The sequence below is a fragment of the Acinetobacter chinensis genome, assembly GCF_002165375.2.
GTDB lineage: Bacteria > Pseudomonadota > Gammaproteobacteria > Pseudomonadales > Moraxellaceae > Acinetobacter > Acinetobacter chinensis.
This window is the reverse complement of record NZ_CP032134.1, coordinates 1,787,817-1,845,487: the sequence shown is the minus strand read 5'-3', so window position 1 is coordinate 1,845,487 and position 57,671 is coordinate 1,787,817. Positions and strand designations below refer to the sequence as shown.

General features: G+C 40.3%; 58 protein-coding genes and 3 pseudogenes (1 of these 61 only partly in view). 46 read left to right on the top strand and 15 right to left on the bottom strand.

Annotated features, from left to right (window positions below):
* The 11 genes from CDG60_RS09640 to CDG60_RS09590 all read left to right on the top strand — a co-directional run.
* Nucleotides 1-2,046, top strand: partial view of a tape measure protein gene (locus CDG60_RS09640; RefSeq protein ID WP_087514124.1) — the 3' portion only. It extends 2,034 nt beyond the left edge of the window; 2,046 of the gene's 4,080 nt are visible here — the last part of the coding sequence; its start codon lies off the left edge, out of view; its stop codon occupies nucleotides 2,044-2,046.
* A 32-nt stretch (nucleotides 2,047-2,078) separates the two neighbouring features.
* Entirely contained in the window at nucleotides 2,079-2,567 is a 489-nt protein-coding gene (locus CDG60_RS09635; RefSeq protein ID WP_227542862.1) for a hypothetical protein, read from the top strand.
* Entirely contained in the window at nucleotides 2,555-3,052 is a 498-nt protein-coding gene (locus tag CDG60_RS09630; RefSeq protein WP_087514122.1) for a DUF1833 family protein, read from the top strand. The genes CDG60_RS09635 and CDG60_RS09630 overlap by 13 nt, the downstream gene beginning before the upstream one ends.
* A complete protein-coding gene (locus CDG60_RS09625; RefSeq protein ID WP_087514121.1) occupies nucleotides 3,052-3,444 on the top strand; it encodes a hypothetical protein in 393 nt (130 codons plus the stop codon). The genes CDG60_RS09630 and CDG60_RS09625 overlap by 1 nt, the downstream gene beginning before the upstream one ends.
* Nucleotides 3,401-7,123, top strand: a complete 3,723-nt coding sequence (locus CDG60_RS09620) for a host specificity factor TipJ family phage tail protein (protein WP_087514120.1) — start codon at nucleotides 3,401-3,403, stop codon at nucleotides 7,121-7,123. The genes CDG60_RS09625 and CDG60_RS09620 overlap by 44 nt, the downstream gene beginning before the upstream one ends.
* A 22-nt stretch (nucleotides 7,124-7,145) precedes the next feature.
* Nucleotides 7,146-8,882: an SGNH/GDSL hydrolase family protein gene (locus CDG60_RS09615; protein ID WP_119023828.1), complete on the top strand. Its 1,737-nt coding sequence runs from the start codon at nucleotides 7,146-7,148 to the stop codon at nucleotides 8,880-8,882.
* Nucleotides 8,883-9,626: a hypothetical protein gene (locus CDG60_RS09610; protein WP_087550114.1), complete on the top strand. Its 744-nt coding sequence runs from the start codon at nucleotides 8,883-8,885 to the stop codon at nucleotides 9,624-9,626.
* Nucleotides 9,627-9,697: 71 nt separating this feature from the next.
* Nucleotides 9,698-10,084 carry a hypothetical protein gene (locus CDG60_RS09605; RefSeq protein ID WP_087514243.1) on the top strand — a complete coding sequence of 129 codons (387 nt, stop codon included), beginning with the start codon at nucleotides 9,698-9,700 and terminating at the stop codon, nucleotides 10,082-10,084.
* A 224-nt stretch (nucleotides 10,085-10,308) separates the two neighbouring features.
* Complete coding sequence (locus CDG60_RS09600) at nucleotides 10,309-10,506, top strand: hypothetical protein (protein ID WP_087514242.1); 198 nt, start codon at nucleotides 10,309-10,311, stop codon at nucleotides 10,504-10,506.
* Nucleotides 10,507-10,583: 77 nt separating this feature from the next.
* Nucleotides 10,584-11,171 (top strand): N-acetylmuramidase family protein, encoded by a 588-nt coding sequence (locus tag CDG60_RS09595; protein ID WP_087514241.1) that lies wholly within the window; start codon nucleotides 10,584-10,586, stop codon nucleotides 11,169-11,171.
* 575 nt (nucleotides 11,172-11,746) lie between these two features.
* Entirely contained in the window at nucleotides 11,747-12,262 is a 516-nt protein-coding gene (locus tag CDG60_RS09590) for a hypothetical protein (protein WP_087514240.1), read from the top strand.
* Between the two features lie 103 nt (nucleotides 12,263-12,365).
* Here CDG60_RS09590 and CDG60_RS09585 read toward each other — a convergent pair.
* Nucleotides 12,366-12,701, bottom strand: a pseudogene (locus CDG60_RS09585) (winged helix-turn-helix transcriptional regulator); the annotation flags it as partial.
* 218 nt (nucleotides 12,702-12,919) lie between these two features.
* Between CDG60_RS09585 and CDG60_RS09580 the strand changes: the two are divergent.
* Both CDG60_RS09580 and CDG60_RS18615 read left to right on the top strand, forming a co-directional pair.
* Nucleotides 12,920-14,296: a phytoene desaturase family protein gene (locus CDG60_RS09580; RefSeq protein WP_087514238.1), complete on the top strand. Its 1,377-nt coding sequence runs from the start codon at nucleotides 12,920-12,922 to the stop codon at nucleotides 14,294-14,296.
* Nucleotides 14,297-14,362: 66 nt separating this feature from the next.
* Nucleotides 14,363-14,650: pseudogene (locus tag CDG60_RS18615) on the top strand (FAD-dependent oxidoreductase); the annotation flags it as partial.
* Between the two features lie 61 nt (nucleotides 14,651-14,711).
* Here CDG60_RS18615 and CDG60_RS09570 read toward each other — a convergent pair.
* Both CDG60_RS09570 and CDG60_RS09565 read right to left on the bottom strand, forming a co-directional pair.
* On the bottom strand, nucleotides 14,712-15,659 hold the full coding sequence (locus CDG60_RS09570) for a metal-dependent hydrolase (RefSeq protein ID WP_087514237.1): 948 nt from the start codon (nucleotides 15,657-15,659) through the stop codon (nucleotides 14,712-14,714).
* A 326-nt stretch (nucleotides 15,660-15,985) separates the two neighbouring features.
* On the bottom strand, nucleotides 15,986-16,219 hold the full coding sequence (locus CDG60_RS09565) for a DUF2171 domain-containing protein (protein WP_087514236.1): 234 nt from the start codon (nucleotides 16,217-16,219) through the stop codon (nucleotides 15,986-15,988).
* Between the two features lie 291 nt (nucleotides 16,220-16,510).
* Between CDG60_RS09565 and CDG60_RS09560 the strand changes: the two genes are divergently transcribed.
* Nucleotides 16,511-17,179: an epoxyqueuosine reductase QueH gene (locus tag CDG60_RS09560; protein ID WP_087514235.1), complete on the top strand. Its 669-nt coding sequence runs from the start codon at nucleotides 16,511-16,513 to the stop codon at nucleotides 17,177-17,179.
* On the opposite strand, the gene CDG60_RS09555 is transcribed toward CDG60_RS09560, so the two are convergent.
* Nucleotides 17,176-18,567, bottom strand: coding sequence for a methylenetetrahydrofolate reductase C-terminal domain-containing protein (locus CDG60_RS09555; RefSeq protein ID WP_087514234.1), 1,392 nt, complete (start codon nucleotides 18,565-18,567; stop codon nucleotides 17,176-17,178). The genes CDG60_RS09560 and CDG60_RS09555 overlap by 4 nt on opposite strands.
* Nucleotides 18,568-18,644: 77 nt before the next feature.
* Nucleotides 18,645-18,869, bottom strand: coding sequence for an excalibur calcium-binding domain-containing protein (locus CDG60_RS09550; protein WP_087514245.1), 225 nt, complete (start codon nucleotides 18,867-18,869; stop codon nucleotides 18,645-18,647).
* 109 nt (nucleotides 18,870-18,978) lie between these two features.
* Between CDG60_RS09550 and CDG60_RS09545 the strand changes: the two genes are divergently transcribed.
* Nucleotides 18,979-19,857 carry a DUF4747 family protein gene (locus CDG60_RS09545; RefSeq protein ID WP_087514233.1) on the top strand — a complete coding sequence of 293 codons (879 nt, stop codon included), beginning with the start codon at nucleotides 18,979-18,981 and terminating at the stop codon, nucleotides 19,855-19,857.
* A 7-nt stretch (nucleotides 19,858-19,864) separates the two neighbouring features.
* Complete coding sequence (locus tag CDG60_RS09540; protein WP_160117021.1) at nucleotides 19,865-20,545, top strand: hypothetical protein; 681 nt, start codon at nucleotides 19,865-19,867, stop codon at nucleotides 20,543-20,545.
* A 182-nt stretch (nucleotides 20,546-20,727) separates the two neighbouring features.
* Here CDG60_RS09540 and CDG60_RS09535 read toward each other — a convergent pair.
* Nucleotides 20,728-21,228, bottom strand: a pseudogene (locus CDG60_RS09535) (GNAT family N-acetyltransferase).
* Between the two features lie 28 nt (nucleotides 21,229-21,256).
* Nucleotides 21,257-21,574 (bottom strand): Arc family DNA-binding protein, encoded by a 318-nt coding sequence (locus tag CDG60_RS09530; protein WP_087514231.1) that lies wholly within the window; start codon nucleotides 21,572-21,574, stop codon nucleotides 21,257-21,259.
* Between the two features lie 167 nt (nucleotides 21,575-21,741).
* On the opposite strand from CDG60_RS09530, the gene CDG60_RS09525 reads away from it, so the two are divergent.
* The 5 genes from CDG60_RS09525 to CDG60_RS09500 all read left to right on the top strand — a co-directional run bounded on the left by CDG60_RS09525 (nucleotide 21,742) and on the right by CDG60_RS09500 (nucleotide 26,912).
* Nucleotides 21,742-22,542, top strand: coding sequence for a BRO-N domain-containing protein (locus CDG60_RS09525; RefSeq protein WP_087514230.1), 801 nt, complete (start codon nucleotides 21,742-21,744; stop codon nucleotides 22,540-22,542).
* Nucleotides 22,543-22,784: 242 nt separating this feature from the next.
* Nucleotides 22,785-23,792, top strand: a complete 1,008-nt coding sequence (locus CDG60_RS09520) for an NAD-dependent epimerase/dehydratase family protein (RefSeq protein WP_087514229.1) — start codon at nucleotides 22,785-22,787, stop codon at nucleotides 23,790-23,792.
* 121 nt (nucleotides 23,793-23,913) lie between these two features.
* Nucleotides 23,914-25,308, top strand: coding sequence for a class II fumarate hydratase (gene fumC / locus CDG60_RS09515; RefSeq protein ID WP_087514228.1), 1,395 nt, complete (start codon nucleotides 23,914-23,916; stop codon nucleotides 25,306-25,308).
* Nucleotides 25,309-25,573: 265 nt separating this feature from the next.
* Nucleotides 25,574-26,065: a hypothetical protein gene (locus CDG60_RS09505; protein ID WP_087514226.1), complete on the top strand. Its 492-nt coding sequence runs from the start codon at nucleotides 25,574-25,576 to the stop codon at nucleotides 26,063-26,065.
* Between the two features lie 244 nt (nucleotides 26,066-26,309).
* Complete coding sequence (locus CDG60_RS09500; protein ID WP_087514225.1) at nucleotides 26,310-26,912, top strand: nitroreductase family protein; 603 nt, start codon at nucleotides 26,310-26,312, stop codon at nucleotides 26,910-26,912.
* A gap of 116 nt (nucleotides 26,913-27,028) precedes the next feature.
* Here the strand turns inward: CDG60_RS09500 and CDG60_RS09495 are convergent, their stop codons facing one another.
* Both CDG60_RS09495 and CDG60_RS09490 read right to left on the bottom strand, forming a co-directional pair.
* Entirely contained in the window at nucleotides 27,029-28,237 is a 1,209-nt protein-coding gene (locus CDG60_RS09495) for an MFS transporter (RefSeq protein WP_087514224.1), read from the bottom strand.
* Nucleotides 28,227-28,673 carry a MarR family winged helix-turn-helix transcriptional regulator gene (locus CDG60_RS09490; protein WP_087514223.1) on the bottom strand — a complete coding sequence of 149 codons (447 nt, stop codon included), beginning with the start codon at nucleotides 28,671-28,673 and terminating at the stop codon, nucleotides 28,227-28,229. The genes CDG60_RS09495 and CDG60_RS09490 overlap by 11 nt, the downstream gene beginning before the upstream one ends.
* A 260-nt stretch (nucleotides 28,674-28,933) precedes the next feature.
* Between CDG60_RS09490 and CDG60_RS09485 the strand changes: the two genes are divergently transcribed.
* From CDG60_RS09485 to CDG60_RS09450, 7 genes are all read left to right on the top strand, one after another.
* Complete coding sequence (locus CDG60_RS09485; protein ID WP_087514222.1) at nucleotides 28,934-29,380, top strand: DUF2946 domain-containing protein; 447 nt, start codon at nucleotides 28,934-28,936, stop codon at nucleotides 29,378-29,380.
* 267 nt (nucleotides 29,381-29,647) lie between these two features.
* Nucleotides 29,648-31,120 carry a cytochrome ubiquinol oxidase subunit I gene (locus tag CDG60_RS09475; RefSeq protein ID WP_087514220.1) on the top strand — a complete coding sequence of 491 codons (1,473 nt, stop codon included), beginning with the start codon at nucleotides 29,648-29,650 and terminating at the stop codon, nucleotides 31,118-31,120.
* Entirely contained in the window at nucleotides 31,120-32,124 is a 1,005-nt protein-coding gene (cydB, locus tag CDG60_RS09470) for a cytochrome d ubiquinol oxidase subunit II (RefSeq protein WP_087514219.1), read from the top strand. Before CDG60_RS09475 ends, cydB begins: the two co-directional genes overlap by 1 nt.
* 52 nt (nucleotides 32,125-32,176) lie before the next feature.
* Nucleotides 32,177-32,296 (top strand): DUF2474 family protein, encoded by a 120-nt coding sequence (locus tag CDG60_RS09465; RefSeq protein WP_087514218.1) that lies wholly within the window; start codon nucleotides 32,177-32,179, stop codon nucleotides 32,294-32,296.
* 144 nt (nucleotides 32,297-32,440) lie between these two features.
* Entirely contained in the window at nucleotides 32,441-33,247 is an 807-nt protein-coding gene (locus CDG60_RS09460) for a hypothetical protein (RefSeq protein ID WP_087514217.1), read from the top strand.
* A gap of 114 nt (nucleotides 33,248-33,361) precedes the next feature.
* Nucleotides 33,362-34,834, top strand: a complete 1,473-nt coding sequence (pdxR, locus tag CDG60_RS09455) for a MocR-like pyridoxine biosynthesis transcription factor PdxR (RefSeq protein ID WP_227542861.1) — start codon at nucleotides 33,362-33,364, stop codon at nucleotides 34,832-34,834.
* A gap of 129 nt (nucleotides 34,835-34,963) precedes the next feature.
* The gene (locus tag CDG60_RS09450) at nucleotides 34,964-35,269 is read left to right on the top strand and encodes a DUF7710 domain-containing protein (RefSeq protein ID WP_087514216.1); all 306 of its coding nucleotides are present in this window, start codon (nucleotides 34,964-34,966) and stop codon (nucleotides 35,267-35,269) included.
* A 6-nt stretch (nucleotides 35,270-35,275) separates the two neighbouring features.
* Here CDG60_RS09450 and CDG60_RS09445 read toward each other — a convergent pair whose 3' ends face one another.
* Nucleotides 35,276-36,193: a LysR family transcriptional regulator gene (locus CDG60_RS09445; RefSeq protein WP_087514215.1), complete on the bottom strand. Its 918-nt coding sequence runs from the start codon at nucleotides 36,191-36,193 to the stop codon at nucleotides 35,276-35,278.
* Between the two features lie 128 nt (nucleotides 36,194-36,321).
* Between CDG60_RS09445 and CDG60_RS09440 the strand changes: the two genes are divergently transcribed.
* The 15 genes from CDG60_RS09440 to CDG60_RS09375 all read left to right on the top strand — a co-directional run bounded on the left by CDG60_RS09440 (nucleotide 36,322) and on the right by CDG60_RS09375 (nucleotide 47,607).
* Complete coding sequence (locus CDG60_RS09440) at nucleotides 36,322-37,560, top strand: acyl-CoA dehydrogenase family protein (protein ID WP_087514214.1); 1,239 nt, start codon at nucleotides 36,322-36,324, stop codon at nucleotides 37,558-37,560.
* Between the two features lie 109 nt (nucleotides 37,561-37,669).
* Entirely contained in the window at nucleotides 37,670-38,791 is a 1,122-nt protein-coding gene (locus CDG60_RS09435) for a phosphotransferase family protein (protein ID WP_087514213.1), read from the top strand.
* Nucleotides 38,788-39,486 carry a histidine phosphatase family protein gene (locus CDG60_RS09430; RefSeq protein ID WP_087514212.1) on the top strand — a complete coding sequence of 233 codons (699 nt, stop codon included), beginning with the start codon at nucleotides 38,788-38,790 and terminating at the stop codon, nucleotides 39,484-39,486. The genes CDG60_RS09435 and CDG60_RS09430 overlap by 4 nt, the downstream gene beginning before the upstream one ends.
* Before the next feature lie 13 nt (nucleotides 39,487-39,499).
* A complete protein-coding gene (locus CDG60_RS09425; RefSeq protein WP_087514211.1) occupies nucleotides 39,500-40,243 on the top strand; it encodes an SDR family oxidoreductase in 744 nt (247 codons plus the stop codon).
* A gap of 212 nt (nucleotides 40,244-40,455) precedes the next feature.
* Nucleotides 40,456-40,827 (top strand): MbcA/ParS/Xre antitoxin family protein, encoded by a 372-nt coding sequence (locus CDG60_RS09420; RefSeq protein WP_087514210.1) that lies wholly within the window; start codon nucleotides 40,456-40,458, stop codon nucleotides 40,825-40,827.
* Nucleotides 40,824-41,585 carry an RES family NAD+ phosphorylase gene (locus CDG60_RS09415; RefSeq protein WP_087514209.1) on the top strand — a complete coding sequence of 254 codons (762 nt, stop codon included), beginning with the start codon at nucleotides 40,824-40,826 and terminating at the stop codon, nucleotides 41,583-41,585. Before CDG60_RS09420 ends, CDG60_RS09415 begins: the two co-directional genes overlap by 4 nt.
* 17 nt (nucleotides 41,586-41,602) lie before the next feature.
* Nucleotides 41,603-42,319: an SGNH/GDSL hydrolase family protein gene (locus CDG60_RS09410; protein WP_087514208.1), complete on the top strand. Its 717-nt coding sequence runs from the start codon at nucleotides 41,603-41,605 to the stop codon at nucleotides 42,317-42,319.
* 332 nt (nucleotides 42,320-42,651) lie between these two features.
* Nucleotides 42,652-43,110: a DUF4265 domain-containing protein gene (locus tag CDG60_RS09405; RefSeq protein WP_087514207.1), complete on the top strand. Its 459-nt coding sequence runs from the start codon at nucleotides 42,652-42,654 to the stop codon at nucleotides 43,108-43,110.
* A 68-nt stretch (nucleotides 43,111-43,178) separates the two neighbouring features.
* Nucleotides 43,179-43,640: a hypothetical protein gene (locus CDG60_RS09400; RefSeq protein WP_087514206.1), complete on the top strand. Its 462-nt coding sequence runs from the start codon at nucleotides 43,179-43,181 to the stop codon at nucleotides 43,638-43,640.
* Nucleotides 43,641-43,800: 160 nt separating this feature from the next.
* On the top strand, nucleotides 43,801-44,091 hold the full coding sequence (locus CDG60_RS18300; RefSeq protein WP_087514205.1) for a hypothetical protein: 291 nt from the start codon (nucleotides 43,801-43,803) through the stop codon (nucleotides 44,089-44,091).
* A 49-nt stretch (nucleotides 44,092-44,140) separates the two neighbouring features.
* Nucleotides 44,141-45,273 (top strand): IS3-like element ISAba14 family transposase gene (locus CDG60_RS09395; protein ID WP_223155595.1). Its coding sequence is split into 2 segments (ribosomal slippage): nucleotides 44,141-44,393 and nucleotides 44,393-45,273, totalling 1,134 coding nucleotides; the frame shifts between segments, so codons are not numbered across the junction.
* 73 nt (nucleotides 45,274-45,346) lie between these two features.
* Complete coding sequence (locus CDG60_RS09390; protein WP_193853177.1) at nucleotides 45,347-45,622, top strand: hypothetical protein; 276 nt, start codon at nucleotides 45,347-45,349, stop codon at nucleotides 45,620-45,622.
* A gap of 157 nt (nucleotides 45,623-45,779) precedes the next feature.
* Nucleotides 45,780-46,316 (top strand): hypothetical protein, encoded by a 537-nt coding sequence (locus CDG60_RS09385; RefSeq protein WP_087514075.1) that lies wholly within the window; start codon nucleotides 45,780-45,782, stop codon nucleotides 46,314-46,316.
* A gap of 76 nt (nucleotides 46,317-46,392) precedes the next feature.
* The gene (locus CDG60_RS09380) at nucleotides 46,393-46,914 is read left to right on the top strand and encodes a hypothetical protein (RefSeq protein WP_087514074.1); all 522 of its coding nucleotides are present in this window, start codon (nucleotides 46,393-46,395) and stop codon (nucleotides 46,912-46,914) included.
* Between the two features lie 102 nt (nucleotides 46,915-47,016).
* Nucleotides 47,017-47,607 carry a uracil-DNA glycosylase family protein gene (locus CDG60_RS09375; protein WP_087514073.1) on the top strand — a complete coding sequence of 197 codons (591 nt, stop codon included), beginning with the start codon at nucleotides 47,017-47,019 and terminating at the stop codon, nucleotides 47,605-47,607.
* A gap of 68 nt (nucleotides 47,608-47,675) precedes the next feature.
* On the opposite strand, the gene CDG60_RS09370 is transcribed toward CDG60_RS09375, so the two are convergent.
* Nucleotides 47,676-48,539, bottom strand: coding sequence for a DMT family transporter (locus CDG60_RS09370; protein WP_087514079.1), 864 nt, complete (start codon nucleotides 48,537-48,539; stop codon nucleotides 47,676-47,678).
* A gap of 203 nt (nucleotides 48,540-48,742) precedes the next feature.
* Between CDG60_RS09370 and CDG60_RS09365 the strand changes: the two genes are divergently transcribed.
* The gene (locus CDG60_RS09365; protein WP_087514078.1) at nucleotides 48,743-50,131 is read left to right on the top strand and encodes an aminotransferase-like domain-containing protein; all 1,389 of its coding nucleotides are present in this window, start codon (nucleotides 48,743-48,745) and stop codon (nucleotides 50,129-50,131) included.
* Nucleotides 50,132-50,192: 61 nt separating this feature from the next.
* On the opposite strand, the gene CDG60_RS09360 is transcribed toward CDG60_RS09365, so the two are convergent.
* Nucleotides 50,193-50,627, bottom strand: a complete 435-nt coding sequence (locus CDG60_RS09360; RefSeq protein ID WP_087514072.1) for a hypothetical protein — start codon at nucleotides 50,625-50,627, stop codon at nucleotides 50,193-50,195.
* Nucleotides 50,628-50,788: 161 nt separating this feature from the next.
* On the opposite strand from CDG60_RS09360, the gene CDG60_RS09355 reads away from it, so the two are divergent.
* The gene (locus CDG60_RS09355; RefSeq protein WP_087514071.1) at nucleotides 50,789-51,430 is read left to right on the top strand and encodes a class I SAM-dependent methyltransferase; all 642 of its coding nucleotides are present in this window, start codon (nucleotides 50,789-50,791) and stop codon (nucleotides 51,428-51,430) included.
* A 38-nt stretch (nucleotides 51,431-51,468) separates the two neighbouring features.
* On the opposite strand, the gene CDG60_RS09350 is transcribed toward CDG60_RS09355, so the two are convergent.
* A complete protein-coding gene (locus tag CDG60_RS09350) occupies nucleotides 51,469-52,947 on the bottom strand; it encodes a phospholipase D family protein (protein WP_087514070.1) in 1,479 nt (492 codons plus the stop codon).
* Between the two features lie 191 nt (nucleotides 52,948-53,138).
* On the opposite strand from CDG60_RS09350, the gene CDG60_RS09345 reads away from it, so the two are divergent.
* A complete protein-coding gene (locus CDG60_RS09345; protein ID WP_087514069.1) occupies nucleotides 53,139-54,248 on the top strand; it encodes an S-(hydroxymethyl)glutathione dehydrogenase/class III alcohol dehydrogenase in 1,110 nt (369 codons plus the stop codon).
* A gap of 96 nt (nucleotides 54,249-54,344) precedes the next feature.
* On the opposite strand, the gene CDG60_RS09340 is transcribed toward CDG60_RS09345, so the two are convergent.
* Both CDG60_RS09340 and CDG60_RS09335 read right to left on the bottom strand, forming a co-directional pair.
* Nucleotides 54,345-55,940, bottom strand: a complete 1,596-nt coding sequence (locus CDG60_RS09340) for an ATP-binding cassette domain-containing protein (RefSeq protein WP_087514068.1) — start codon at nucleotides 55,938-55,940, stop codon at nucleotides 54,345-54,347.
* Between the two features lie 294 nt (nucleotides 55,941-56,234).
* Nucleotides 56,235-57,440 (bottom strand): amino acid aminotransferase, encoded by a 1,206-nt coding sequence (locus CDG60_RS09335; RefSeq protein ID WP_087514067.1) that lies wholly within the window; start codon nucleotides 57,438-57,440, stop codon nucleotides 56,235-56,237.
* Nucleotides 57,441-57,671: the final 231 nt, after the last annotated feature.

The window sequence follows — 57,671 nt, the reverse complement described above, 5'->3', positions numbered from 1 at the left end:
ACAAAGGAGGCAGAGAAAAAGTACCAGTACACTCAAGCAGAACTCAAAATGCTGCAAAAGGTGGCAACCTTGTCAGCAAAACACGACTTGGATGGTATAGGGGCTAAATACGGTATTCCTAAGAACTATCTTGCTGGGTTAATGGCACAAGAATCTAAGGGCAATCCAGACGCGGTAAGTCCGACTGGCGCAATTGGTTATTACCAAACTACCAGTGCTTATCGCAAGGATAACGGATTAAGCATTGCAGACTCCAAAAACCTTCCGGTTATAGCTGAAGTTGTGGCGAAAAATCTGGCTAAAGCATACAAGGAACTGGGAGATTGGGAGGCTGCGATTCGCTCACACAATGCCGGCCTTGCCGGATCTGCACAGTTTGCAAAAAGCGGAAAAGTTAATGGAGGTGCTGAGCGCAACAAAGAGGTGACTAACTTCGCTCCTGCAGTCAATAAGTGGATAGTTGGTTTGGGTGGCTCGGCTCTAAAAAACAAGGGTGTAGATGATGCGATTAATGATCTTAAGCAGTATTCTGAATTTTTAAAGGAGCAAGCTGACCTACAAAAATCTCTTGAACTTGATGTTGCAAATGAAGTAACCAAAATCCGCGAGAATCTTAAAGATAAACTTAAAGAGATTGATAAGGCAGGGTTTTCTGCAGATGAAAAAAACCGCCTTGTTGCTGAATATCAAAGCCGTGCTGACAGTGAAATATCAATTGCTGAATATGCTCTGAAGACAAAACTGAATGACTATACTTCTTTTAAAAAATCAGAAGTACAGTTATTAAAAGACAGTTTCGATCAAAAGAAATTTTATGCAGCTCATGATATTGAACTGTCCAGGAGCCAGCGTGATCAGGCAGTGGAATTCCTGAATGAGCAGTACGCACATGAGCTTGGTTTAATCCAACTGGCCAAAGAGCAGCGTATTTTTCAGATGAAAGAGCAGTTTCTTGATGAAACAGTTGCTTTTGAAATGAAATACGATCTTGAAAAGAGAAAGCTCATTGAAATAAATGATCTGCAGGAAAGAGCATTTAAGGCTGAAATGCTCAGACTTCAAAAAATGACTGAGTTACAGCAACGGTTAAATGATGCCTCTAAAAACTGGGCTTATGCACAGGCCGATATGCTGGGAACTGGTGATTTTCTGCAGATTCAGGATGATCGGGATTCCAGGGAGAAACAAAGTTCTGAACTTGCAGATGCTCAGGTTGCCTCACTCGCTCAGAGTGCAGCAGATCCTGATGCTGATCTTGAAGCGATTGCTGCAGCACGGGAACTGATCTGGCAGGAACACCATGACCGTATGAAGATGATTGAGTTTGATTACCAGATGAACTCATTACAACTTCAGATGTCATATGGGCAAAGTATCACTGGTGCAGTAGTTTCAATGCTGAAGGATATCGGAGAAGAGAAATCAACTTCATACAAAGTGGCATTTGCAATAGATAAAGCCTTTACTGCAGCTCAGGCATCTTTAGCGATGGGGCAGAACATTGCTCAGGCATCCAAAGTTGGTTTTCCACAAAATCTTCCGTTGATTGCAGGTGCCTTTGCTCAGGGTGCTCAGATTGCTTCAATTATCAGTTCAGTTAAAGCACAGGGGTTCGCAACCGGTGGTCGTATTCGTGGTTCAGGTTCGGGTACAAGTGACTCTATACCGATCATGGCTTCCAATGGTGAATTTATGATCCGTGCTGCTTCAGCTCAAAAAATTGGTACAGAAAATCTTGATTACATGAACCGGTTTGGTGAGCTGCCACAGAACACTCGCCGTGTTGGCATGGGTACTGTTGACGCAATTCGCCAGAACTCATTATCTGAGGCAAAAGTGATTGTACAGCCACAGATCAATATCAACGTCCCTCAGGGATATACCGCAGAACAGACGAAAGGCAGTGATGGGTCAGTGACGATTGATATCATGAAGCAAGCTGTTCGTGATGAAGTGGATCGTTATCTGCCTGCACAGATGGGAAATCCTAACTCCAGGGTTCACAAATCTATAGTTTCGAATACTACGGCAAACACCAAACGCTAACCACCTTAGGGTGGTTTTTTAATGGGAAAAATATGGACACATTTATGCTTTGCCCGTTGCAGTCGGGATACGGCTTCACACCTGGTCAGAACCTGATAGAGCAGCCACTGCGTGGTGGCATGCCGAGGCAACGATTGGCATTTATCGGGTCGGTTCATCAGGTTACAGCATCGGTCATGTGTGCAAGCAGGGCAGAGCGTGAATATTTCTGGGCGTTCTGGCGTAAAAAACAGAGATCGCCTGAAAACTGGCTTTGGGCATTACAGACTGATGCTTATGATCTGGAAGAACATGAATGTCGTTTTGCTGTGAACTCGCAGCCCAGTGAGCAGCTGCGGAATGGACGGATTGTTCAGTACAGTTTTCAGGTCTGGGTGAAGCCATTGCACAGATCTGCAGATATTGATGATGTGATTATTGATTACTGGAATTCAGGTATGAACCCTCAGGCTAAACTCCTGCTGGAGAAACTGGCGAACGAGTCTGTACCTGGAACAATGAGGGGTTTATGGCAGAACTGAATGAGTTTTATCTTGATGCTTCCCCATCGGCTGCAATGCTGGAATGTATAGAAATCAGTCATAGTCTATGGCCTCAATCATTGCGCTATGTGCTTAATCATACAGATGGTGTGACAGTAACCCATGAAGATGGCCTGGTAGTGGTTTATGAGTTTATGCCTTTGCAGATCCGTCGAGGTGGAGCATTTAATGATCTGGATCAGACCCTGGATATTACAGTTAATGATCTTGGACAAATTGTTCCCAGACTGCTGAAAATCATTAGAAATGCAGACACTGAAGAAAGTCCAGCTGTTGTGTACCGTGCTTACTCATCTGTAAATCTGGACAGTCCATTGCGTGTAATAGATGGGTTTTTTGTTGAAGAACGCAGTACAAATGAAGAAGCGACCACGTTCAAAGCAGCAACAAAAAGGGCAAACAGTAATGGTACAGGGTTGATGTATACACTTGATGAATTTCCAAGTCTACGGAGTCTGTTCTGATGAAAAGTATAGATCCATTGCTGAACCGGAAATATGACCCTGAACATTATCACTGTGTTCATTTTCTGATTGAATCTGCGCAGTATCTGCTGAGCGTCGATTACAGTCAGAACTTCATCGGGCTGACATCCTCACTGAATGAAACGCTGAAAACATCACGGCATACAGTCGTCAGAAACAGACAGATCAAAGCCCCACGGGACGGAACTATTGTTCTGATGACCAACGATAAAGGCAATTCACACGTCGGGTTGTATTACTGTGAACGTGTCCTGCATCTGACAGAGCTGGGGGTTCATTTCCTGCCTGTGATTTCACTGTACAAATTTTTTAAACGGATTCGATACTATGAGCCGAGTACGCATTTATCAGAACCCGCTGGATTCGAGTGACAGCGTTCTGCACATCAGAACAGATAATGTGCTGAATGTATTCAAAGAAGTTAAAATGAAATGTCCGCAAGCGCGGATTTTTTTACGCCCAGCCTGTCTGCAGAATGATGTTACCCCGACAAATCATGTCGATGCTGCTGCTTTGCAGATACTGGCAAAAAATCAGGAATTTGACATTGTCTGTCATGCAGGTGACCCGATGACAATAGTCGCGGTAGCATCTGCAGTCCTGTCAGTCGGGATGGCTGTCTGGACCTACCTAAACATGCCCGAAACGCCAGAGGGCATAAACGGATCTGCAAACAATGAGCTTTCAAAACGTGCAAACCGTGAACGGTATAAGGGTCGTGTACCGGATATCTTTGGGAAAGTGAAGTCCATACCTGATCTGATCGCTGCACCGGTACTGTATTACCGCGCTGACGGCATTGAAATTGAAGAATGTCTGATGTGTGTTGGCCGAGGTGAATATGAGATTTCAGACATCAAGGATGGCGACACTTTTGGTGCAACAATAGACGGCTTTGCGTCATCTGTGTATGCCCCTGGCCAAAGTCTGACAGGCACACCACAGGTGCAGATCGGAACGGCATTTACAGAAGCCCCGCTAATTGGTAAAAAATCATCTGCAGTTACTGGGCAGACACTCGAACCTTGGTCTAATCCCGTATTTGACACTGCAGTTGAGGGAACCATGTACCCGCAGTATCCGAACCGGTTGTACCTGGTCGGGGGTGGGCTTGATGCAAAGTTCACGGTTGGCGAGCAGGTCATTATTGATGCTGAACCTTTACTTAGCAAAGATGCGGTGCTGTCTGGAATTGCAAATATTGAAATGACGGGTGTGCTGACAGTCGCAAGTTCAGCTGATATTGCAGATGTTGAAAACTTTAAAACGATTCAGATCAATACTTTGCTTGTGAGTGATACTGAAAACGGGATTATTGATCTGGCGGGACAGTATGCTGTGCAAAGCATTGTGAAATCAGGTGCATTTATCTATGAAGTTACCCTGTCTGATTTTGCATCTGTCAATCCAAACTGGCTTCGACTGACTGAAGACAATAACGCAGCAATATCTTCATTGCTCGCTGACAATGCTGAAAGCATAAATATTTCGGGTTTTTATAATGCTGTTACTGCTGTGACATCAAACTACATTGAGCTTGAGATAGCACCTGCTGTGCAGGCTGAGTGGAATAAGCTTGAAGATAAGAACATTTCTGAAGCTGTGATAGAACTGTCAAAGCCGACTGACAACTGGCTGGGCTGGTTCTACATTGATTATGACGACATTGATAAGCTGATCTTCAATTTCTATTACCCCAAGGGTATGTATTCAGTTGGGTCAAACGGTAAGAACTATCAGTACAATGCGGTTTTTGCAGTTGATTATCAGGAACTGGACAGTAACGGTGCTCCGACCGGGCAGATATTTGAAAGTCATTATCAGGAGTGGGAACTCAGAACTTATGGTTTTGGAATGTCTAAAATTTTTGATCTGCCGGCACGTTTCCTTAATGGTGTTCGTGTTCGGGTCAGAAAAGGCGGGGATGTCTGGGTTGCAAGCAAAACAACACGGGTTAATGATCTGAAGTTAAAGTCTGTATATGCATGTTCAAAACTGGATAAACTGGTCTATGACAAAGTGACGCTTGTCCGCAGTCTGACTGTTGCGACCGATGGAGCACTGTCAGTCAAAGAGCGGCAGTGGAACTGTATAGCAGCCAGGAAAGTCTATACATATAAAACAGGCGGTCAGTCATTGCAGAAAGTTGCAACGAGTAATTTTGCAGACATTATCTGTGCAATACATACAGATGAGCTGATAGGACGTAGATCAGTTGAAACACTGGATGTTGTAGGTCTCTATGCTGTTTCAGATCAGATATCACAGTATTTTGGGACTGATAAAGCAACAGAGTTCAATTATACGTTTGATAAATGGAATACATCGTATGAAGAGTCACTGGCTTTGGTAGCGGGTTGTGTTGGAGCAAATGCACGTCGGGACAGCGGTAAATTTCATGTTCAGTTTGAATGTGAGAATATCAGTTCTGCCATTTTGTTTAATCACAGAAACAAGCAGCCTGGCAGTGAAACAAGATCAGAACGGTTCGGCATGGAACGGGACTATGACGGAGTGGAAGTCACCTGGATTGATCCTGATAACAGCTGGTCAGAATCTGTGATCAAATTGCCTGATGATCAGATTTCAAATCCCAAAAAAGTTGAACTGAAAGGTGTAACCAACCGATTGCAAGCGCATTTCATCACACACAGAGCATGGAACAAAATCAGATTTCAGCGTGAAACAGTTCAGTTTTCAGCTTACGGTGAAGCTGAGCTTGTGACTGTTGCAGACCGTATAGCTGTGACAGATGATACTCAACCGATGCTTGTTTCATCTGGTGATGTAGTCGCATGGTTGGGGCAGAATATTACTGTTTCTCAGCCTGCGGTTCTTGAGCAAGGTGAACAGTACGTGATTCATCTGCAGCTTTCAAACAGGCGTGTTGAAACCATGCGCGTAACGCAGGGTAACAGTGAGTTTGAGCTGGTGCTTGAACGTTTGCCATTCATGCCGCTCGTGGTGGGATTTGAGTGTGCAAAATATTCAATTACGCTTGAGCAGGAAAAGGATTCAGAAGCATTTCTTATTTCTGAAATTTCAGGTTCAGGTCAGAGTGAAGCGCAGATCACAGCAATTAACTATGACAACCGTTACTACAGAAATGACAATGATTATCTAAAAAATGTAATTGATGAGCAAGGTAATGAAATTGCATTATTCGACGTTACTTATGATTTTACAGATAAGCGTGTTATTTCACTTGATGACAATTTTCAGTTCAGTCGTTCTTCAGCTGCTACATATTTCAATTCGGAAGGCATACTTTCTGATGCCGGAATTGATGTTCCGCGCTTTGATCATGAATATGTTGATGGTAAGTGGCTTCGGAAAGGCTTACTGATTGAAGAAAGCAGTACAAATACCATACTTAACAGTGCATCGGCATCAGGAACGCCCTATTCCGGTTCTTCGGTTGTTAAAGCACATGGTGTGGAGATACCAGAGTTCGGGGTTGGAGAGGGAGTTCAGTATGACTGTACAGGAGGCATGCATACGATAAAACTGATCATTGCACCAAGTGGGAGTATTGCTGCAAATCAGTTCGCGTATTTCTCTGCGATCATCAAAAATGTGGGTGTGGAGCAGGCGCGTCTAGGTGCGCAGACTGACAGTTCAGCGTCAGCTCAGTTTTTACCGTTTCAGGCAAAGCAGTATGGTTTTTTTGATAATTATGGAGCATCGCACGCAGGACAGATAATTTTCTACGCGAGTGCTGTAAATAGAAATATATCAGCAATTATTGCTTATCCGCAGCGTGAAGTCGGTAAAACGTATAGATCATCATTCATTAAAACAGGTACTTTGGCAGTAACACGTGCAGTGGATGATCTGAAGTGGTCGCGCAATAACGGTGAGTTTACCGGTGTTGTGTTTAGAAAATATATTCGGCAGGACACAGGTGAATTAATAGTCGATCACAGTGTGTATAAAAAATCAAACGTCCAGATTCGGCATATCAGTGCAGGAGTCTGGTTGCAGAAATTAAGACTCATCAACCGGCTACTGTCTGATGAAGAAATTAACGAAATTAAGACCCGCATATAGCGGGTTTTTTTATGGGTGGAATATGACAAACGAAATCGTAAAAACGGTGCAGGAAACAATCCAGGACTGCCAGCATATTCAGAGTTTCAATAATGATGAAGATACTGAAAAAGTGATCACCTCCAGGCTTGGCCGTCAGTCACTGACCATGGCTGGATATATCCGTCTGCTGATGGACACAGGTGGTTTTGAACCGTTTCAGACGGAAGCCGCACTGAAAACCTCCAGACCTACAGTAGCCAAGAAAGCTGCTAAAGCAATGGATACCAGCAAAATCTGGTACTGGAATGGAACGGTCTGGATAGATACGGGGCTGAGTGAGTTTGATAAGGCGGTATCCAGAGCTCAGGAGCTGGATGATGAAGTGATAATTGCAGCATCGGCAGAAGCAGACCAGAAAGCTGCGACCGCTGTAATCAATGCCAATAAATATACGGATGACCGCGTTGGGACATCAGTTTCAAGCCGCATTATTCCATTGGCTGTGGATGCTGAAGGATATATTCCTGTATGGCTTGAAGAAGGTGCTCTGGATTTTGCTGACAGTGTTGTTATCGGAAAAGCATCTTCAGGTTCACTTATTCCTATGGCAGTGGATCGTGATGGAAATATTCCGGTATGGATTAAAGATGGCAAACTGGGTTTTGCAGGGCTGTCTGATGAAGCGGTCGAACTGCTGAACAGACGCTATCTTCAGACCAAATATCTGACCAGTGTCGTCAGTCTCAGACCCATCGTATCAGATGGAACATCACTGTTTCAGTGGAAAGCCAAAGCAGCAAAAATTAAAACCGGTGCAGCTCAGCAACTCCGGGTGGCCATTACCGGTGACAGCTGGACAGAGCACAGTGTGATTACAGGTGAACTGATCAAACTGCTGAGAGCTGAATATGGTGAAGCAGGTTCAGGCTGGATCAATCTGGGAGCTGAGCGGAATATGCTTGATGGCATCACAATCACTTATTCCAGTGGATGGACCATTAACGACATGGACAATGGTGCAGCTGCATTTCCCTATGGCTGTGGTCCCGATGGATTTACCCGATCCAGCAGTACAGCAGGCTCAAAAATTACACTTGGAAATCTGAGTAAAGGAAATGAGCTGAGTGTGTTTTTTGGAAATACGGGTGGTGTGTTCAGTTATTCAGTCAATGGATCCGCTGAGACTGAGGTTACAGCGGATGCTGCACAGAGACTGATGATTAACCTGTCCGGGACTTCATCCGTGGTACTGACCGTGAAAAGTGGTGAAATCTGTTTCTGGGGTATGCACATGCGGAAAACGACAGGGGCAGGTGTCGAAGTCAATAAGCTGGGTAACGGGAACTGTACCGGTCGTGATTATCTGAAAATTTCACCCGGTGCTCAGGCCAATTTATCAGAATTTATTGGTGCTGATGTAGTCATTATCATGCTGGGTACAAATGACTACAGGCGAGGGCATTCAACTGCTGATTTCGCCAATGGTATTGCCCGGATCATCAATGGGTACCGAAGTGCATCACCCGGCTGTGCCTGTATTGTCGTTGCACCGGCACAGTCCAGTGTGGCCACTCCACCAATACCCCTCGTGGATTTCACTGAAATGGTCTTTCTTTTAGCACCACAGATCAGAGCGGAGTACTACAACATGTATGACGACTGGGCAGGCTTTGAATCTGAAAACGCACAGGGTCAGTGGAATGACAACCTGCATGTCAGCCAGGCAGGTGCATACCGCCTTGCAAAGAAAATATATAAATCATTTCTGGAGCTTTAAATGAACGGTTATCTGAAAATTAATGCAGTACTGCCATCGGGTCCCCAGTACAAACGGCTGACAGATCTCATGCTTTTACCCTCGCTGGTTAAGGATGGACTCGCTGCCGGCTATGCCCTGAAAGATCATGGTGCATATAATTTTGCAACAGGTCTGTATTCTGAAATGATGGGATCACCGGTGCAGGGACAACATGGACTTAAGTTCAATCAGACAAACTATATCAACACGGGAATACTGAAGCCTGAAAGCTTTACCTTTCTGGTCGTCGCTCAGAAAACTCCAGGGATGGGCTTTCTGATGGGAGACTTCGTTGATAAAACCCAGGCTGCAGATGGTAAGGAGCATGGAACCACGATGTCATCCCGTGGAGATGTATATGCAGGTGTTCCTGGTGGTGTTGGACTGGCATTCGGTCAGCAGAGTACCAACGTTAACGGTGAATATGTCCTGCTTGTATATTCAGCAACGAAAAACAGTGCCACATCCTACAGTCAGGAATATGCCAATCTGCAGGGAGGTCGGGATATTTTCCTTTCAAGGGCAATTCCTGACCTCGTGAATATTACAGACAATCCTGTTGGAGTCGGCTATTCAGTGAAGTCATCACCACTGGGCTGGGTTGCAGATACCGATGTGGTTTATGCCTGCCTGTACAGCAAAGGTTTCACTAAAGCGGAACTTGAAACATGGGCAGCACAGATACGTTCTGAACTGATGCAGCTCAAAGGTATTCAGATCTGAAGTGTTTCAGATTCCAGAGCATCCGAAAGGGTGCTTTTTTATTGCTGAAAATAAAATACAGGGGGAGTTTTATGGAACCGGTTTCTACAAGTGGGGTGGCTGCATTTCTGAAATTTTACGGGATGTTGATTGTTACGACACTGGCAATTGCCATGGTTGCGACTGTTGTGCTGATGATGCGTTTTCCAAGATCACCGCAGGAATGGGCAGTGGGTTTGATCTGTACGGTGGTTTCGAGTCTGACGGGTGGAGCTTTCATTATCGTTAAATGGGGGCTGCATGAATGGATTACCGATATATGGGGAGTGATCGCTTTGGGCGGTTTCTTTTTTGTCTGTGGACTGCCTGGCTGGGCAATTGTCAGGTGGACGTTCAACTTTATTGATGGTCAGGAAGGCAGAACGATTATTGATGTCGTGAAAGAGCTGAAAAAAGCAAAAGATGATTTTAAAAACTGACAAAGAAAAACCCTGATCTGCAAAAACATAAAGGACAGTTTTTAATTGTTTTTAACAAATGTAACGCGGAATGAGTGCTGAATCTGTTAATGGCTAAATGAATAAGAGCGGTGTGATTAAATAGCATACAGTTAATATTGTGATTTAATTCACTTTAAAGTGTTGATTAGCTGGTTTGTTATCAATATAATGCGCAAACTTTGTTATGTATTAAGGATTTTGAGATGGACACAATTTTATGGGATGAAGAAAATACTTTTCCTGAAAAGATTGAGTCTTTTAAGAAGTTCTTAAAGAAATACTTGATTTCAGTGAACAGTGCAGATATTCTCGAAAACAAGCCATTCAATTATGATACTGAAAATGATGAGTTTTTAAACTCGGATATTCAGGAATATTATGAGTTGTGGCAGATGGCTTAGTGCCTATGTAACCAAATTCCAGATTCAAAGTTTATACCGCCTTCCAGGCGGTTTTTTTATGCCTGAAGGAAAGTGAAATGAACAAAAAATTAATTATGGAACAGATAGCAGCACAAGCTGCTGAGCTTGGTATTGAAGTTGCTGTTTTACGCGCCGTGATAGAAGTGGAGTGTAAAGGTTCGGGTTTCAATGCGGATGGTACGCCTGTCATTTTGTTTGAAAGGCATGTGATGCGTCAGCGTTTGATTGCCAGTAAGCAGACAGAGATCCTGAATGAAATGATGATCAAACGCCCTGATCTGTGTAGCAAAACATCGGGTGGTTATGGACTGTATTCGGCTCAGCATGGACGTTTAAATGCAGCAGCTCAGTACCATCGTAATTCTGCACTTGAATCAGCCAGCTGGGGCATTGGTCAGGTGATGGGTTATCACTGGGCTGTGCTTGGATATAAATCGCTTCAGACATTCATTAATGCAATGTATAAAGACGAAGCTTCACAGCTTGAAGCCATGTGTCGATATATCAAAGTGAATAATCTGATCAATGCTCTGAAGAGTAAGGATTGGAAATCCTTTGCGCGTGGCTACAACGGGATTGCATATGCAAAGAACAGTTATGATATAAAGCTGGAAAATGCTTACAAAAAATGGGAAATAAAGTGATAAAAGTACCCAGATTCTTTTTTATCGGGCTGATTTTTTGGAAGATAGAGCATGTGCTGCAAGGCTTTGAATATTTGAATACCCCAATTAGGGTATATTAAAATTTATTTAATAATGTACCGTATTGAATTATGAATGAAAATTCAGAATTATTATTTTTTTAAGAGGGTACTAAAATGAAAATTCTAAAATACATTACTGCAATAATTATTTATTCATTATTTTTCAGTTCATCACAGGCTATGGCTGAATCTCCTAAAACGGCAATTGCTGTTTGTTGGTTGTCCGATTCAGGGAGATATTATTGTGATGGACCAACACAAAGGACATCAAGTTCCTATGACACGGTATCGGAAGCCCTAAGCTTATCGGGTTGCAGTCAAGGTAGAACTGTACAATCCAATTTTCTGACTCACCGTTCTTTAGGACGACTTTATGCTAAGGTCTATAGTTGTAATTTTATGCTGAGGGAAGGAAGTACAGCTTCGTATACATCGAATAGAGATGTTCGTGGATGGTGGGATGGTATTACATTCTAAATAATATCTAATGTATTAACGTAGAGGGGCTGTTATATGAAGATTCATTCTATTGCGTTAATTATAGGGATGATATTTGCTTCAGCTGGAGTTTATGCTGAAGAAAAATCACAGTTTAGTACGATAGAAGATGCTCATAAATATATTATTGAAAAACAGAAACGTTATGATCTAAATGGATTTATTGGAAATGGAAATGCAACAATTGTTGAATTTTACAGTCAGGGATGTCTTACCAAGTATCTTCAGATAGGTAATAGTATAAGTTACAGTGGGCATAAAATTGACCTGAGGCAGGAAGTCGTTATTGATTGGAGTAAAGTCCCTGGTTTAGAGAAAGGATATATTAATGACAGCACAAGTGGTCTGAGATTATTTTCAGTTAATAATGCTTTTTATACTCAATATGTGAGATTGGTAAGAGGATGGGATGCTCAGAAAAATGGAGATTTTGTAATTTTCAGTTTTAACAGCGACCTGGATAATAAGTCAGTTCTGAAGACAATTGATGCATTTAATTTTATACAGTCACAATGTTCGAAAAAGGCATAAGCCTAATTAAACCTTACATAACGGACTCTTAAAATTTTTCTTAAAAGCCCTCAAATGAGGGCTTCTTAAATATTAATGGTTATATTTTTGACTGTGAATTATTTTCTTCAACCTCAGTTTCTTCGAACATCCATTTATTTCCCCACTCAGTATAGGCAAGTAAAATTGGTAAAAGTGTAAATCCTTTTTTCGTTAGGTGATACTCATAACGTTTCGGAGCTTCCTGATAGAGTACTTTCTCAAGAATTTTATACTCAACCAGACGGTTTAACCGTTCTGTCAAAAGATGGCGGGTGATGCCTAATTGCTTCTGGAATTCATCAAATTTTTTTGTATTCATAAAAGCATTACGGACAATGAGCAAAGTCCAGCGATCTCCCAGAATTGAAAGTGTTCTGGCGATCGGACAGTTCATTTCACTTAGTTCATCCCATTTCATATGACCACCCTCATTTTTTATCCCTGTGGGTAAAATTTTATCATTTTAGGACGACTTTATAGAGTCAATTGACATAAAAGTCCATAGTCGTTATTTTTTAAGTTAGTTCTTTTATAGAACTTATATTATAAACAATGCTTTTAAGCAATAAGAAGACGCTTAATTTATAAATGATGATTCGAAGACTATCAAAGTATTGATAGCAACTTCTGGAGCAAATGATGGATAGGTCGATTTCACAACAAACTAAACAGCACTGGGATGCCATCGTTATTGGTGGAGGAATAGGAGGATTATCAACAGCGGCTTTTCTAGCGACTAATGGGCATAAAACATTACTCCTGGAGCAATATAACGTTGTTGGTGGATGTAGCCATGTTTTCCGCCGTAAACGTCAATGGGAGTTCGATGTAGGTATTCATTATATTGGTGATTGTGGCGAGAAAGGGCAACTGACTACGATGCTCAACAGCCTGGGCTTAAAAGACCGGATCCAGTTCTCTTTAATGGATGCGAGTGGTTATGACACTGTGATTACACCTAACCACAAAGTTAAAATACCCTATGGCTGGGATAATTATTTAAATAACTTAATTCAGGCTTTTCCACAGGAAGAAAAGGGTCTCCGTCAATTCATTGACATTATTTCCCGTATAGGTATGGCGATCGACCGTAGCCGTACACCTGCATCATTATGGGGAACCACTAAATTCGCTGTGAATGCTGGCAGTGCATCGGTATGGGCAATGATGCCAGTCAGTAAGCTTCTGGATTATTGTCGACTTAGTACAGAAGCCCGTACAGTCGTATCTGTACAGTTTGGACAGTATGGTTGTATACCTTCGCGTGCGCCTGTTGTTCTACATGCAGGATTACTACAGAACTACATAAGTGGAGGTGCCTGGTATCCTCTAGGTGGTGGGCAGGTTTTAGCAGGTAATCTGGTTGAGGTCATAGAAGCACATGGTGGTATGGTTCGGACACAAGCAAAAGTGGATAGAATTTTAGTCCAGAATAATAAAGTTCATGGTGTCCGCTTAGAAGGTGGTGAAGAATTTACGACCAGTACTGTTGTTTCTGCAGCAGATATAAAAAAAACATATCTGAATATGGTTGGTGTGGAGCATTTGCCTTCGGGATTTATACGTAAAGTAAAGAATTATAAAATGAGCGATCCTTTCGTAAATGTCTTCCTGGGATTAAATACAGATTTAAGAGAGTGGATGCCAAATACAAATTATTTTTCAGTACCAACAACAGAATCTTTAGAAAAAACGGTCGCCATCCTGGGTAGCGAAGGACATAGTGAGCTGACTACAGATCAATGGATTAAAAGAGCGCGTGAAACTTTACCGGCATTTATTCATTCCTCCACGGTTAAAGATCCAGACAATAAGCGTCATGCACCTGCAGGGTGTTCGACTTTGGAAAGCATGACAATGGTACCTGCAAGTCGGGAATTCTGGACAAAAGCAGCACAAGGACAGAATTACAGTAAAGATAATTATTATCTTGATCTGAAAGAGCAACTGACCGAAATCATGATTCAACGTGTTGAAGAAGTGATGCCTGGAATAAAGCAGCATATTGTATAGAAAGAGGCAGCAACACCCTTATCACATGAGCGTTATACGCTTTCAACAGATGCAACAGCTTATGGCCTTGAGTGTAATATCAGGCAATATGGTCCATTCAGACCTAAATCAAAAACACGTATCTCTGGATTATATCTGGCAGGAACAAGTACCACATGGGGACCATCAATTGAAGGAGCCTTCCTGAGTGGGTTGCATGCTGCAAGTGCAATTTTTGGTAGGGATATGGACAAGGAAATCCACTCAGGACAGATTTATGCTGATTCCAGCTTACTGCCGAGTCGGTCAGAATCATGGGATCCGTTGAAAGTTTCTACCAAAATGAATCATAAAAAAGCTGCATTAAGCTTATAAAGCAAGCTAAAAAACCACGAGTAGAAATGTTCTACTCGTGGTTTTTTATTCTTTGAGTTTTTTAACTTTTTAATTGCCTGGCTTTGTTTTGCTCATTCAGTTTTGCTGCTTTGACGGCAGGTGACTGGTTTAAATATGCCAGTGCCTGTTCGGTATTTCCTTCATGTATTGGGTGGAATGAAGGAGACATCCAGCGGAAAGTTGATGCAGTTAAAAAACTTAATGAAGGAACATTATTTGTTGTATTGCCTACACGTTCCAATTCAAATAACCAGCGAATAAATGATTTTCTGACCATTTTTTGCATTTGAATATCCAGATCATGCTTTGCGACACTGCGTCCAGACTCAATGAGCAAATACATAAATAATGGAAATACGATTGCCATCAATGCTTGTCTGTATAGATAAAACGAATATTTATTGGGAACAAGATGAGCAAACAGGTCATATGACACGGTTCGATGTTCAACCTCTTCGGCTAAATGCCATTTGAACAAATCGGCAATTACAGGATCTGAATTGAATTCATCCCAGGATTTATTATCCATGCACCACTGACCTAATATCCCTGTGAAGTGCTCAATGGCAGCAATGATACCAACACGTAACACCAGCCACGGATGCTCTAATGAATCACGTTTTAATGCCTTAATGCCTAAAGGATTTTCTGAAAGTAATGTTCCAAATAATGTATCGGCTAATTCTTTGATTTTCTCAATATCGACCTGATGAGATGTCAGATAATCCTGCCCTAAGACATGTGCATTTGCATGAATCGCTTCCTGACGGATAAACCCAATAACATCTTCTTTTAATACTGGATCTGTAATGTGAGGAAGTGCTTTATTGAAGACACGGCAGAACCAGAACTCTCCTGCAGGAAGGAGTAAATTAACTCCATTAATCAAATGTGAGGAGAAGTTGTCGTTTGGGATCCAGATAAGATCAGATTTAGAAAAATCAAAAGAGACTTTCCTGCCAGCTATGTTGTGTCGTTCAGTTTGCATGGTGAACTCCTGTAATTATTCATTCAATAATTAAAATTATATTTCGGCAACATTGTTGGTTCTAAAAAAGAACTCACTAGCTATAAAATATATGGAAAAGAGTAGAGTTCAAGCAAAATCATATGAATGATTTAAAATTGTCCCATGCTGATATGTAATGAGAATCTGAAGACAAATTAAGGATTTTTGAAACAAGGATATTTTAATGGGAGGGTGAAAAGGAAGTCATAAGCCTTCTTCAATTGGAATAGTACGAATATCGTTTTGGAAAAGTGAAATAAAGAAGCCCTCAAACGAGGGCTTCTTTATTTAAGCTCAACAGGCTTTTAAATTTGTACCCATGTATCTTTAACTTCCTGTGAGTCTTTGTTGAGTACAATTTTACTGTCAGTGATTTCACCAACCCATGAAACAGGAATCAGGTGGTGATGTCCATCCCCATGCTTTGTCAGCTTAATCTGATCTGTACCTTGCATGTGGTCGACTTCACCGACTTTGGTACCACAGGAAGCGATAACATCAGCATGGCTCTTAATATTTTCAACATTAATAGTAGTCATTGGATTACTGTCCTATTTAAATGTGATTGAATATTCAGCCTATAGGAAAACATCACTGATATCAGGGATTGCAATAGAAGGGCTACAAAGACAATAGGATACTTACGCTCTCACACAGTTTTATTACATTGTAGTATCTGGAAATAAGGTTTGAAGCCATTGATACTAAAAATTTTCGTTCAACTGCTGAGAATTACTCATCTTTGACTGAGAAAATATCAGGTTTCTGGAGTATTTTTAGCTGGCAATACAGATAAAATATTTATCTAAAATTCTTCCATTATTTTAACTATGTCAAACAAACTTGAACGCCAGAAACTTACTCTCCCAGAAGGTCATGACAAGCTTTTGCTGCATTCCTGCTGCGCACCATGTTCGGGTGAAGTAATGGAAACTCTGATTGAATCTGGTATCGATTTCTCAATTTTCTTCTACAATCCCAATATTCATCCGGTGAAGGAGTACCTTATCCGGAAAGAAGAAAATATCCGATTTGCAGAAAAGCACAACATTCCTTTTATTGACTGCGACTACGATACTGACAACTGGTTTGCACGGGCAAAAGGAATGGAGAATGAACCAGAAAAGGGTATCCGCTGCACCATGTGTTTTGATATGCGATTTGAGCGCACTGCGCTGTACGCTTCTGAACATGGGTTCAAACTGATCAGTAGCTCATTGGGGATTTCCCGTTGGAAAGATATGAAACAGATTAATGATTGTGGTCATCGTTCTGCTTCAAATTATGAGGGCATTACTTACTGGGATTACAATTGGCGTAAAAATGGTGGAGCAGTGAGGATGCTGGAAATCAGTAAAAAAGAAGAATTTTACCAGCAGGAATATTGTGGATGCGTGTATTCACTGCGTGATACCAATCGTTGGCGTATGAGTCAGGGGCGTGATCGTATAAAACTCGGTGAGAAGTTTTATACCAATGCAATGGATGGTGAAAACTAAGCCTGTCTGGATAAATACCAGTTTTTCCATGAACTGGTACCACGAACTTCAACGGGTACAGTCGGGATCAGCTTATTTTTTAAAATCTCAGTCTGTTCCACTGCTTTTGCTAAACGGGCTTTTACTGAGTGAATGCATTCCCGGTCACCAAATTCACAGCGATCAAGTATTGTCCCGCCGCAAGGCCCATTGGCTAAACCTTTAGGGCAGGTTTCAGGACATATATACAACGTTTCCCCTAAGCGGCATTGCCCACAACTTTCACAGCCCAGGACCGAATGCTTACTTAACTCTTCAGTTTTAAGTAAAGTTCTGGCAACAAATTTATTACTCCAGATCGGCTGCTGGAAAATAAATTTCCCCATACCAGATCCTAAACGTGAGTTAAATAATGCTTCATGCATAAAATGTAAATGCTGATATTTTAATATGTCCGTTGATGGAGCCGGTTTTGAGTAATATCGGAGTACAGGAATCAACTCTTTCCCAGTTTTGATCTCCCATAAGCTGTTCCATAGATATTCACATTCAACCAGACTCAAATCACGATACTGATCAATGTGTCGGGTTAAAACTTCCTGCTCTTCCTTTTTATAGCATGCAGATAAATGAATGCCTGCTAAACCCAGATGCTGACAGATCAGTATCTGCAGAGCACAACGGATATAAACCCGTTCAGTTAAACCCTGCTGTTTTTCCCGTTCCAGTATATTCAGCATGTGCGGTGTAATCACAATCCCTGCTACCTGTTGCTTCACCATATATCTAGCACGTGCCAGGTTCAGGGGCATCACACAAGCAAGGATGGGAAGCTGAACTTGCTGCTGACTTAAAAACAGTTTTACTTGTTTCAGTGCGCTAAGGTCATAACCCAGTTGAGTAATGATAAAGTCAGCGCCAGCTTTGATTTTTTTATGAAGTTTAAAATACTGAGCATCCCGCTCAGCTTCTGCATATTTAAATGGGTTGAATGCAACTCCGATACAAAAACCGCCTTTTTGCTTGGCATGCACGACAGCATTTATAGATTCAAGATAGCGGGTTCGTTTCAGGTGAGCAGATCCATACTGATGCTGTTTTAATTTATCGCCTGTGAGTAATAATAAATTTTGTATGCCTTGTTGTTTTGCCTGATTGAGAAAAATTTCAAAATCTGCAATGTCACGATCTTTGCCTGCAAAATGAATAATCTTTTCAATACTGGAAGGGTATCGTTGCGCTACATTCAGGGGTGCTGGATCTTCATCAGAATGAACACGATCTACCAGGGTCATCAGTGCAGGAAAACCAGCTATTTCCTGTGCAACAGGGTGGGTCGTATCTGAAGATAAGTATTCGACTAAAAAACAGAATTGTTGTTGGGATAAGTAATGGGTCAGTGAAGACATGTGTAAGGATGAGCGATAAATCGAAATCAGATTATACTTTATTGTTTTTTGTTAATGCTAAATTAGCATAAATTATTCTATTTCCTCTTGTTCTTCGGGCACTTCTTCCCATTCCCACCTGGCAGGCAATCACATGCCTGACCATCGCCATCACGGTCTAGACTTTTCCAGCCCGTTTGTCCTGAATTTTTCCGTTGTTCATACCACTTTTGAGCCTGCTGCTGTGTAGAGAAGTCAGCACATTTTTTTGCAAAAACTTGGACGGAAGTGAACCCCAAAACAAAAATGAGTAAAAATTTCATAAGTAAATCTAAAAGCATGAAAATTCAGAGGATAACATCAATAAATTTATCATGTGACAAAAAGTAAACTAATTGTTATATTGTGTAAAATATTTTAAAAGAGGGAAAAATGGCTAAAAATCGCAGTGTTACTTATACGGCTCTAAACATTCGAGTCCATCCACATCCAACACCTGAAATATATATTGAATTATTCAATTACCTTTATGCTAATCGCTTGGATATTCTCTTAAGTAATAATACTTATTTAGCAATTAATAAGTTGACGCCTCTAAATGAGGATAAACCGTTGGATGGTTTTCTAGGAGAGATTATAAAATATAATGGGATTACGGATAATTGGTATAATGAAAATACTGGTCAGGTTGCAGATCCTCAGGATCTTAGAGAAGTAAATATTCCTGGTCATTTGAAAGCAAACGCAAAATTTTTTAATTTCGTATTTTATCCTCAGGATCATATATTAATTTGTGAAATTAAAGATAAAGATGGTTCTATCAGTGCAAAAATGTTACTTGAATTTTTTCGAAAGTTATTTAGCTCAGTAAAACTATTAGAAATTTTCAAAACAATCGAAGTAAATTTGCTGCCTGATTTAGATGCTGTAGATAAAATTTTAAGGATGAAACAACTTAAAAAGCTTCATTTAGTGATTCAAAGACCAAATGCTGATGAGCTTGCCGAAATGGAGCAAGAGATTTTTGAGGAGATGGACTCCCAAAATGTTGGAATATATCAAAAAATTTTAGAGGCACAAGACAGTGAGTTTCTTGATCCAAATGAACGAACTAAAGAACAGACGAGAGTTGCAGCAACGAATGGACAGGTTAACTATAAAGCAAAAGATGAACGAACAGGATTGATAGTTAATAAGAGTACTGCTTCAACACCGCTTTTAGAACGGGAGAAATATGATCCGGATATCACAACACCAATTGCATTTTTAAAGCAAAATGCGAGTAAAATTGTTGCTAAATTTAGGAAATAATAAGCCTATGAAGAAGACAGAGACGTCAATAAGTATTTATTGGAATGCGTATGGAGGATGGAAAGCGCTCTGGTCTTCTATTTACCTAAAAATCTCAATTGTCATTACTTTTTTGTGTAGCCAAGCTTGGCATTCAGATAATTGGATTAGTGATGCTATAACAGCACTCCCATCATTGCTTGGTTTTTCATTAGGTGGGTATGCTGTTTGGTTATCTATCGGAGATGAAAGATTAAAAAAAATCTTGTATGTTAATAAAGATTCTTCTAAGCCTACAGCTTATATGAAAGTTAATGCAGCCTTTGTTCATTTTATTTTCTTGCAAATTATTTGTTTGTTGTATTTATACTTACTTAAGTTTAATTCAGTACCTATTATTCTTAAATATTTTGAGAGTGATTGGATATTTTCAAATGAATTTTATTTCTTAAAAAGCATTCTAACTGATTTTTTTAATGCTTTAGGTTTTTTCTTATTTGTATACGCAATTTTATCAATGTTGGCAGCTGTATTCGCTATCTTTAGAATTGCTCGTTGGACAGACCGTTTAAATAGTAAGCCATCAATAACTGATAATGGAAAAGCAAACTGTGGAGAATGCTTGGAGGAAGTTAATCCATTAGCTAAAAAGTGTAAATATTGTGGAACAATCTTTAAACCTGCTAATAATAAGAATAACCCTTCTTAACTTTTATTGGATATTTAATATGAGCCTTAACCATAAAGAATATAAACAATATGAGCTGTTAATTAAAACTCTTCATGAGCGGATTCTTGAAAATGAAGGTTTTGAAAACATTAAAGGAAGATTTTGTTATTGAACATTAAAAGCCCTCTAAGTAAGGGCTGTTTCATATATAAGTGATATTTTTATAGATCCTTACTGAAAAAAACAACATCCATATTAAAAAAGTTAGAAGTAAAAGTTTTAACAAATCCTAACTTATTAAGAAGATTATGAGCTGGAATATTTTTTTCTTCAGAAAATGCTATTACCTTTGTAAAATTTCTATTTTTCATGTCGTCTAACAGTTTTGAAGTAGCCTCTAAGATATAGCCTTGCCCTCGTTCGTTTTTAATCAATCTAAAACCTAATTCTGCTTCATCTACCCCGTCTACAGTACATGTTTCAAAACCACAATAACCAACAATCTTATTGGTTTTTTTCTAGATAATAGCTAATTTTCCAAATCCGTATTTTTCATAATGTTCTAAAATTTCATAAAAGCGTTTTGTTGCATCTTCAATATTTAATATCCCATTAGGTGAAAAAGCCATAAAGTCCTTGTCTTGGAATAGAAAAACAGCTTCATTTAAGTTTTCTTTAGTAAATGGCTTTAAGAATAAATTTTTAGTCTCAAATACAGTCATTCTTCAATTTTCCTAAATTTAATCAAAATTAGACAGAGTTTTGCTTTGCCACCACACTAAACCCATCCAATCGATTTGCTAACTCTTTCATTAAATCTTCTGTGGCTATTTTTTCCAAGACAGGAGTTTGGGAATTAAGATTACTTAAACCAATCCCGCCTGTTGGTTTAGTATAATTGGTTAATCCCATCCCTAGATGTAGCTGGTTTAGTTCAAAGCTCTTTTCAAGTCTTGCCACAATATCCGCGTTCATAGAGCGATTCAGCTCTTTAGCGGATTCAGCAATTTTATCTTTTAGTTCTTGGGGCATTCTAACTTTATATTCAACACCTAGATGTTTGCTCATATCAATGATCTGTTTTCGAAATTGATTCAATAATAATAAACCCCACTGGGGTTGACAAGAGGTAATTAAAAGAATAAATTTTCAATACACCCCAGTGGGGTGTTAAAAAGCCCCGGAACTTTGGACGGCTACGGGGCTAGTTATCAATCTTCAGCGAGAAAACTGATATGAATAGTTTATCATTATCGTTCAATGAAACAATGTTTAATGTCGTAAGATATGAACAGGACATTTGGTTAACATCTACTGAATTAGCTCAAGCCTTGGGATATAAGCAAGAAAATGCAGTAAGCAAGATTTTTAATCGTAAATCAGATGAATTCACTCAAAAAATGACGCAGGTAGTCGAGAATCCTCAGATACCCAATTTGGGTATGCGGGTATTCTCTCTTAGGGGCTGTCATTTAATTGCTATGTTTGCCCGAACCCCAATAGCTAAAGAGTTCCGCAAATGGGTACTCGACGTGCTCGAAAATGAAATACAGCATCAGCAGATCGACACGCGAGTAAAGATCAAAGCTGGACAGCAGGCTGAACTGAAGGAAATTGTTGATCGACGGTGCAGGGGCATTATCAGTCTCCGAACAGAATTATGGAGCAGACATAACAGACATTTCCGCATACCACGTTACAGTGAACTCCTGGCCGTACATTTTCAGGATGCGGTGGACTACCTTGAAACCATGGAGCTTAAAAGTGGAACGGGTATAGTCATAGAGGACAATCAGTCACTCCGTATACTGTGTACCCATTCAAAGCTGTTTATGACGTGGTGGAAAACACATAGTCCAGCACTGGGGAAACTGAATCCACAGCTTGTCTACATGCTTAATGACAATATGTTCTATATGTCCTGCGCCATAGATGACTTGTGTAAAAAGTACGCCATAGAGCTGCCGGCTTATGACTACCAGCGTATGTTCCTGCTGGAGACAGAATCAGACAAAAGATTCAGATTGATCGGATAAGAAAAGACCGCCTGAAAGGGCGGTTTTTTATCGTTAAAGAAAATACAGTTGATCACCATAATTGCTACATACTCAATATTCTAAAGCTGTAAGATAATAGGTAAAACCTCTTAGTGGTTCGATTGCTCATAAGAGAGTTTCAGCTGGGTTTGAGGTTTCTGAAATCAGACTGAATAACTGTGAGCACCAAATCTGCACCATGAAGATGTAAGGTTTTGATAATCAAGTGGAGATTCTAAACAATGATTTTAGTGACTGGTGGTTTAGGCTTTATAGGCTCGCATATTGCTTTAAGTCTGATGGCTCAGGGTCAGGAAGTCATTATTGTTGATAATCTGTCCAATTCAAGTCTGCAGACTCTTGAAAGACTTGAATATATTTCTGGTCTGTATATTCCTTTTGTCAAAATTGATGTCAGAAATACACCGGCATTAAATAAAGTCTTTGAGCAGTATTCAATCCAGGCGGTCATACATGCTGCCAGTTTTAAGTCACTTGAAGAGTCGGTTCAGAAACCACTTGAATATTATAATGATAATGTCAGTTGTATCATGAGTCTGCTTCGCGCCATGCAGCGTACAGGAACCCGTAATCTGCTGCATATTTCAAGCCTTGCTGTTTATGGGCAATCCAGTCTGGAGTTGACGGAAGCGACTGAATTCAATTATCGGTTCCAGAATCCTTATGTGAAGTCGCAGCAGATGGCGGAAACCATTATTCAGGATACTTACAGTACAGACGATGAGTGGAATGTCGCGATTTTAAGACCTGGTAATATCGCGGGTGCATTTGAACATGGTGTACTGGGGGAATTTGTTACACCATTACCTAAAAATATTGTTCCTCTTGCAATGCAGGTAGCTTCAACACAGCGCGACTTCATAGAACTGCACAAGCATGCGCAGACAGAAGATAAAACAGCGGAGCGTAGCTTTCTACATGTCCTTGATTTCTGTGACGCAGTATCTAAAACATTACAGTGGTTAAGCATGCAGCATCATGCATGTGAAGCTTTTGATATTTATGGTGATCATATTTCCATTCAGAAACTGCTGAACTTAATTGGTGAAACGACACATACAGAAATACATACTGTGGATGTTGAAAGCTGTGAATATCCTGTACTGGATCAGATTGGAAGTGTATCTACCAAAGCACACGATGTCCTCCAGTGGCAAAAAGTCCGATCCTTAAAACAAATGATTGAAGATGAATGGCGGTTTTATCAGCAGTCATTAAGGTCATACTGACTCTAGGTTTTAATGAAAATAATTATCATTTACTTAGTGGCTTGAATTGATTAGTATCAGTACAGCCATAGCAGATCAATTGCGCTTAGCCAGTCTATTCTGAACATACAAGAGGTTTCAAATGCAGACACGTATTGAACATGACACGATGGGTGATGTAGAAGTTCCATCAGAAGCAATGTGGGGCGCACAGACTCAGCGCAGTTTGCAGAATTTTAAAATTGGTGGTGAGCGATTGCCACGTGCAATGATCCGTGCCATGGGGCTTGTAAAAAAAGCTGCAGCAATCACCAATGCTGAGCTTCAGCAGATTCCTGAGGAACTGTCAGGTTATATTATAGGTGCAGCAGATGAGGTTATTTCAGGTCAGTGGGATGCACAGTTCCCACTGGTGGTCTGGCAGACTGGTTCTGGTACGCAAAGTAACATGAACTGTAATGAAGTGATTGCCAATATTGCCAACCAGAAACTGGGGAATCCGCTGGGTTCGCAGAAACCTGTACATCCTAATGATCATGTGAACCGTGCGCAGTCCACCAATGACTCTTTCCCGACGGCTATTCATGTCGCTGCAAGCCTTCAGATCAATGAACTTCTGATTCCTGCTGTTCAGAAATTAAGAGATACACTGAATGCAAAATCAGAAGAATTTTCAGAAATTGTTAAAATTGGTCGTACACATTTACAGGATGCTACGCCATTAACGCTTGGACAGGAATTCAGTGGTTATGTTTCTCAGCTGGATCACGGGCTGAAACGTCTTCAGCAGGCGCTGGCAGGGTTGTATGAGTTGCCTTTAGGGGGTACAGCTGTCGGGACAGGGCTGAATTCACATCCTGATTATGCAGAAAAGGCAGCTGTTCAGCTTGGCAGCCTGACAGGTCTTCCATTTGTAACTGCACCCAATAAGTTCGAAGCACTGGCTGGACGTGATGCCGCCGTGTTTGCATCAGGGGCGTTAAAAACCCTGGCAGCCAGTCTGAATAAAATCGCCAATGATGTCCGATGGCTTGCAAGTGGTCCGCGTTGTGGTTTTGGTGAAATCAGTATTCCTGAAAATGAGCCTGGTTCCAGTATTATGCCAGGTAAAGTGAATCCGACTCAGAGTGAAGCGATGACCATGGTTGTTGCTCAGGTCATGGGAAATGACACCACCATCAATATAGCGGGCGCATCCGGTAATTTTGAGCTGAATGTTTTTATGCCAGTCATAGCATTTAACCTTTTACAGTCCATTCAGTTGCTTGGGGATGCCTGTAACAGTTTCAATGATCACTGTGCTGTTGGTATAGAACCTGTACGTGAGAAAATTGATTATTTCCTGCATAACTCTCTGATGCTGGTTACAGCGCTGAATCCTGTGATTGGTTATGAAAATGCAGCAAAAGTCGCTAAGACGGCTTATAAAGAAGGTAAGACTTTGAAGCAGGTTGCTGTTGAACTGAACCTGGTGACAGAGGAGCAGTTTGATGCAGTTGTTAAACCTGAGGACATGATTGCTCCAAATGTAAAATAAGTCGCAAGTTACTTATGTTCAGTACTGCTCAAAAAATGAGTCTGTACTGAACATAAAAACAGATATAAAACCTGTTGTTTTTTATGTAGCAGTTCACGGGGACAGGATGTAGCCTGGTGGATTGGTAGCTCATTGGCATTGAATAAAATGTCAGAATTGTTAGAATGCCTTTCTTTTTCTGTTTTCATTTTATTGTTGATGTGGCCTGCTGAACTGGTAATGCAATAAACTGAGTTATAAACAGTTTTGTATCTAGGATTTTTTAATGCTCTCTATCTATTTAACCGATGTTCGTAAAAATGTGCAATTTAGTGATTATCCTGGCGAGCATCCCGTTAAATTTATTCTGAGTTTCAAAAAAATCTTTCCGAGTGTCATGGAACTTTTGTTACCAGTACTGCCTGAAAATGAAAACCTTGAAGAAATGACCTGGGAATCTACAGTTGTAGATTTTGAACTGTTTAAACTTTTACTTAGCGGTTGGGGCGTGGTTGAATTACGACTGAATGCTCTGGCGGCATTTCGTGATAAAAAATTTGCAGACCAGACTGTGGTAAAGATCAAACAGAAGCGTAAAGAGTTTTCTGTAAAAAACAGTGCACTGACTTCAGTTGAACTGGATTATCTGTTTTTACATGAGCTGCATGCTCAGATTGATGCAGAACTGGTTGAGGTTGGTGAAAAGTTTTATTTGCCGGTACTGCGTGATATCTGGAAAGGTCATATATCAGACAAGGTGCTGAACGCGAAGTTCTGAAGATCAGATTTTTAATCCTCCATATATGGGGGATTTTTTATATGAATGCTGTTTACAAAGTTGAATGCTTACTGTACAGGCAGTTCCAGGATATCAATAAATAACAGTATCAACCAATAAAAATCTATAACATATCTGCATTGTTTTGGCTTTACAAAACAATCTTATTCACGGTTAAGTTCAACTAAATAGTTGAAACGTCGCTTTCAAAATTTCCCGAAGATATATTCAAGGATTTCATCAAATGTCGAATAACTTTTTAGAATTAATTCAGAATCGTCGTACTATTTATGCAATTGGTAAAAATGTTAAGCATGACGCTGCATATTTAACAGACCTGATTCAGAATGCAATTAAGCAAAGTCCTTCTTCATTTAACTCTCAGTCTTCACGTGCGGTGATTCTGTTCGGTGCTCAGCACGAAAAATTCTGGAATATCGTTAAAGATAAACTGAAATCTTATGCAAAAGATGAAGAATCAGCTGCAAAAACATCAGCAAAAATGGACAGTTTCATTGCAGGTGCAGGTACGGTTCTGTTTTTTGAAGATATGAATGTGATTCAGGGTTTACAGGAAAACTTCCCATCTTATGCTGACAACTTCCCAGTATGGGCAGAACATTCAACAGCAATTGCTCAGTTTGCTGTATGGACAGCACTGCACACTGATGGGCTTGGAGCATCACTGCAGCATTACAACCCGATTGTAGATGAACAGGTTCATGCAGAATGGGATATTCCTCAGAACTGGAAACTGCGTGCTCAGCTGGTTTTCGGTTCTGTTGAAGCACCAGCCGCAGAAAAGTCCTATATGTCTGATGCGGATCGTTTTAAAGTATTCCAATAATTCTGATGTGTGAATAAAAAGCCTCTTTGACAGAGGCTTTTTATCTGGCTGAATCTTTAAAATCAGCACCGTTGTATATTTTTAAGTTATTCAGTGCAGGCTGAAAAACAGCTGAATCAGTGGGGCAGCTTCCGTATATCTGCAGCTGTTTTTCCATGAAGTACGTAATAAACAACGATACAGAACAGTGTGAATATCGCGCTGTATAGATAAAGTTGCTGAAAACTGATCCAGTTTAAGGCAAGTCCGAGAAAATAAGGACCAAAACCAAGCCCTGCATCAAGGAAAATGAAAAAAGTGGATGTGGCAAAGCCCATACGTTCAAGGTTTGCACTTTTGATGGCGATGGTCTGACAGACAGACTGAATATTGCCGTAGCCAAATCCGAGAAGTGCAGCGCTGATCAGCAGCGTTGTGGCATGAGTGGCAAAGCTCAGTGTAATCAGCCCGAGTGCCATAATGATGAATGCCGGGTACATAATAATGTTTTCACCTTTGCGGTCCAGCAGTGGACCTGTGAAAGGGCGGGAAATCAAAATGGCGATGGCATACATCAGGAAGAATACAGAAGCACTTTCAATCAGGTTGATTTCTTTGGCATAAAAATGAATAAAAGACAGAACACCTGAGTAACAGATGGAAGCCAGCAGCATAACAAGAGAAACGGGCAATGCATTTTTTTCAATAAACTTTGAGATAAAGCCTGCCGTTTTACCGGTATCAGTATTTTCACATTGTCGAGTTTCTTTTTTAATTTCGGGAACTTTGATGAACTGTGCTGTAATGACGCAACAGAAAGCGATGAAACTGGAAATGATGAAAATCACGTGATAACCGGTATGTATCATCAGCCAGATTGCCATAAATGGACCAATTGCAGTGCCGAGAGTACTGCTCATGCTGTAATAACCAATGCCTTCACCACGCCGTGCAGGGGGAAGAATCTGAGCAATAATGGTTCCCAGTACAGTTGATGCCATTCCCATCATAAATCCGTGTGCGAATCTGACCAGTAAAAGCATGCCCACGTCAAAATGAATGAAATAGAGTCCAGAAAAAAGTAAAAATCCCGTCAGCCCTGTCAGTAATGTTGCTTTCTGTCCAAATTTTTCAAGGAATCGACCTACCAGTAAGCGTCCAATCAGCGTACCCACAATAAACAGACCAGAAACCAGACCTGCCTGAGCGGTACTTGCATGCAGTTCAGCTACGGCATAACCGACGATGACAATCACAAGTAAATAAAAGATCAGAACCAGCTGAAAGTTGATGGCACTGACCAGAATAAAATTTCTGGTCCATAAGGGCGCATTTTCAGTGTTCATGATGTACACCTGATTTTTTATGCTGCAATTGTTGGGTCAGTTGATGAATCAGTTTAATACTCAGCTGAATATCAGTGTCAGAACTTTGCTCAAGTAGTTCCTGCTCAAGTTGATCTATTTTGTGCATACAGTGAATAACCAGCTGTTGTCCTGAATCTGTCAGCCTGAGTATCCTGACACGTCGGTCAGCTTCAGAGTGCTGTGAAACAGCCTGTAGCTTTAATAATGGTTGAATGCGTTTAGCAATGGATGGTCGTGAAATATTGAGATATTCAGCGATTTCGGTAGAGGTGCAGGGCTGATGCTGTTGAATATAGTGAAGAACCTGCCACAGAGAATAGTTCAGTTGATGTTCAAGCAACAGCGTATTTATTTCATCACTTAACATTCTTGAAAATTTAAGAATGACGGATCGGAATTTTAGAGAAGTGTCCATAAGAAGAGTCTGCTACTGAATCATTTACCCTGGGTAATGATTTAAATTTACGCTCATTTATGTGAATTTTCAAATTATCTTTCTATTAAAATAAAAAAGTGATTGGAAAAATAAATACAGTAAAAAGTGAAACGGCAGACCACTTTTAAAATATGTTTTTATAAACTATATTGAACAGAGTGGAAAGTTGATCACACCGCTTGGTTTTTAAGCAGTCGTGAACTTTTCAAATTTAACGAGCGAAGATCTGAGATTCTGTTTTGCTGAAACGCAGTGGCTTGTTGCTTGCTATAGCAACAATACTTTTACAGATAGCTGTTCACTTACAGCCTTTGCTACCGGAAAAGTATCATATTGCTCCGGTATGTCTTTCTATCACTCATAATTTGATTGCTTCACCACTTCATTCTTCTGAGACTCAGGTTTCAGCTCATGAGCCACACGACATTCACAGTCATTTACATTTTCTGAAAGATTATTTTGATTATCATCATGAGCATGTTCACGATGCCCATAATCATCAGTGTCAGTACTGTACGGTTTATGGTGATTTGGTCATGCCGCCCGAACTTGGGGTGCAGGAAGTCTTTGACCGTCTGAATATCCGGCTGATCACTTTTGAGAAAGCGCATAAGCACATCTACTTTGAGCTGCAAAAACTTTTTCTCATGCCTCAGGGGCGAGCCCCACCTTCTTTATCTGCATAAACCACAAATTAATGAATTTTAAGCATTAACTTTTATGTAGGTAACACACATGAATCCTGAAACAATCTGTTCTGTACAGAGGGACTTACACATCCTGAAATTTGCAGAACTGCACAAAATATCAGCAAAAAATAAGCAACAGACAGTCTTTTCAGAGAAGCGGTATGCTTTGAATGACAGACTTAATAATGCTTTTAATGATGGCTTCAGCAATATCGGTTTTATGCGTATTTCTGAAAGCCCTGTGCTTATCAAAAAGGTGGTGTCATGAATCTGGGACTGACTGCACTTGAGCTGGCGCGTATCCAGTTCGCTTTTACTGTTTCATTCCATATTATTTTTCCAGCGATTTCCATTGGGCTTGCCAGTTTTCTGGCGGTGCTCGAGTGGCGCTGGCTGAAAACCCAGAATCCTGTCTATCAGGATCTGTTTAAATTCTGGGTCAAAATTTTTGCCGTCGCTTTTGGTATGGGCGTTGTGTCTGGCGTGGTGATGAGCTATCAGTTTGGTACCAACTGGAGTGAATTTTCACGGATAGCAGGCTCTGTAACTGGACCTTTACTGACGTATGAAGTCCTGAGTGCTTTCTTCCTGGAAGCTGGCTTTCTGGGCATTATGCTGTTTGGCTGGGGCCGCGTCGGACCAAGAGCACATTTCTTTGCCACTGTTATGGTTGCAGTCGGAACCTGTATTTCCATGTTCTGGATTCTGTCCTCAAACAGCTGGATGCAGACACCGCAGGGTTTTGCCATAGAAAATGGCATTATTGTTCCGACAGACTGGTTTGCCATTGTTTTTAATCCATCATTCCCATACCGATTGGCTCATATGGCAGCGGCGGCATTTCTTGTGTCTGCTTTACTGGTTGCATCGACAGCAGCGTGGCATTTGCTGAAAGGTCGCCGTGACGATCTTGTCAAAAAATCTTTTTCCATGGCAATGTGGATGATTCTGATTCTGGCTCCTTTACAGGTCATAATTGGAGATAACCACGGTCTTAATACATTGAAGCATCAACCTGCAAAACTTGCTGCAATTGAGGGGCACTGGGAAACCAATACAGATGAAGGTATGCCGTTATATCTGTTTGGTATACCAGATATGGAAGCTGAAGAAACAAAATATGCCGTTGGTATTCCTAACCTGGGCAGCCTGATCATGACTCACAGCATGGATGGTGAGGTGAAAGGTCTGAAAGAATTTGCACCTGAAGACCGTCCAAATTCGACCGTTGTATTCTGGAGTTTCAGGATTATGGTCGGTCTGGGCATGTTGATGATTCTGCTGGCTTTCTTTGCACTTTTACTCAGAAAAGGTGGAAAACTTTACGAAAATAAATGGTTGCACCGTTTTGCATTTGTGATGGGGCCATCCGGTTTTATTGCGCTGCTGGCTGGCTGGTTTACGACCGAAGTAGGTCGTCAGCCCTGGGTGATATATGGTGTTCTTCGTACCAAAGATGCACTGTCACCAGTTTCTGCTGAACAGGTGGGATTAACACTGATTATTTTTGTCGTAGTCTACTGTGTCGTGTTCGGTATAGGTATCTATTACATGCTGAAACTGATGCATAAGGGACCGCAGTTCATTCATGCGACTCCTCAGGGACAGGTTCACAGTGAAGAAGCCGTGATCCTTGCGTCTAAACGTCCGTTGACCAGTGTGGAGGACAGTGTTGACTCAGAGCCGTCATCTACATCTGAAAAACCTGAAAATGATCATCAACAGGAGCAGAAATAATGATTGATTTATCTTTAATCTGGATTGTTATTATTGCCATTGGTGTTTTTATTTATGTCGTGCTCGATGGCTTTGATCTGGGTATCGGTATTCTGTTTCCCTTTATTCAGGGGCAACAGGAGCGTGATGTAATGATGAATACGGTTGCACCTGTCTGGGACGGTAATGAAACCTGGATGGTACTTGGCGGCGCAGCTCTGTATGCCGCATTTCCGCTGGTATATGCAACGGTGTTGTCCGCACTGTATCTGCCGATTATTTTAATGGTGGTTGCACTGATATTCCGTGGCGTGGCTTTTGAATTTCGTTTTAAAGCCAACAGAACGAAACATCTGTGGGACAAAGCCTTTATTGGTGGTTCTATACTGGCGAGTTTTTTCCAGGGAATGATTCTTGGGGCATATATTCAGGGCATAAAAGTAAGCAATAACATGTATGCAGGTGGTGGACTGGACTGGCTGACTCCATTTTCAGTATTTACTGGAATTGGTGTGGTTGTGCTTTATGCAGCACTCGGTTGTGGCTGGTTAATCTTTAAAACTGAACTGGATCTTCAGAATAAAATGTACAGTCTGATGCCTAAACTGATCATTGCATTATTTGTCATTTTTGGCGCCGTGAGTATTTATACACCAATGGCACATCCTGAAATAGCAGCCCGATGGTTCAGTCAGCCTCAACTGATGTATTTCAGTCCTGTACCTGTACTGGTGGTTGTATTTACATTGCTGATTTTACGTGCCTGCAAGCAACGTAAAGAACTGAGCCCGTTCATTTATACACTTGCTTTGGTATTTCTGGCATATACAGGTTTTATGATCAGTTTATGGCCTTATGTTATCCCGCCATCCATTACCATCTGGGATGCAGCAGCTCCAGAAAGCAGTCAGTTATTTGCTTTGATCGGTGCTTTGATCCTGATTCCGATTATTCTGATCTATACAGGACTTTCCTACTGGGTATTCCGTGACAAAGTCCGTGTGGGTGATGAGGGCTACCATTGAGATATGGCTGTGATCAGCATCGTATCATTATGAGATTGAGAGGAATAGGCAAATGAAACTTTCACAAAAACTGTCTGAGACTCAGTGGTTCATTGTGTTATGGCTGGGTGGATTTCTGGCGCTTGCAGTGATTGCAGGCTTGTTCAGAATGTTGATTCAGCTGGCATATTAGTTTTCTGATATTCTCAGCCTGATTTTATTCACTGAAAAAGTGGTCTGATGAATCAGACCACTTTTTTTATATCCAGCAGACCATTAATATGAATAACCTCGTTATAGTGGCTGTTAGAAAAGTGTTCGATATTACGGGTAAGGCATGAAGTTGGAAAGCATCAGTTCTGTATTCAGTTTATTGCAGGAATCATTGGATGTGGCAGAGTCAGAGGCACTGAAAGCACTCAATCTGCTGGGTTTTGAAAATGAACAACAATATCAGGAGCAGCTGGCGCAGAATCATACGAAACGTAGAGAGCAGACTGAAAAGCATATTTATGTGATTCAGAATACAGGTGCTCAAAATAGCCTAAGCTTTTTATTCACTCCTTTCATTTACTCCGTTTTAAATTTTAAAACAGTCTATATCACCTCAAGAATGCCATTGACCGAACAGGTTTTTGCGCACTATTTTCGACTGGAAGCACTCGAACTTCAGCACAGTTTATCACTGTCTGAAATGAATATCAGTCTGGAGCTGGTTGAGGAAAATCAGTTTCAGTTCTATGCATTTTTAAAAGCATTACTTGATCCATATTGTCATCATATTGACTGGATCAGCTCCTGGATAGCTCATGAAGAGCTGACACAGCAGCTACAACAGTTGAATATCAGACTGAATACGATCGTTGTAGGGGAACAGAAATGTGGTATCGAGTCTGATCAGATTGATTTTGCAAAACTGTTATGGAAAAGAAAAAATACCGAAACAGCCAGTATCTGCGAATATATCTGTAAGGACAATGCTCCACTGGTCAGTCAGCACCTGAATATCAGTCTCAAAGATGCTGAAAGACTGGTGGATGACCTGATGTACAGTGAACATTTATTTGAAAAATTTTCTGTCTTTGGTGAATTTACAGAAACTGTTTTTAAACAGCACAATTCAACGCAGCGGCTAAATGCCTGACCCAGCATTTGCATTTAAAATGCAATAAGTTTCTTTAGGATTCTGAACAGCTGTCGCAACTGAAAGCTGAATGTAGATGAACTGATCGCGTGGATTTTTACTGATAGCAGGCTAATGATGAATCAAAAAGAGTTTATGGAGCTGTTAAGGCATAATCTTGAAAAAAATAACGATGCCCGGCTAAAAGTAAAATTTTATCAGTCCCTTAAGTCACTGGTTTTAAGTATTCAGAATACAAATGATTTTAAATGTCCATCCTCCCGATTTCTTTCTGAAAGTTTTGGGGTTTCCAGAGATACTGTTGAGAAAGTTTATACACAACTTGAAGATGAAGGCATTTTATACCGCATCAAAGGCAAAGGTAGCTTTGTTTATGCAAAATCGGGGCAGTACAGGCAGTCTGCACAAAATATGCAATACGACCTGGCACCCGAAAGCCAGCAACTGGAAGATCTGTTCTTTGATCAGAATCTGAATTTCTTTGCCGATGGTATCCCTGAAATTCGGAATTTCCCTTTTAAAAAGTGGTATGAAACTGAAAAACAGGTGCTCTACAGTGCCGGTCTCAGTATTTATATGAAAGACAACAGTGCCGGAAATGAGCTGTTACGCGAACAGATTGCCCAGCTGGTCAACTTACACCGTCACACACAGGTCAGTCCAGAACAGGTGCTGATTGTGAATAGTACCCAACAGGCAATGTATTTATGTGGCAGGGTACTTTTACCAGAAAACAGTCAGGTGATACTGGAACATCCGTATTATTCAAATGCCTATCATCTGTTTAAACATATGCATATGAGTCTGAAATGTATAGGACTGGATGCCGAAGGTCTGAAAATTCAGGATGCAGAACAACTCGAAAATATCAGGGCGGTTTATGTGACGCCTTCCTGTCAGTATCCTTCTGGGATTCAGATGAGTGAACAGCGCAAAAGACAGATTATAGAATTCGCTGAAAAGAAAAATGCATACATCATTGAAGATGATTACGATGCATTTATGCTGAAAAAAGAAAAAAATAAAGCTGTTTTTGCTTCTGATCATTATCAGCGTACAGTTTATATCGGTTCTTTCAGTAAATATCTATTACCTGGATTACGCCTGTCTTATCTGATTTTACCTGAAAGACTGGTTGAACCGTTCAAGCGTTACCGCAACTATATTGATGGCAGTGCGCCATCTCAGCATATACAGGTACAGCTGGCTCATTTCATGAAAAATGGTGAATATGCAGTGTACCTGCATAAAATGCAGCAGATATATCTGAAACGTTATCAGGCATTTATTCATTATTTTAATCAGTATCTTGCATTTTATTGTGAGCTGAAAGAGCATCATCCTTCTATGCAGATCGCCTGTTATTTCAAAAACCTGAAACTGGCAGAAAAGCTGGAAGACGCACTGGTCAAAGGGGCAGAGCTGAAAGGCATTGCCATAACACATTTGAGTCAGTTTTATGAAAATGATCCTGAATATGGCTTTGTTCTTGGGTTCAGTGCGTTGAATGATACGGAGATCAAGGCCTGTATGCTTGAGTTGACCCAGATGATTTCTGCTGAAATCAAACGCGTAAATACAAAGTAGAGGATTGGCTTAAATTGAGGTATTCATCAATTTAATATTTAATTTGTGTGACACAATTCAAACAAAACTGATTTATATTTTTAATTAAAATGATTAAATATTCACCAGAATAAAAATCAGGTACGTGAAATGAACAGTCATAATTCAATTTTTATTTTTAAAGCAGAAAATGCTGCGCTGACTTCCGCTGTTTTTTCCAGTTTTGAATCCATGTGTGACTGGATTCAGAAATATTATCTCAGTGGTATGGTAATTGAGTATCCACTGGATGTCTCAAGCTATGACTGGGCGGTGGAAAATGGTTATTTTGCAAGAAAAAGCCCGATTGATTCCGCACCGATTTTCATTGCAAGTTTTGTATCTGCATATCAAAAGCAATGGCATTTCAAACATGGTGAAATCCTTGAAGAAATTACTGAAGAAAATCAGCAGTAAAATAGCCTAAGCAAAAATTTTAATAATTTCTTCTCTTAAAAACTGATGTCTGGAATTCTCTTGAATATCCTTATGCCAGTAAATTCCCATATTTAAAACAGGGATATTCACAGGATGTTCAAAAACCTGAATCCGACTGGACATCTGCAAATTATCCAGGATGCCCTGAGGGATCGTCAGCATGGCTGAAGGGTACTGTTCCAGTACCTGTAAAGCGGTGGAGTAATGCTGACAGCGTAAAAATATCTGACGTGTCAGCTTATTTTTCTGAAGATACATATCTTCCAGCAGGGTGCCTGTACGTCTGGAAGAAACGCCAATGTGTGGTGCGCTCAGATATGAAGCTGTATCAATGGACTCATGATGTGTACAGATCACAAAATGGTCCTGAACCAGATTGTGATACTGAACTTTTTCACCATAGCTTTGCTCAAGATCAATAATAAAATCAATCTGTTGTGATGCTAAGTCTGCAACCGCGTTTTTACGGTCAACTTTGGAACTCAGAAACTGAATATCTGGATTGATTGCCTGAAAGTGCTGAATGATTTTAGGAAAAATAATCGGTTCAATTTCATCATGAACTGCAATTTTCAGGGTTTTAATCACCAAAGGATCAAACTGCTGTTTCTGCCTTGAAATATTCTGTATGGCGTAGAGTGCGTTTTTGACCGGCAGATAAATCTGTTCTGCAAACGGTGTGGGAAGCATTCGGGTACCCGCTCTGACAAATAAGTCATCCTGCAAATGTATACGCAGACGCTGTAGAGCATGGCTTGCAGCAGACTGAGTGATATACAGCATATGTGCAGCCTGAGAAATACTTTTCTGTTCATAAACAGCAATAAAAAGTGGGTATAAATTAATATCAATATGGTGGAAAACTGACATATCTATACGGGTTTTATTATGAATATCATTCATAGTGATTAATAAAATTAAATCATTTTATTCATAATAGTTTTATGGGTACTGTGTTGTAAAGCCTCCATAAATAATTACTTTCGAGTGGCTCACGGATTTCATGAAATATCCATCCAAAGGATCTGAATATGTTTGAATTATCAGCACGTGCGCAGGATTTTGTAGAACGCACCAAAGCTTTTATTAAAAATGAAATTGAACCTGTAGAAACGGAGTTCTGGAATGAAGTCCATCATCTGAATCAGGGTGGGGACTGGACAAAATGGCAGTGGCCAGCTCAGCTTGAAGTCCTGAAGAAAAAGGCAAAAGACGCGGGTCTATGGAATATGTTTTTACCCGATGCTGAACTCGGTCAGGGCTTATCTGTTCAGGAATACGCACATATTGCAGAACTTTCCGGTCGCAGTCTGATTGCACCGACTGTATTTAACTGTAATGCACCTGACAGTGGAAACATGGAAGTCCTGTGGCGTTATGGCTCTGAAGCACAAAAAGAACAATGGCTGAAACCTTTACTTGAAGGAAAAATCCGTTCTGTATTCTGTATGACTGAACCTGCTGTTGCATCAAGTGATGCGACCAATATGCAGGCTACAGCCGTTGTGGATGGCGATGAAATTGTGCTGAATGGTCGTAAGTGGTGGTCTTCAGGTCTGGGAGACCCAAATGCGAAAATCATCATCTTTATGGCACACACGCCTGATGAAAGCAAAGATCGTCATCATCAGCATTCGATGGTGCTGGTCCCTGTTGATGCACAGGGTGTAACGATAGAGCGTATGTTGCCGGTTTTTGGTGATTATGATGCACCACATGGACACGGCGAAATCAGCTTTGATAATGTCCGTGTTCCTGTAACCAGTTTTATCGGTGGTGCAGGACAGGGCTTTGAAATTGCTCAGGGTCGCCTTGGACCTGGTCGTATTCACCACTGTATGCGTTGTATCGGTGCTGCTGAAAAATCTTTAGAGCTGATGATTGGTCGCGGTATGAGCCGTACAGCTTTTGGTAAGGAAATTATTAAACTGGGTGGCAATCTTGAACGTGTAGCAGAAGCCCGTGTTGCCATTGATCAGGCACGCTTACTGACTTTATATGCTGCTTATAAGATGGATACACAGGGGAATATGGCTGCTTTGACTGAAATTTCAGCGATTAAGGTAGTTGCACCATCAGTACTGGAAAAAGTGGTGGATATGGCGATTCAGATTCATGGCGGTATGGGTGTTTCAAGAGATACACCACTGACAGGATTTTTTGCTCAGGCACGCAGTTTAAGACTGGCTGATGGTCCTGATGAAGTACATAAAGGCATGATCGCAAAACTTGAACTGAAAAAACATGGATATGGTTCACGTAAAAAATAAATCAGTGACTGATCAATAAAATTTACCCTGCATCACTGGATAATATTCAGGATGCAGGATAATCTTTTTATAGACGTTATATAAGACACAGAAAATTCAGGGAAAAAATATGTCAGTTATAGATGTTGGTGGAAAAGTTCGTGAAGGTGAAGAACTGGATATACGTGCTGTCAGTAACTGGTTAATTGAAAATGGTTCAGAAATTTCAGGACCTGCCGAAGTGACACAGTATTCAGGCGGGGCTTCCAACTGGACTTATCGCTTGAAGTATGAAAATGCCGATCTGATTTTACGTCGTCCACCAAAAGGTACGAAAGCAAAATCTGCACATGATATGGCACGTGAATACAATGTTCAGCGACTGCTTGCACCGTTCTATCCGGTTTTACCTGAAATGATTGGACTGTGCCAGGACGAATCCGTCATTGGTTGCGATTTCTATGTCATGAAGCGCATTGAAGGGATTATTCCACGTGCTAAATTACCACCTGAACTGCAGTTTGGCGAAGCTGAAGTCCGTAAACTTTGTATCAATGTCATTGATAAACTGATTGAGCTGCATCAGGTTCCATATCAGGGAACTGAACTTGAGAAAATTGGTAAAGGTGATGGTTACTGCCGTCGTCAGGTTGAAGGTTGGGATGCCCGTTATGAAAAAGCACATACCCTCAATGTTCCTTCATTTAAATATGTCCGAAAATGGCTGAATGACAATATTCCTGAAGATTCGACCAGCTGTATTATTCATAATGACTGGCGTTTTGATAATGTCATTCTTGACCCGAAAAATCCGACAGAAGTGATTGGCGTACTGGACTGGGAAATGGCAACCATCGGTGATCCATTGATGGATCTGGGTTCTGCACTGGCTTACTGGGTGGAAGATACAGACAATCAGATTTTCAAATCGACCCGTCGCCAGCCAACCAACTTAAAAGGTATGTTCAGCCGTAAAGAAGTGGTTGATTATTATCTTGAAAAAACGGGGTTACAGACTGAAAACTGGAGCTTCTATGAAGTATTCGGAATTTTCCGTCTTGCTGTAATCGCACAGCAGATTTATTACCGTTATTATCATAAACAGACCGATAATCCGGCATTCAAAGATTTCTGGATTGTCATTCATGCTTTACATATCCGTGCACTGAAACTGATTGGTATGCAGAAACTGGAAGCCAATGACATTGCTCAGAAATATATAGAAAAATTTAAGGAAATTTTAGGAAAATGACCACCATATATCTTGTTCGGCATGGTCAGGCATCATTTGGTGCTGAGAGTTATGACAAACTTTCCGCCAATGGTGAGTTACAGGCAAAAGTGCTTGGGCAGTATTTTAAAAGTATTTTAAAGGAAATGCCTTATGTCGTTGCAGGCTCCATGCAAAGACACCAGCAGACTGCCGATATAGCTTTGGCTGAGTGCTTTCCCGATGCAGCTGTAGTGACTGACAGTGAATGGAATGAGTTTAACCATCAACAGGTTTTTTCCCTGTATGAGCCGAAATTCAATGAACCTCACTTACTGAAACAGGAAGTTGCAAAGGAAGCAAATCCAAGAGCATATCTTGCAAAGATTTTTGAGTCTGCAATTGGACGCTGGACTGGTGGTGAATATCATCATGAATATGATGAAGCATGGCCATCATTTAAAGGTCGTGTGGAAAATGCCTTGGAACAGCTCTGTCTTGAACTGGCTAAAAAAAAACCACGTTATGCTGTTGTATTTACATCAGGTGGCGTGATTTCTGTAGCAGCAGGTCAGATTCTGGGGCTAAGTCCTGAGAAAACTTTTGCACTGAACTGGGCAATTGCCAATACAAGTCTGACTACATTGCGTCTGGTTGGCACTGAACCACAGTTACTCAGTCTCAATGAGCATCATTTTATAAAAGCAGAAAATCCTCAACTACTGACATGGATATAACAGGGAACTGATCATGGCTAAAACAATTCTGATAACAGGAGCAAGTTCAGGTATCGGTGCCGGTATGGCACGTGAATTTGCTCAGAAAGGCTACAACCTTGCTGTCTGCGCACGTCGTCTTGAGCGTCTGGAAACACTGAAACAGGAACTTGAGTCAAAATATGGAGTGAAAGTCAGCTGTAAAGTTCTGGATGTCACCAATTATGATCAGGTCTTTCAGGTGTTCCGTGAGTTCAGACAGGAGTTTGGCACGATTGACCGCGTTATTGTCAATGCAGGTGTAGGTGACGGTCGTCGTATTGGAAATGGTAAGTTTGAAATCAACAGGGCAACTGTAGAAACAAACTTTATCTCAGCTCTGGCTCAGTCTGAAGCAGCGGTCGAAATTTTCCGTGAACAGAAATTTGGTCATCTGGTCATGATCTCCTCTATGAGTGCAATTCGGGGGATGCCTAAACATCTGACAGCTTATGGTGCAAGTAAAGCTGCGGTAGCACATCTGGCAGAAGGTATCCGTGCTGAACTGATTGATACTGACATTAAAGTATCCACGATTTTTCCAGGTTATATCCGTACTGAAATTAACGAAGGTGCTAAAAAACTGCCTTTTGAAGTGGATGAAAAAACAGGATCACATCTACTCGCAAAAGCAATTGAAAAAGAACCGGTGAAAGCTTATGTCCCACAGTGGCCGTGGTTGCCACTTGGTCTGGCAATGAAAGTTTTACCTCTGAAAATTGTCAATAAACTGGGATAATATCGGTCTGCAGTTTAAGTAAATATCCGTATATAAATAACAAAAGGCTCTTAAAGGGTCTTTTGTCATTTATGATAACTGATCACATTTTTCAGGCTTAAATCCTGAAAATTTATTCTCTGTGCCTACAGATTGAATACACTTGCCTTGTTGTGAAAAAATAACATTTATTGTATATTATGTGAAAATACATCATAAAAAGGTTTTTGGTTATGAGTGCATTACTGAAACAACCTGTAGAAAAAAATGTCGTTCTGGCAAAAGCTGTACTGAATGCAGCAGAACAGCTGGAACTGAAACAGACACAGCTGGCTGCCATTTTAGGTGTCCACCGTACTGCCATCAGTCGTTTAAAAAGTAATCCTGAGCTTGATCCATCATCCAAGCAGGGTGAACTGGCACTGTTGTTGATTCGTATTTACCGTGCGCTTTATGCTCTGGCGGGTGGCGATCTGGAGTGGATGCGTCATTTTATCAATACGCCGAACCTGGTCACAGGTGGTGTACCTGTACAGCAGATTGAAAGCATCACAGGTCTGGTCAGCGTGGTCAATTTCCTTGATGCGCTGCGGGGTAAAGTATGACCGCTGTACTTGATCTATGGCAGGAATGTCATGGACAGCAACAGATCAAGCCTATAGCAGGTACGCTGTACAGACTTGTAGAAAGTCAGGAACAGATTGCAACCCGACAGCTTGTCGATACACTGGAAGAACAGGCTTTACTGGAGGATTTACTCGAATCAGTGAAGCCACCCTATCCAGCAGATATAGAAAAACTTCATTACCTGCTGAAATCACCATTCAGGTATCCACCTTTAAAATGGGGTTCACGCTATGGAAGGACTTTTGAACCGAGTATTTTTTATGGCGGATGCAGCGTAGCAGTTACCCTTGCAGAGTCTGCATACTATCGTTTTGTATTCCTGAAATCCATGCAGGGAACACCTGTAAAAAGTATGATACGCTCAGAACATACTTTATTTTCAGTGGGCTATAAGTGTAAAAAAGGTCTTCGTTTACAGGATGTACCTTTTGACAGGCATCTGGAACTGTTGGCTCACCCTAAAAATTATGCTTATTCACAGGCTTTAGGTACATCCATGCGTGAAGCAGGTATTGAAGCGTTTGAATATCCATCTGCGCGGGATGAAAATCATGCAGCCTGTGTTGGATTGTTCAGTGCTCAATATTTTACAGGAAACAGCCCTCAGAGCAGAGAACAGTGGTTCTGTGATGTTTCTGCAAATGATGTTGTATTTAAAGCGGTGGAAAGTGCAACAATCGTCCGTTTTGAACTGTCTCAGTTTTTGCAGCAAGGACAATTTCCTTTACCTGCCTGAAAAAGTGTCTTCTGAATATGTTATTAAAACTATATACACTGGCGTTATTACCTTCCCTGATTGTGCAGGGTTATGCCGTAAAGAAAAATACGCCACGGTTACCAGAACCTGAAGGGATACGCAAAGGTCAGACTGCAACAGGTAAAAAGTCGCTGTCAGTCTTGATTGTAGGCGACTCAGCCGCAGCCGGTGTCGGTGTTCAGACTCAGGAAAATGCTTTACTCGGCTGCGTTCTTACACAACTACAGAATGATTATACCGTTCAGTACCAGCTGGAGGCACGTACAGGAGATACCACAGTTCAAGTTTTGCAGAGGGTCAGACAGCTCGACAGTTTTCATGCAGATGTAGTCATCAGTTCTGTAGGCGTAAACGATGTGACAAAGCTGACTTCACCAAAGAAATGGGTACAGCAGCAGAAAGAATTTTATGCGGAAATTGAGACTAAATTTACACCTGATCAGGTATTGATCACAGGTGTTCCTCCAATGAATCTGTTTCCTGCATTACCAAACCCTTTGGCCTGGCTGTTTGGACAGTATTCAGCTCAGATGAATATGCAATTGAAAAACCTTGTGGAAACGAAAAAAAATTATGCTTTGATCCAGTTTAATCCTGAAGAGTTTAAAGCCCAGCAACTGGATATGGCTGAGGATGGATTTCATCCTGGTAAGGATATTTACTGGGTTTGGGCAAAAGAACTGGTCAAGAAAATCAACAGCAGATTCCAGTAAAATGGATATTGTGTTACTTTCGATTCTGGAAAGACAATGTAAATTTAATAGGCGAAAATTTAACTCTCAGTTGTAAATAAAATGCTTTATGAAGTATGAAAAATATTGCTTTTGAAGAAAAATAAGAGTGCTAATGTAAGAGGTAACAGTCCGATTATATTATGAATGTAATGGTAAATAATATGAATTAATTTTTTAAGATTGGATAGTGGGTTTGTAAATGATATTTTATAAAGTGGCAGTATATTATATATAGGTAATCCTTCTAATGGTAGAGTGTTGTGTGCCACATATAATATTGAAAAATAAAACAAATAGGAGGGAAATTACTTATGATTTATCATAAAGTCGGCGTTAATTATATAAACCTTGATAATGAAGATGATTATGAATGGCTTGTTTGTGTTAAAAACGATCAAAACTCTTATAAAGTTAAAAGTTTACCATTTTTTATTAATCATTTTGCACTTGATGACATAATTACTGTTAATATTAATGATATTAGTGGTGTTTATATTTGTGGAGAGCGTATACAAAGCTCAGGTAGCTCAATTATTCGTATAATATTTTACAATCTAACTACAGATTTTATTGATAGTGTTATTAATTATTTAGATTCTTTAGGCTGCACTTGTGGTTCTATGGCTAAACATTTTTACTCAATAAACATTCCTGAAAATGTAGATTATCAATCACTTGAAAAATATATGAATAGTTTTTATATTAGTAACCTTGAATATTCTGAGGGATGTATATCTGATAAACATTGGTCGGATATGAAAAAGATATAATTTTTCAATTAATTGAATCCATTAAAGTGGTGTGGTCATATTTTTTAAATTATTTAATTGTGGTTTAGATGAAAATAAGATTGTTCTTATTAATTGTTGTATGCATCAGTATATTTAGTGCATGTGGTACTGAAGATCCAGAACTTGACAGAGCTGACACCGTTGCTGGAATTGATGGTGATGACAATGGTATCAGGGATGATATAGATGCCTATATCAGTAGAACCTACACAAACGAAGAACAACGAAAAGCAGTTAATCAATATGCAAAAGGCTTACAAGCATCCTTATTAGTTGATACCGAAGATAAAATTGCGGTTAAAGCTATTACTAATGAAAAAGCTAGAGCTATAAGTTGTATTTCCGACAAAATCCCTGGTGGAAAATCCCCTAATGGTGAGCGTGTAGTAAGAGAAATCTTAAGCATGACTACTAATACCAAACTTCGACTAACGCAATATTTTGTATTAGATAAAGCTTTAGATGGAACTGTTATATCATTGCCTAGAGAAGATGTATGTGATGAATAAAAGGTTTCAGTTTATATAATGAAAAATTAAAAACTGTTTTTTGGTTATTCATAGCTAAAAAAGATAACTTAATGATTTTATATACTTTTGTAGTAGTGTTGTGCATGATGATCCAGTATTTAATTATGTAGCAATATGGGGGTATTAAATTGTTGTGCCAATGAAAATCAAAATATTAGTGTTAAGTATTCTGTTTTTAAGCACACTCAGTGCATGTAAGAGTGAATATGAATCAGTTGGGAAACACTCAGAAACAGTGACTTTTGCTGAACAGATTTCTAAAATGGAAGATGCTGGTGAACTTCACAGACTCGACAGAACTGACACTGTTGCTGGAATTGATACTGACGACAATGGTATCCGGGATGATATTGATGCATATATCAGTAGAACCTACACAAATGAAGAACAAAGAGATGGATCCGTAAATTTGAACAACTCCTATAAGTGATATTCTGCTCCTCAAATGATGTTATAAACATCAATATATGGAGTATTTTATGGCACGTAGACCAAGAAGAAATCATTCAAATGATTTTAAAGCTAAGGTAGCACTTGCTGCGATTAAAGCAGAAAAAACACTTGCTGAATTGAGTGCTGAGTTTGATGTTCATCAAAACCAAATTATTGACTGGAAAAATCAATTGATCTCAGCTTCCTCGCAAGCTTTCGATCAATCAAAAGCTCCAACAGAACCACCCATCGATCTAAAAAAACTACATGCAAAAATCGGTGAGCAGGCATTAGAAATTGATTTTTTAGAAGGTGTGTTGAAGAAACTGGGCCGCTTCAACCACAAAAGTTAATCGACGACTCACTTCAGATTTCAGTATCTAAGCAAGCTAAGCTGCTGAAAGTCTCCCGTGGTTGTTATTACTATCGCCCAAAACCTGTGAGTGCATCAGATCTGAAGCTGATGCGATGTATTGATGAATTACATATGCAATATCCTTTTGCAGGCAGTCGTATGATGCGTGATTTGTTGAATCGTCAAGGACATCATATAGGACGACGTCATACACGTACTTTAATGAAGAAAATGGGTATTCAGGCGTTATATTGCAAACCAAATTTAAGCCAGGCTAATCAAGCTCACCGTAAATATCCATATCTGCTCAAAGGGTTGGCTATTCAGCGCAGTAATCAAGTGTGGTCTACGGATATAACGTATATCCCTATGGCAAAAGGCTTTGTTTATTTATGTGCTGTGATTGATTGGCATAGCCGCAAGGTACTTGCGCATAGGGTATCGATTAGTATGGAGGTGGATTTTTGTATTTCGGCTTTAAATGAAGCGATTGAAAAATATGGTCGACCTGAAATATTTAATACAGACCAAGGCAGCCAGTTTACCAGTGATGCATTTATTGATGTATTGAAATCAAATGGCATTCAAATCAGTATGGATGGTAAAGGTCGATGGGTAGATAATGTGATGGTTGAACGATTATGGCGGAGCGTTAAATATGAAGAGGTGTATCTCAAAGCTTATAGCAGTGTCACAGATGCGAAAAAGCAATTAAGTGCATATTTTGAGTTTTATAATTTGAAACGACCTCATTCGAGTCTAGACAAAATGACACCAAATGAGTTTTACTATGATCAGCTACCCCAACAAAACAAGGTGGCTTAACTAGAGCGGAATATCACTTATAAATACGCTTTTAGTTGTTCAAACAAGTGGGACCACCTCTCAACGAAAAGCTGTGAGCCAATATGCTAAAAGTCTACAAGCATCACTGTTGGTTGATAAAACAGATAAAATTGCAGTCAAAGCTTCATCTAATACAAAAGCGAGAGCTGTTAGTTGTATCTTTAAAAAAATATCAGGTGGGACTTCACCTAATGATGGAAGGGTAATCGAAGAAATTCTTGGAGCAACGACAAATACAAAGCAACGAATGATGGAATATTTAGAGCTGAATAAAGCTTTAGATGGAACTGTTATATCATTGCCCAGAGGAGATGTATGTGATGAATAAAAGGTTTCAGTTTATATAATGAAAAATTAAATTTTTCTGGTTATTCATTGCTGAAAAAAGATAACACAATGATTTTATATACTTTTGTAGTAGTGTTGTGCATGATGATTCAGTATTTAATTATGCAGTAATATGAGGATATTAAATTGTCGTGCCAATGAAAATCAAAATATTAGCGTTAAGTATTCTGTTCTTAACCACACTTAGCGCATGTCAGAGTGAATATGAATCAACTGGGAAACACTCAGAAACAGCGACTTTTACTGAGCAGGTTTCTAAAATGGAAGATGCTGGTGAACTTCCCAGACTCGACAGAACTGACACTGTTGCTGGAATTGACGCTGACGACAATGGTATCCGGGATGATATAGATGTATATATCGGTAGAATCTACACAAGTGAAGAACAACAAAAAGCTGCAAGTCAATTTGCAAAAATCTTACAGGCTTCTTTATTGGTTAATAAAGAAGATAAAATCGCTGTAAAAGCAGCATCTATTGCAAACACTAAAGCTATCACCTGTATCTTTGATAAGTTCCCAAATGGGGAAGCATCGAATAATGAAAGTGTGGTTCAGTATATTCTAGGTATAACCACAAATACTAAAATACGTTTATTAGAGTATGTTGCATTCGATAAAGCTTTAGATGGAACGGTCATTTCCATACCAAATGGAGAAGTATGCGATGAGTAATTAAAATTACCGCAACTGATAACCTAACCCGAATATTAATTATGTTTAATTTAAAACTTATCCAGTTGTCCTATGAATGAAAATATTAGCGTTAAGTATTCTATTTTTAAGCTCTTTCAGCGCATGTCAGAGTGAATATGAACCAGTTGGGAAACACTTAGAAACAGCGACTTTTACTGAACAGATTTCTAAAATGGAAGATGCTGGTGAACTTCCTGAACTTGAAAGGACTGATACTATTGCTGGAATTGATGGTGATGACAATGGTATCAGGGATGATATAGATGCATATATACAAAAGAATTTTAAAAATATTGATCAACAGAATGCTGTAAAGCAGTTCGCAAAAAGTATGCAGCAGTTTATTTTGATTGATCCGGGTAACAGACAGGCAGCTAAAGAGGCTTCGATTAAAAACTCTATGGCAATCAGTTGTATTTATCTAAGGTTTTCAGCGGACACAGCTTATAAAACGGTCAATGAAATTGATGCAATAACAACAAATACAAAAAAACGTTTGCTGGCTTCAAATGCCGTTGATAAAGCACTGGATGGAACAGTGATTTCAGAGCAGAACGGAGAAGTATGCGATGAATAAGGATGTTTAGGCATCTAAGGGTTTGGTTTTACACTTTCTTTTATGGTTCAATGAATAATGTTAAGATTTAAACTATAAATATCAAATTTTATAATGCATTAAATGACTGATCTGGAAATAGAAACCCATCCACTTAAACCATTTTTACCACAAAATGCCAGATTACTGATGCTGGGCAGTTTTCCGCCGCCTGAAACACGCTGGAAAATGGATTTTTACTATCCGAATTATCAGAACGACATGTGGCGGATCTTTGGACTGATTTTTTTTCAAAATAAAGATTATTTTCTGGATATACCAAATAAAAATTTTAAAGAACAACTGATTCAAGATTTTCTGAATGAAAAAGGAATTGCTATATTTGATACGGCTTATCAGGTTGTTCGTTTACAGGGTAACGCATCAGATAAGTTTTTACAGATTGTTACGCCTACAGACATGAAGCAGTTACTGAGTACAATTCCACAATGTCAGAGTGTTATGACAACGGGAGATAAAGCAACAGACACCTTGATGTTATCCATGCCTGAGGGAACACAGAAACCTGTGATTGGTCAGGCTGTAGAGACACATTTTGCAGGTCGGGAGCTGACACTGTACAGAATGCCATCTTCCTCAAGAGCCTATCCCTTAGCACTTGAAAAGAAAGCAGAAGCTTATTTGAGCTTATTTAAAGAAATTGACTTTCTTTAATAAAGCATAAGTTGAACAGCATTCTCTTACCAAGGGTATCATGTCGGAGTATTCAATCCATTTACATCCTAAGCAAATTTTTTTGCCATAGTGACACAGCAGATGACAGCACAACTGACGATCAGCATACCTGTACTGACATGCTCATTTAACAGGACTGCTGCAAAGCCAAGTCCTATAAAAGGCTGTAACAGCTGTGCCTGTCCAACACTGGCAATTCCCCCTAAAGCCAGTCCTTTGTACCAGAAAAAGAAACCGATCAGCATACTGAATAAAGATACATAAGCCAGTCCTGACCATTGGGAAATACTGATCTGGCTCAGATGGTCAGGAAAGTAGTACACACTGAAAACAAGCATAACAGGCAAAGCAATAATCAATGCCCAGCAGATAACCTGCCATCCACCAAGATTTCTGGACAGTTGCCCACCTTCGGCATATCCAAGACCACAGACAATAACAGCGAGGATCATATAAATATCACCTTTGCTGAAACTAAGTGCTTTGTTTTCATAGAGGGTAAATGCAATTACAAGTGCACTGCCCAGAATTGCAAAACACCAGAAAGCGGGTGATGGTTTTTCAGCAGCCCTAAAAACGGCAAAAATTGCGGTACAAAGGGGGAGTAATGCTATAAAAACAATAGCATGAGCAGAAGTAACCGTCTGTAATGCCAGTGCGGTAAAGAGAGGAAAACCGATGACCACGCCCAGGCAAACAATGGCTAAACGATAAAACTGTTGTACTGAAGGTATTTTCCTCGAAAAAAATAAAATGCAGAAAATGGCAAGTACACCCGCAATAGCAGCTCTGGCTGCAGTCAGAAACTCTGGAGTAAAGCCCATCACAGCAATACGTGTTGCTGGCAAAGAACCTGCAAAGATAATGACGCCGGCTATGCCATAGAGCCATCCTTTTGATGAGCTGTTGATTGCTGAATTCTGCATGGACAGTATCCATAAAATATAAGGGATTCCGTCAATACTGAATGTTCAGGAGAATGATGAACATACACAGTAACTATACAGTTGGAGCAAACTGTTATGGAAATAAAAGCAGTACAATTTGCAGAAAAATAAATTTCATATTAAGTTTTGAGACACTGTTTCATTTATCACGAAGATTACTGAAAGTCATGGCTAAAAATAAAGTGGAATTGAGCATTCAGTATATTGAAGGTCTGATCGACAGCAGGCAGTTAATTGCAGGCTCAAGATTACCTTCAGTACGCAGACTGGCAACTGAACTTGGGTTTTCAGTATCAACTGTTGTTGAAAGCTATGCGCGTATGGTCAGTAAGGGATTGATTGAGCCGAGAAAAGGTGCTGGTTACTATGTCTCTGGATATATGCCGGAAGTCAGTTTTCCAGTCAGTTCGGTTCAATACCAGCGTGAGATCGATCCTTTATGGATTTCCAGACAGTCACTGGAAGCAGATCATAATACTCTGAAACCTGGTTGTGGCTGGTTGCCTGCACACTGGATGCCCGATGCTCTGATCCGTAAGGCAATGAAACAGGTTGCTAAAGCTGAAACTTCATTACTGATGGATTATGCAGTACCTCATGGTCATACTGGTTTAAGACAGTATATTGCACGTAAAAAAGCATACATTCAGCAGGAATTAAGCCCAGCACAGATTTTACTGACAGATTCTGCCACACAGTCGATTGATCTGATTTTCAGACTGTTGTTAAAACCAGGGGATGTTATTTTAATTGATGATCCCTGTTATTTTAATTTCCATGCGCTGGTGGAAGCACACCATATACAGGCAATCGCTGTTCCATTTACAACCAATGGACCAGATATTGAGCACTTTCAGCAGGCTTTACAGTTAAAACCGAAAATTTATCTGACTAACTCAGGCATTCACAATCCAACTAGTGCTGTTTTGTCATTACAGACAGCATACAGTATTGCGAAAATGGTTGAAAAATCAGATATGCTCATCATTGAAGATGATATTTTTGCTGATTTTGAATATTTGCAGGCACCACGATATGCAGCTCTGACAGGTTTGAAACAGGTGATTCAGGTTGGCAGCTTCAGTAAAACTTTATCTGCATCTGTACGTTGTGGTTATATTATTTCTACAGAAAAGCGTATAGATGAACTGATTGATTTACGGATAGCCACCAGTTTCAGCAGTAGCTTTATCAATGCCGATATTATTTATCATGCTTTGATGGACAGTGGTTATCAGAGACATACGGACTGGTTAAAGAAACAGTTAATGAAAGCTTTTCAGGAACAGATTCAGCAACTTGCACAATTGGAGATTCACCCCTGGATTATTCCTAAAGCAGGTATTTTTCTCTGGTGCAGACTTCCACACGGCGTTCTGGCTGCTGATCTGTCACAATACTGTCTGCAACATGGTGTAATCCTTGCACCTGGTAATTCATTCAGTAAGTCTGGAAATGCAGGGCAGTTTCTACGCTTTAATGTTGCACAAAGTATTGATAAAAAAGTTTTTGATGTGCTTGCAGATGGTCTGAATGATCTGAAAAAGAATCCATGATAGTAAAAAATGATTTTGAGATCAGGTGCAGGCGCTGCAATCAACAATACAGATATGTAATTCAGTCACTGGAAGCGTAGTCCCATAGATTCAGTCTGGATTTTATTTCTGTGCGAATACCAGGAAGCATAGGGAGCAGTGTTCCATCAATCCACAGCTTAAGAGCCTGTATACTGATGCACTGATCATTCTGATCAACCAGTAGCGCACCTTTTACCATTATCATCGTTGTTTCATTTTCAACAGTCTCTATACCTTTAAATAAGACATTCAGGCTATAACCTGTATCTTCAATCAGCCATTCAAGTTCAATTTCAGTTTTTTCATTTGAGCAAAGTACAACCTGACCGGAAATAATCTGAGTATCAGTTAAACAGTCATGTTCAATTCTGATTTTGCTCAGAAACCATTCCTGCTGTTGAAGCTCAGTTAAAGTTTTTCGGGGAGTGAGAATATTATCTAAATTAAATTTACGGCTTAAATCAAAAAATTGCATGCAGACTGGGGGAGCTTTCAGGAAAGTGCTATCTTAGAGCAATGCTTCAGGTGTGTAAAACAAAGTGTTTTATTGATTGAAATTATGTATAAGTAGAAAGTAAATTTATCTTATAAATAAGACATGCATCGAATTTTGAATATGTTGATAGAGTTATAAAAATGAATCATGAAAATCCCGTATCTGTTTCTGAAGATGTACCCAGTCCTGTTGATTTACGGAAACAGACAGATGCTGCACAGTGGGCAAATGAAGTAAATGTTAAACGTCCGTGGCGTTACAGCTTCTTTGAAATGTATGCTGAACTGATTCAGCAGAAGAATGCTGTCGATATTCTGGAACTTGGTTCTGGTCCAGGATTTCTGGCTGAATATTTACTGGAGCATTGCCCAGAAATTCAATATTCAGCACTGGATTTCTCAGATGCAATGCATCAGCTTTCGATTCAGCGACTTCTGCCTGAGCAGTTGAAGCGTTCTAAGTTTTATACAGCAGACTTTAAACAATCTGGATGGAATCAGGGGCTGGAGCAATACGATCTGATTATTATTCATCAGGCATTACATGAGTTAAGGCATAAAAATCATGCTTTGAATTTCCATCTACAGATCAAAAAACACCTGAAAGATGATGCCATTTACCTGGTGTGCGACCATCTCTATGCCGATGATGCAATGAGTAATAACGAACTGTATATGTCTATGGAAGAGCATTTCAAAACTTTTGAACAGGCAGGCTTCAGACAGGTTCATGTTTTAAAGCAAATAAAAGGCTTATGTGCTTTCAGCTGTCAGAAAACCTGAAATGAACCAGAATGACGAGCACTATCCTTACATTGTCATTACATCAGCCATTCAACGGGCAGGTATGAAACACTGTGCATGATAAACCGCTGAAAACCAGTGGTATGCGGATCAGTATGGAACTGAACAACTTTCCCGTTATTCTGATGATCAAACCATATCAGATCGCCATTTTTATCGAGTTTAACTTCATAAGCGACTTTCAGAAGTGTACGGTCCAGCAGATATGAAACCTGTTCCTGTAACGCATCTGACCGAACCACCAGACCGACCTCGGTATTTAAATTAAAAGAACGGGGGTCGAGGTTGAATGAACCAATAAAGGTTTTGTCATCAATACTGATAAATTTGGCATGCAGACTTGATTTATTTTTCCCTTTTTTAGGAATCACATTACCTGTGACCACTTCATACCAGGTCCGTCTTGTGCGCTCAATATAAGGCTTAAACTCATACAGTTTTGCACCACTTTTAAGTAAATCGACCCGGTATTTCTGATAGAAAGCATGTACCAGGGCAACATCATTTGCGACATAGGAGTTGGTTAAGATTCTGACATTAACCCCTTTGGCAGGTAGCTGTGAAATATACTGTGTCCCGTTTTTTGCAGGAACGAAATAGGCGGCGATCAGATCCATTTCTTCAGTTGGATCGCCCATAAGATTACGGATCTGATGTGAAATCAGCTCATTTCCTTCGGCTTCACCTGCTGTTTTTTTCGGGGAATCAGCCAGAAAGTCGGCATATGCCCAGTTTACATGGTTCTGATTGAGTTCATTGGCCAGTTCTTTCTGTTCAAAGTCTACTTTCTCATCTGCTGAATGTTTATTGTTTTCCAGTGCTTTATATTGTTCACGTAACTGTAGAAGCTCCTGAGCTGAGCCCGTCGTAATAAACTGCTGAGCAGGATAACTCAACTGATAATTCCAGAAATCTGTAAATGTATCATTGGCTTTATGGACTGCCGTGCCATAAAACAGAATGTCCATATCCGTAAACTGAAATGAGTCACTTGCATCGAAGTATTCACTGCTGATATTTCTACCACCGGTCACTGCAATTGCACCATCTGCAATGATTAGTTTGTTGTGCATTCGACGATTGATTTTCATTGCTCTGAACAGATAGTCCATGACCCGAAAATTTCTGAATTTATACGGATTATAAAATTTCACCTGAATATTCGGGTGAGCAAGCAGAGCAGTCAGCTGGCTGTCCAGTTTTGTACCATTCTGATCATCAATCAGTAATCTGACCTTTACACCACGATCTGCTGCTTTCAGCAGTTCATGCAGCATGAGGTTCCCAATGAAATCATCAGCCCAGATATAGTACTGTAAATCAAGCGTATATTTTGCATGGCGGATCAGATGCACACGTGCTGCAATGCTCTGAAAGGCATCATTCATTGCAAGATAGGCAGACATTCCTTTCTGTAGTTTATGTGCGGTGTCTGGTTCATTAATCCAGTGCTCAGAATGGACTGCAACGTTTGCTTCCGGTTTCGCCTGATTCATAGGTAAGCTGCAACCTGTCAATGTAAATACAGCACAAATTAAAATGATCTTAGTTTTATGTTGTTTCATTTTTGGGTACACAAACTGTTTTCAGACAAATCATAACATTTTCTATCTACTTGAATCTTTAAAGCGAAAAAGGTTACTGTAGCTGAACTGTTAATGGATCATTCAATCAGGAATTATTTGAGATGAAATCACGTGCTGCGGTGGCGTTTGCGCCAGGTGAACCTTTACAAATTGTCGAACTGGACGTTGCTCCGCCTCAGAAAGGTGAAGTCCTGATTAAAATTTCACATACCGGCGTATGCCATACCGATGCATTTACTTTATCCGGTGATGATCCTGAAGGTGTTTTTCCAGCAGTGCTGGGGCATGAAGGTGCCGGTGTCGTGGTTCAGGTCGGTGAAGGTGTAACTTCCGTACAGCCGGGTGATCACGTAATTCCGCTGTATACAGCGGAATGTGGTGAATGTCTGTTCTGTAAATCCAATAAAACCAATCTGTGTGTATCTGTACGTGCAACTCAGGGTAAAGGAGTAATGCCGGATGGAACAACCCGTTTTTCCTATAATGGCCAACCGATTTATCACTATATGGGCTGTTCAACATTCAGTGAATATACTGTAGTTGCTGAAGTTTCCCTGGCTAAAATCAATCCAGAAGCGAACCATGAGCAGGTTTGTTTACTGGGCTGTGGCGTGACCACGGGGCTTGGAGCAGTATCAAACACAGCCAAAGTTCAGGAAGGCGATTCTGTTGCTGTATTTGGACTGGGCGGAATTGGTCTGGCTGTGGTTCAGGGAGCCAAAAAAGCCAAAGCAGGACGTATTATTGTCATTGATACCAACCCTGAAAAATTCAAACTGGCAGAACAGTTCGGTGCTACGGATTTCCTGAATCCTAAAGATTACGATCAGCCCGTTCAGCAGGTGATCGTTGAAATGACAGGCTGGGGCGTGGATCATTCATTTGAATGTATCGGAAATACCAGTGTCATGCGTTCTGCACTTGAATGTGCGCATCGTGGCTGGGGACAGTCAGTGATTATTGGCGTGGCAGGTGCAGGTCAGGAAATTTCAACCCGTCCGTTCCAGTTGGTGACTGGGCGTAGCTGGAAAGGTACAGCATTTGGTGGCGTAAAAGGGCGCAGTCAGTTACCTGGCATGGTTGAGGAAGCTATGCGTGGTAATATTCAGCTGGAACCTTTTGTTACGCATACCATGGGGCTTGAAGACATCAACAAAGCCTTTGATTTAATGCATGAAGGTAAATCTATCCGTACAGTCATTCATTTTTAAGCGTGATATTTTTTAAATATCAGCTGAAAAGATCATATAACTGAACATAAAAAACCTGCCATAGCGCAGGTTTTTTATGTTCCAGGTTACATCACTTTATTTTTTTAATTCGACAGATTCAGTAATACCGCAATCCCGAACAAAACAGTCATCATGTGAAACGAGCAAAACAGCTCCCGAATAAGTTCTGACTGCATGTGCCAGTAATTGTCGGGACTCGATATCCAGATGATTTTCGGCTTCATCAAGTAACAGTAAATGATCGGGGCGTAACATCTGACTGATTGCGAGTAAGCCAGTTTTCAACTGTTCACCACCACTTAACTGAGATAAAGGCTGTAAAGGCTTATCGCCCGATAATCTTAACTGACCGAGAGACCTGCGGCACTCAGATTCAGAAACCTCAGGACTTAACAGCTTTAAATTTTCCAGAGCACTCAGTTCTGTATTTAAAAAGCTGAAATTCTGGTCAAGATAAACTGTACCCGCAGCACAATAGATCGCTGTAGAATCTTTCTGATGAATCAGTTTTAATAAGGTCGATTTCCCACTGCCATTTTCACCACGGATATGCAGTTTCTGATCAGATCTGAGTGATAATGAAACGGGATATTGGGTTCCATACGGTAAAGTCAGCGCTGAAACTCTCAGAACTTCCCTGGAAGTATGAGTAGCTATAAAAGGAAAATGAAAACGTTGCACTTTGACATGTTCCAGCTGTTGCTGATTGTCTTTTAATGTTGCCTGCACCTGATCCATCTGGTTCTGCTGTTGTGTTCTTAATTTTCCCAGACTTTTTCCGGCCTGATCTTTTTGATAATCAAGCAGGATTTTTGCCTGAGAACCAGAATCACGTAAAGCCTGACCATGACTTTGTCTTTTCTGAGATTTCATTAAACTGGTATGTTGCTGATGTCTGAGCTGTTTCAGTTCACGTTTTTCCTGTGCAATTTTTTCCTCAAGTGCAACAGTATGCAGCTGCTTAAGTTCAGAGAAATCTGAATAATTCCCATGAAAACATTGCAGACCATGTCCAGAAAGCTCATAAATCTGTTCTGCATGCTCAAGCGACTGAACATCATGACTGATCAGGAGCACGCCAGATGCATGCGAGTGCATTTTTTCCATCAGCCATCTTCTGGATTTATGATCCAGATGATTTGCCGGCTCATCCAGCAGTAAATAGTGATCCTGCTTCAGAAACAGTTTCATCAGTGCCAGGCGAGTTTTTTCACCCTCACTGAGTTTATGGACAGGAAAATCAAGGCATGTGGGCAATGCCGCTTCTGCAAGCTGCTGTTCCCACAGTGCAGGAAAATGCCAGCTGTCCTGAACCGTATTATAATCATCCATATCTGCAACAGCATTTTCAATCCGCTGAAAAGCATCATGTAAATGTTTGATCTCAAGAGCATCAGCAATGGTTTTTGCTTGTAACCGGTGTAACTGAGGTAAATGTGAGTGGGGAATATTCCAGTGAATGCTTCCTGTCGTAAAAGCATGATTGTCTGATGTGTCAGTGTGGCAGTTCATGCTGTGCAACATCTGCATCAGCATGGATTTTCCCTGACCATTACGGCCTGTCAGTGCAGAGAGTTGTCCTTTATTCAGGCTGAAATTCAGCTGTTGAAACAGTATTCTTGCAGGAAACTCCAAAGAAAGACCGGAAATAATACATGCCTGTTGAGTCATAAGAAATCCTTATAAAAAGGACGTACAAAACAGTGGAACTACAGATTTAAAATGTCGTATCAGACATAAAAATACAGAAAATAATGATCGAGGCAATCGCAGCACGAGTTCGTCTATTTTGCACATCAGATTAATTTAATTAAAAAATAAAAAAATGATGGAAAATGACTTACTTCACTGGCGTTGCTCTTTTATAGGGATGGGGAATGGCTATTGTATGAATTTTATACTTCATGTCAACTGATATAAAAAAATCCCTGACAGTGCAGGGATTTTTAACGCGCTTCAGTAACTTTAAGCTGTTGCTTTCAGTACTTCAACAATCGAACTGGCTACATAATCAATATTTTTCAGATTCAGACCAGCTGCGCACATACGACCACTGCGAACCAGATAAATACCATATTTATCTTTCAGAATATCAACCTGCTCAGCAGTTAAACCAGTATAGCTGAACATTCCTTGCTGAGCTGTCAGATAGTCAAAATTACGCTCTGGTAATGCAGCACTGAGTTTCGCGCGTAAAATTTCACGCATCTGAATGATACGCTCACGCATTTCCTGAAGTTCTGCATGCCATTGTGCTGTCAGTTCAGTACTGTTCAGTACCTGATCGACAACCAGTGCACCAGTTGTAGGAGGGCTTGAGTAAATACGGCGAACTGTTGCTTTCAGCTGTCCAAGTACTCTCTGAGCTGCATCCTGATCATCACAGATGAAAGTCAGACCGCCAACACGCTCACCATACAGTGAGAAAATCTTGGAGAAAGAATTGCTGACAATGAAATTCATGCCTGACTTATCCAGTGCACGAATAGCATACGCATCTTCTTCAAGACCCTGACCAAAGCCCTGATAAGCAATATCCAGGAAAGGAATCAGATCACGGGCTTTCAGAACTTCAATGACACGATCCCACTCAGCAGGGGTTAAATCTGCACCAGTCGGGTTGTGACAGCATGGATGAAGCAATACGATGCCTTTAGCAGGAATGGTATTTAAATCTTCCAGCATTGCTTCAATGTTTACACCATTGGTGGATGCATCGAAATAACGGTAAAAGTGTGACTTGACACCTGCACCATTAAAAATAGCAATGTGGTTTTCCCATGTTGGCTGACTGACCCAGACATCAGAGTCAGGGAAGTATTTATTCAGAAAATCTGCACCAACTTTTAAAGCGCCTGAGCCACCCAGGGTCTGTACCGTGACTGCACGACCATCTTTGCGAGCCTGAGAATTTTCACCCAGAACCAAAAGCTGTGTTGCAGTGTTGTAGGATTTTGAACCATCCATAGGTAAATAAAGTTTTACCTTGTCATTCAGAGGCTCAATATTTTTAAGTGCCTGTTTAACTGCATTTAACTGAGGAACAATAGTGTCTTCGTTATAGTACAGTCCAATACTTAAATTGACCTTTTCTGTACGTTCATCCTTACCAAATTCTTCCATCAGAGAAAGAATTGGATCTCCTGCATATGCATCTACATGTTGAAACATGAATTAATCCTTGGAAACATCAACAACAATTAAGTTTTCGAAACTGAAAAGCTCTTTCTCATTCAATACCAATTGCGACCGAACGGTTTTTCTATCTGACGAAACAAGCAAATATCAGACTTTCATACAGCAATTTACATATCTGGAGAGCAGCTCACAACCATTAAAATTCCGAACATAAATAAAATACAGAGAAAATGAATAAAAGGGGAAGTAATACTTTAGTTTTTG

Coding starts and splice junctions, on each gene's coding strand:
- CDG60_RS09385 (WP_087514075.1), top strand. CDS start 45,780: ATGAAAATCAAAATATTAGCGTTAAGTATTCTGTTCTTAACCACACTT.
- CDG60_RS09530 (WP_087514231.1), bottom strand. CDS start 21,574: ATGAGCAAACATCTAGGTGTTGAATATAAAGTTAGAATGCCCCAAGAA.
- CDG60_RS09345 (WP_087514069.1), top strand. CDS start 53,139: ATGAAATCACGTGCTGCGGTGGCGTTTGCGCCAGGTGAACCTTTACAA.
- CDG60_RS09580 (WP_087514238.1), top strand. CDS start 12,920: ATGATGGATAGGTCGATTTCACAACAAACTAAACAGCACTGGGATGCC.
- CDG60_RS09625 (WP_087514121.1), top strand. CDS start 3,052: ATGAAAAGTATAGATCCATTGCTGAACCGGAAATATGACCCTGAACAT.
- CDG60_RS09365 (WP_087514078.1), top strand. CDS start 48,743: ATGGCTAAAAATAAAGTGGAATTGAGCATTCAGTATATTGAAGGTCTG.
- CDG60_RS09615 (WP_119023828.1), top strand. CDS start 7,146: ATGACAAACGAAATCGTAAAAACGGTGCAGGAAACAATCCAGGACTGC.
- CDG60_RS09595 (WP_087514241.1), top strand. CDS start 10,584: ATGAACAAAAAATTAATTATGGAACAGATAGCAGCACAAGCTGCTGAG.
- CDG60_RS09445 (WP_087514215.1), bottom strand. CDS start 36,193: ATGAATGATATTCATAATAAAACCCGTATAGATATGTCAGTTTTCCAC.
- CDG60_RS09490 (WP_087514223.1), bottom strand. CDS start 28,673: ATGGACACTTCTCTAAAATTCCGATCCGTCATTCTTAAATTTTCAAGA.
- CDG60_RS09610 (WP_087550114.1), top strand. CDS start 8,883: ATGAACGGTTATCTGAAAATTAATGCAGTACTGCCATCGGGTCCCCAG.
- CDG60_RS09420 (WP_087514210.1), top strand. CDS start 40,456: ATGAGTGCATTACTGAAACAACCTGTAGAAAAAAATGTCGTTCTGGCA.
- CDG60_RS09405 (WP_087514207.1), top strand. CDS start 42,652: ATGATTTATCATAAAGTCGGCGTTAATTATATAAACCTTGATAATGAA.
- CDG60_RS09425 (WP_087514211.1), top strand. CDS start 39,500: ATGGCTAAAACAATTCTGATAACAGGAGCAAGTTCAGGTATCGGTGCC.
- CDG60_RS09410 (WP_087514208.1), top strand. CDS start 41,603: ATGTTATTAAAACTATATACACTGGCGTTATTACCTTCCCTGATTGTG.
- CDG60_RS09555 (WP_087514234.1), bottom strand. CDS start 18,567: ATGTCTTCACTGACCCATTACTTATCCCAACAACAATTCTGTTTTTTA.
- CDG60_RS09375 (WP_087514073.1), top strand. CDS start 47,017: ATGACTGATCTGGAAATAGAAACCCATCCACTTAAACCATTTTTACCA.
- pdxR (WP_227542861.1), top strand. CDS start 33,362: ATGATGAATCAAAAAGAGTTTATGGAGCTGTTAAGGCATAATCTTGAA.
- CDG60_RS18300 (WP_087514205.1), top strand. CDS start 43,801: ATGAAAATCAAAATATTAGTGTTAAGTATTCTGTTTTTAAGCACACTC.
- CDG60_RS09635 (WP_227542862.1), top strand. CDS start 2,079: ATGGACACATTTATGCTTTGCCCGTTGCAGTCGGGATACGGCTTCACA.
- CDG60_RS09355 (WP_087514071.1), top strand. CDS start 50,789: ATGAATCATGAAAATCCCGTATCTGTTTCTGAAGATGTACCCAGTCCT.
- CDG60_RS09520 (WP_087514229.1), top strand. CDS start 22,785: ATGATTTTAGTGACTGGTGGTTTAGGCTTTATAGGCTCGCATATTGCT.
- CDG60_RS09630 (WP_087514122.1), top strand. CDS start 2,555: ATGGCAGAACTGAATGAGTTTTATCTTGATGCTTCCCCATCGGCTGCA.
- CDG60_RS09430 (WP_087514212.1), top strand. CDS start 38,788: ATGACCACCATATATCTTGTTCGGCATGGTCAGGCATCATTTGGTGCT.
- CDG60_RS09400 (WP_087514206.1), top strand. CDS start 43,179: ATGAAAATAAGATTGTTCTTATTAATTGTTGTATGCATCAGTATATTT.
- CDG60_RS09380 (WP_087514074.1), top strand. CDS start 46,393: ATGAAAATATTAGCGTTAAGTATTCTATTTTTAAGCTCTTTCAGCGCA.
- CDG60_RS09460 (WP_087514217.1), top strand. CDS start 32,441: ATGAAGTTGGAAAGCATCAGTTCTGTATTCAGTTTATTGCAGGAATCA.
- CDG60_RS09545 (WP_087514233.1), top strand. CDS start 18,979: ATGGCTAAAAATCGCAGTGTTACTTATACGGCTCTAAACATTCGAGTC.
- CDG60_RS09335 (WP_087514067.1), bottom strand. CDS start 57,440: ATGTTTCAACATGTAGATGCATATGCAGGAGATCCAATTCTTTCTCTG.
- CDG60_RS09360 (WP_087514072.1), bottom strand. CDS start 50,627: ATGCAATTTTTTGATTTAAGCCGTAAATTTAATTTAGATAATATTCTC.
- CDG60_RS09350 (WP_087514070.1), bottom strand. CDS start 52,947: ATGAATCAGGCGAAACCGGAAGCAAACGTTGCAGTCCATTCTGAGCAC.
- CDG60_RS09495 (WP_087514224.1), bottom strand. CDS start 28,237: ATGAACACTGAAAATGCGCCCTTATGGACCAGAAATTTTATTCTGGTC.
- CDG60_RS09525 (WP_087514230.1), top strand. CDS start 21,742: ATGAATAGTTTATCATTATCGTTCAATGAAACAATGTTTAATGTCGTA.
- CDG60_RS09590 (WP_087514240.1), top strand. CDS start 11,747: ATGAAGATTCATTCTATTGCGTTAATTATAGGGATGATATTTGCTTCA.
- CDG60_RS09435 (WP_087514213.1), top strand. CDS start 37,670: ATGTCAGTTATAGATGTTGGTGGAAAAGTTCGTGAAGGTGAAGAACTG.
- CDG60_RS09415 (WP_087514209.1), top strand. CDS start 40,824: ATGACCGCTGTACTTGATCTATGGCAGGAATGTCATGGACAGCAACAG.
- CDG60_RS09600 (WP_087514242.1), top strand. CDS start 10,309: ATGGACACAATTTTATGGGATGAAGAAAATACTTTTCCTGAAAAGATT.
- CDG60_RS09505 (WP_087514226.1), top strand. CDS start 25,574: ATGCTCTCTATCTATTTAACCGATGTTCGTAAAAATGTGCAATTTAGT.
- CDG60_RS09450 (WP_087514216.1), top strand. CDS start 34,964: ATGAACAGTCATAATTCAATTTTTATTTTTAAAGCAGAAAATGCTGCG.
- CDG60_RS09605 (WP_087514243.1), top strand. CDS start 9,698: ATGGAACCGGTTTCTACAAGTGGGGTGGCTGCATTTCTGAAATTTTAC.
- fumC (WP_087514228.1), top strand. CDS start 23,914: ATGCAGACACGTATTGAACATGACACGATGGGTGATGTAGAAGTTCCA.
- CDG60_RS09440 (WP_087514214.1), top strand. CDS start 36,322: ATGTTTGAATTATCAGCACGTGCGCAGGATTTTGTAGAACGCACCAAA.
- CDG60_RS09465 (WP_087514218.1), top strand. CDS start 32,177: ATGAAACTTTCACAAAAACTGTCTGAGACTCAGTGGTTCATTGTGTTA.
- CDG60_RS09550 (WP_087514245.1), bottom strand. CDS start 18,869: ATGAAATTTTTACTCATTTTTGTTTTGGGGTTCACTTCCGTCCAAGTT.
- cydB (WP_087514219.1), top strand. CDS start 31,120: ATGATTGATTTATCTTTAATCTGGATTGTTATTATTGCCATTGGTGTT.
- CDG60_RS09565 (WP_087514236.1), bottom strand. CDS start 16,219: ATGACTACTATTAATGTTGAAAATATTAAGAGCCATGCTGATGTTATC.
- CDG60_RS09475 (WP_087514220.1), top strand. CDS start 29,648: ATGAATCTGGGACTGACTGCACTTGAGCTGGCGCGTATCCAGTTCGCT.
- CDG60_RS09620 (WP_087514120.1), top strand. CDS start 3,401: ATGAGCCGAGTACGCATTTATCAGAACCCGCTGGATTCGAGTGACAGC.
- CDG60_RS09340 (WP_087514068.1), bottom strand. CDS start 55,940: ATGACTCAACAGGCATGTATTATTTCCGGTCTTTCTTTGGAGTTTCCT.
- CDG60_RS09540 (WP_160117021.1), top strand. CDS start 19,865: ATGAAGAAGACAGAGACGTCAATAAGTATTTATTGGAATGCGTATGGA.
- CDG60_RS09560 (WP_087514235.1), top strand. CDS start 16,511: ATGTCAAACAAACTTGAACGCCAGAAACTTACTCTCCCAGAAGGTCAT.
- CDG60_RS09500 (WP_087514225.1), top strand. CDS start 26,310: ATGTCGAATAACTTTTTAGAATTAATTCAGAATCGTCGTACTATTTAT.
- CDG60_RS09570 (WP_087514237.1), bottom strand. CDS start 15,659: ATGCAAACTGAACGACACAACATAGCTGGCAGGAAAGTCTCTTTTGAT.